General features: G+C 48.6%; 54 protein-coding genes and 1 riboswitch (2 of these 55 only partly in view). Of the genes, 21 read left to right on the top strand and 33 right to left on the bottom strand.

The annotated features are described in order from the left end of the window. The 3 genes from secB to PRUTH_RS12415 all read right to left on the bottom strand — a co-directional run. Positions 1-214 carry the 5' end (the start) of a protein-export chaperone SecB gene (secB, locus tag PRUTH_RS12405; protein WP_022943383.1) on the bottom strand. The gene continues 257 nt to the left of window position 1, outside the view, so the window shows 214 of its 471 coding nt (coding positions 1-214); its start codon is at positions 212-214; its stop codon lies off the left edge, out of view. 73 nt (positions 215-287) lie between these two features. Next, positions 288-545 carry a glutaredoxin 3 gene (grxC, locus tag PRUTH_RS12410; RefSeq protein ID WP_045979274.1) on the bottom strand — a complete coding sequence of 86 codons (258 nt, stop codon included), beginning with the start codon at positions 543-545 and terminating at the stop codon, positions 288-290. Between the two features lie 18 nt (positions 546-563). Beyond that, positions 564-995 (bottom strand): rhodanese-like domain-containing protein, encoded by a 432-nt coding sequence (locus PRUTH_RS12415; RefSeq protein WP_022943381.1) that lies wholly within the window; start codon positions 993-995, stop codon positions 564-566. A gap of 222 nt (positions 996-1217) precedes the next feature. Between PRUTH_RS12415 and gpmM the strand changes: the two genes are divergently transcribed. The 6 genes from gpmM (at position 1218) to PRUTH_RS12445 (ending at position 6717) form a co-directional block, all read left to right on the top strand. Next, positions 1218-2753: a 2,3-bisphosphoglycerate-independent phosphoglycerate mutase gene (gene gpmM / locus PRUTH_RS12420; RefSeq protein WP_151173395.1), complete on the top strand. Its 1536-nt coding sequence runs from the start codon at positions 1218-1220 to the stop codon at positions 2751-2753. A gap of 5 nt (positions 2754-2758) precedes the next feature. Next, positions 2759-3913, top strand: a complete 1155-nt coding sequence (locus PRUTH_RS12425) for a murein hydrolase activator EnvC family protein (RefSeq protein ID WP_306669445.1) — start codon at positions 2759-2761, stop codon at positions 3911-3913. Positions 3914-3946: 33 nt separating this feature from the next. After that, positions 3947-5146, top strand: coding sequence for a S41 family peptidase (locus tag PRUTH_RS12430; RefSeq protein ID WP_151173396.1), 1200 nt, complete (start codon positions 3947-3949; stop codon positions 5144-5146). Positions 5147-5210: 64 nt separating this feature from the next. Beyond that, entirely contained in the window at positions 5211-5975 is a 765-nt protein-coding gene (locus PRUTH_RS12435; protein ID WP_138508713.1) for a divergent polysaccharide deacetylase family protein, read from the top strand. Positions 5976-6236: 261 nt separating this feature from the next. Beyond that, on the top strand, positions 6237-6410 hold the full coding sequence (locus tag PRUTH_RS12440; RefSeq protein ID WP_022943376.1) for a DUF1328 domain-containing protein: 174 nt from the start codon (positions 6237-6239) through the stop codon (positions 6408-6410). Between the two features lie 109 nt (positions 6411-6519). Next, entirely contained in the window at positions 6520-6717 is a 198-nt protein-coding gene (locus PRUTH_RS12445) for a hypothetical protein (protein WP_022943375.1), read from the top strand. Between the two features lie 63 nt (positions 6718-6780). Here PRUTH_RS12445 and tkt read toward each other — a convergent pair whose 3' ends face one another. After that, on the bottom strand, positions 6781-8772 hold the full coding sequence (gene tkt / locus PRUTH_RS12450; RefSeq protein WP_138547074.1) for a transketolase: 1992 nt from the start codon (positions 8770-8772) through the stop codon (positions 6781-6783). A gap of 367 nt (positions 8773-9139) precedes the next feature. On the opposite strand from tkt, the gene metK reads away from it, so the two are divergent. Further along, entirely contained in the window at positions 9140-10291 is a 1152-nt protein-coding gene (metK, locus tag PRUTH_RS12455) for a methionine adenosyltransferase (protein ID WP_151173397.1), read from the top strand. A gap of 74 nt (positions 10292-10365) precedes the next feature. Here the strand turns inward: metK and PRUTH_RS12460 are convergent, their stop codons facing one another. Further along, the gene (locus PRUTH_RS12460) at positions 10366-11013 is read right to left on the bottom strand and encodes an START domain-containing protein (protein WP_151173398.1); all 648 of its coding nucleotides are present in this window, start codon (positions 11011-11013) and stop codon (positions 10366-10368) included. Continuing rightward, on the bottom strand, positions 10988-12511 hold the full coding sequence (locus PRUTH_RS12465) for a CYTH and CHAD domain-containing protein (RefSeq protein WP_022943371.1): 1524 nt from the start codon (positions 12509-12511) through the stop codon (positions 10988-10990). The genes PRUTH_RS12460 and PRUTH_RS12465 overlap by 26 nt, the downstream gene beginning before the upstream one ends. 203 nt (positions 12512-12714) lie before the next feature. Between PRUTH_RS12465 and PRUTH_RS12470 the strand changes: the two genes are divergently transcribed. Beyond that, positions 12715-13305 carry a TIGR04211 family SH3 domain-containing protein gene (locus PRUTH_RS12470; protein ID WP_022943370.1) on the top strand — a complete coding sequence of 197 codons (591 nt, stop codon included), beginning with the start codon at positions 12715-12717 and terminating at the stop codon, positions 13303-13305. A 120-nt stretch (positions 13306-13425) separates the two neighbouring features. Here PRUTH_RS12470 and PRUTH_RS12475 read toward each other — a convergent pair whose 3' ends face one another. Further along, positions 13426-13908 (bottom strand): Lrp/AsnC ligand binding domain-containing protein, encoded by a 483-nt coding sequence (locus PRUTH_RS12475; protein ID WP_022943369.1) that lies wholly within the window; start codon positions 13906-13908, stop codon positions 13426-13428. Positions 13909-14164: 256 nt separating this feature from the next. On the opposite strand from PRUTH_RS12475, the gene putA reads away from it, so the two are divergent. From putA to PRUTH_RS12490, 3 genes are all read left to right on the top strand, one after another. Further along, positions 14165-17968: a bifunctional proline dehydrogenase/L-glutamate gamma-semialdehyde dehydrogenase PutA gene (putA, locus tag PRUTH_RS12480; RefSeq protein ID WP_151173399.1), complete on the top strand. Its 3804-nt coding sequence runs from the start codon at positions 14165-14167 to the stop codon at positions 17966-17968. A gap of 129 nt (positions 17969-18097) precedes the next feature. Beyond that, positions 18098-19309 carry a cyclic di-GMP phosphodiesterase gene (locus PRUTH_RS12485; protein WP_151173400.1) on the top strand — a complete coding sequence of 404 codons (1212 nt, stop codon included), beginning with the start codon at positions 18098-18100 and terminating at the stop codon, positions 19307-19309. A 196-nt stretch (positions 19310-19505) separates the two neighbouring features. Continuing rightward, positions 19506-21572 (top strand): catalase, encoded by a 2067-nt coding sequence (locus PRUTH_RS12490; RefSeq protein ID WP_151173401.1) that lies wholly within the window; start codon positions 19506-19508, stop codon positions 21570-21572. A 46-nt stretch (positions 21573-21618) separates the two neighbouring features. Here PRUTH_RS12490 and PRUTH_RS12495 read toward each other — a convergent pair whose 3' ends face one another. Together PRUTH_RS12495 and PRUTH_RS12500 are read right to left on the bottom strand one after the other, a co-directional pair. Then, the gene (locus tag PRUTH_RS12495; RefSeq protein WP_151173402.1) at positions 21619-22632 is read right to left on the bottom strand and encodes a general secretion pathway protein GspB; all 1014 of its coding nucleotides are present in this window, start codon (positions 22630-22632) and stop codon (positions 21619-21621) included. A gap of 11 nt (positions 22633-22643) precedes the next feature. Beyond that, positions 22644-23561, bottom strand: coding sequence for an ExeA family protein (locus PRUTH_RS12500; RefSeq protein ID WP_022943364.1), 918 nt, complete (start codon positions 23559-23561; stop codon positions 22644-22646). Positions 23562-23719: 158 nt separating this feature from the next. Here PRUTH_RS12500 and PRUTH_RS12505 point away from each other — a divergent pair, with 158 nt between their 5' ends. Then, positions 23720-24820 carry a tRNA nucleotidyltransferase/poly(A) polymerase-related protein gene (locus PRUTH_RS12505; RefSeq protein WP_151173403.1) on the top strand — a complete coding sequence of 367 codons (1101 nt, stop codon included), beginning with the start codon at positions 23720-23722 and terminating at the stop codon, positions 24818-24820. Between the two features lie 19 nt (positions 24821-24839). Here the strand turns inward: PRUTH_RS12505 and PRUTH_RS12510 are convergent, their stop codons facing one another. Genes PRUTH_RS12510 through folB form a run of 3 tightly spaced genes read right to left on the bottom strand, consistent with a single transcriptional unit; the run spans position 24840 to position 26478 of the window. Continuing rightward, the gene (locus PRUTH_RS12510) at positions 24840-25643 is read right to left on the bottom strand and encodes an undecaprenyl-diphosphate phosphatase (protein WP_045979264.1); all 804 of its coding nucleotides are present in this window, start codon (positions 25641-25643) and stop codon (positions 24840-24842) included. Then, positions 25640-26122 carry a 2-amino-4-hydroxy-6-hydroxymethyldihydropteridine diphosphokinase gene (gene folK / locus PRUTH_RS12515; RefSeq protein WP_045979263.1) on the bottom strand — a complete coding sequence of 161 codons (483 nt, stop codon included), beginning with the start codon at positions 26120-26122 and terminating at the stop codon, positions 25640-25642. The genes PRUTH_RS12510 and folK overlap by 4 nt, the downstream gene beginning before the upstream one ends. A gap of 2 nt (positions 26123-26124) precedes the next feature. Then, on the bottom strand, positions 26125-26478 hold the full coding sequence (gene folB / locus PRUTH_RS12520; protein WP_022943360.1) for a dihydroneopterin aldolase: 354 nt from the start codon (positions 26476-26478) through the stop codon (positions 26125-26127). 135 nt (positions 26479-26613) lie between these two features. Here folB and plsY point away from each other — a divergent pair, with 135 nt between their 5' ends. Beyond that, the gene (gene plsY / locus PRUTH_RS12525; RefSeq protein ID WP_151173404.1) at positions 26614-27207 is read left to right on the top strand and encodes a glycerol-3-phosphate 1-O-acyltransferase PlsY; all 594 of its coding nucleotides are present in this window, start codon (positions 26614-26616) and stop codon (positions 27205-27207) included. Positions 27208-27221: 14 nt separating this feature from the next. On the opposite strand, the gene trmB is transcribed toward plsY, so the two are convergent. From trmB to PRUTH_RS12555, 6 genes are all read right to left on the bottom strand, one after another. After that, positions 27222-27887: a tRNA (guanine(46)-N(7))-methyltransferase TrmB gene (gene trmB, locus PRUTH_RS12530; protein ID WP_053909777.1), complete on the bottom strand. Its 666-nt coding sequence runs from the start codon at positions 27885-27887 to the stop codon at positions 27222-27224. Continuing rightward, complete coding sequence (locus tag PRUTH_RS12535) at positions 27887-28654, bottom strand: ABC transporter permease (RefSeq protein ID WP_022943357.1); 768 nt, start codon at positions 28652-28654, stop codon at positions 27887-27889. The genes trmB and PRUTH_RS12535 overlap by 1 nt, the downstream gene beginning before the upstream one ends. Continuing rightward, on the bottom strand, positions 28654-29577 hold the full coding sequence (locus tag PRUTH_RS12540; RefSeq protein ID WP_022943356.1) for an ABC transporter ATP-binding protein: 924 nt from the start codon (positions 29575-29577) through the stop codon (positions 28654-28656). The genes PRUTH_RS12535 and PRUTH_RS12540 overlap by 1 nt, the downstream gene beginning before the upstream one ends. Beyond that, entirely contained in the window at positions 29578-30201 is a 624-nt protein-coding gene (locus tag PRUTH_RS12545; RefSeq protein ID WP_045979261.1) for a flavin prenyltransferase UbiX, read from the bottom strand. Next, on the bottom strand, positions 30198-31553 hold the full coding sequence (mpl, locus tag PRUTH_RS12550; RefSeq protein WP_151173405.1) for a UDP-N-acetylmuramate:L-alanyl-gamma-D-glutamyl-meso-diaminopimelate ligase: 1356 nt from the start codon (positions 31551-31553) through the stop codon (positions 30198-30200). Before mpl ends, PRUTH_RS12545 begins: the two co-directional genes overlap by 4 nt. Positions 31554-31630: 77 nt before the next feature. Beyond that, positions 31631-34060, bottom strand: a complete 2430-nt coding sequence (locus tag PRUTH_RS12555; protein ID WP_151173406.1) for a zinc-dependent metalloprotease — start codon at positions 34058-34060, stop codon at positions 31631-31633. 172 nt (positions 34061-34232) lie between these two features. Here PRUTH_RS12555 and PRUTH_RS12560 point away from each other — a divergent pair, with 172 nt between their 5' ends. After that, positions 34233-35201 carry a class 1 fructose-bisphosphatase gene (locus PRUTH_RS12560; protein WP_151173407.1) on the top strand — a complete coding sequence of 323 codons (969 nt, stop codon included), beginning with the start codon at positions 34233-34235 and terminating at the stop codon, positions 35199-35201. Between the two features lie 26 nt (positions 35202-35227). Here PRUTH_RS12560 and PRUTH_RS12565 read toward each other — a convergent pair whose 3' ends face one another. The 4 genes from PRUTH_RS12565 to PRUTH_RS12580 all read right to left on the bottom strand — a co-directional run bounded on the left by PRUTH_RS12565 (position 35228) and on the right by PRUTH_RS12580 (position 38799). Next, positions 35228-36055, bottom strand: a complete 828-nt coding sequence (locus PRUTH_RS12565; protein ID WP_151173408.1) for a sulfurtransferase — start codon at positions 36053-36055, stop codon at positions 35228-35230. A gap of 39 nt (positions 36056-36094) precedes the next feature. Next, positions 36095-36499 carry an FAD synthase family protein gene (locus tag PRUTH_RS12570; RefSeq protein ID WP_045979256.1) on the bottom strand — a complete coding sequence of 135 codons (405 nt, stop codon included), beginning with the start codon at positions 36497-36499 and terminating at the stop codon, positions 36095-36097. Then, entirely contained in the window at positions 36489-37565 is a 1077-nt protein-coding gene (locus PRUTH_RS12575) for a CDP-glycerol glycerophosphotransferase family protein (RefSeq protein ID WP_151173409.1), read from the bottom strand. The genes PRUTH_RS12570 and PRUTH_RS12575 overlap by 11 nt, the downstream gene beginning before the upstream one ends. Before the next feature lie 133 nt (positions 37566-37698). After that, positions 37699-38799: a phosphoribosylaminoimidazolesuccinocarboxamide synthase gene (locus PRUTH_RS12580; protein ID WP_022943348.1), complete on the bottom strand. Its 1101-nt coding sequence runs from the start codon at positions 38797-38799 to the stop codon at positions 37699-37701. Between the two features lie 255 nt (positions 38800-39054). On the opposite strand from PRUTH_RS12580, the gene PRUTH_RS12585 reads away from it, so the two are divergent. From PRUTH_RS12585 to PRUTH_RS12600, 4 genes are all read left to right on the top strand, one after another. After that, positions 39055-40089, top strand: a complete 1035-nt coding sequence (locus tag PRUTH_RS12585; RefSeq protein WP_151173410.1) for a CDP-glycerol glycerophosphotransferase family protein — start codon at positions 39055-39057, stop codon at positions 40087-40089. Positions 40090-40172: 83 nt separating this feature from the next. Further along, on the top strand, positions 40173-40871 hold the full coding sequence (locus tag PRUTH_RS12590) for an ABC transporter ATP-binding protein (RefSeq protein WP_045979254.1): 699 nt from the start codon (positions 40173-40175) through the stop codon (positions 40869-40871). Further along, a complete protein-coding gene (locus PRUTH_RS12595) occupies positions 40868-42196 on the top strand; it encodes an ABC transporter permease (RefSeq protein ID WP_151173411.1) in 1329 nt (442 codons plus the stop codon). Before PRUTH_RS12590 ends, PRUTH_RS12595 begins: the two co-directional genes overlap by 4 nt. Before the next feature lie 7 nt (positions 42197-42203). Continuing rightward, positions 42204-42695, top strand: a complete 492-nt coding sequence (locus PRUTH_RS12600) for a DUF3299 domain-containing protein (RefSeq protein WP_045979252.1) — start codon at positions 42204-42206, stop codon at positions 42693-42695. A gap of 39 nt (positions 42696-42734) precedes the next feature. On the opposite strand, the gene mutM is transcribed toward PRUTH_RS12600, so the two are convergent. Both mutM and PRUTH_RS12610 read right to left on the bottom strand, forming a co-directional pair. Continuing rightward, positions 42735-43544 carry a bifunctional DNA-formamidopyrimidine glycosylase/DNA-(apurinic or apyrimidinic site) lyase gene (gene mutM / locus PRUTH_RS12605; protein WP_151173412.1) on the bottom strand — a complete coding sequence of 270 codons (810 nt, stop codon included), beginning with the start codon at positions 43542-43544 and terminating at the stop codon, positions 42735-42737. Positions 43545-43547: 3 nt separating this feature from the next. Then, positions 43548-44039, bottom strand: coding sequence for a hypothetical protein (locus PRUTH_RS12610; RefSeq protein WP_022943342.1), 492 nt, complete (start codon positions 44037-44039; stop codon positions 43548-43550). Positions 44040-44167: 128 nt separating this feature from the next. Between PRUTH_RS12610 and PRUTH_RS12615 the strand changes: the two genes are divergently transcribed. Further along, positions 44168-45091, top strand: a complete 924-nt coding sequence (locus PRUTH_RS12615) for a manganese-dependent inorganic pyrophosphatase (protein WP_045979250.1) — start codon at positions 44168-44170, stop codon at positions 45089-45091. Between the two features lie 44 nt (positions 45092-45135). Here PRUTH_RS12615 and PRUTH_RS12620 read toward each other — a convergent pair whose 3' ends face one another. The 7 genes from PRUTH_RS12620 to PRUTH_RS12650 form a co-directional block, all read right to left on the bottom strand. Further along, on the bottom strand, positions 45136-45891 hold the full coding sequence (locus tag PRUTH_RS12620) for a HesA/MoeB/ThiF family protein (RefSeq protein ID WP_151173413.1): 756 nt from the start codon (positions 45889-45891) through the stop codon (positions 45136-45138). Next, positions 45881-47425, bottom strand: coding sequence for a thiamine phosphate synthase (gene thiE, locus PRUTH_RS12625; protein WP_151173414.1), 1545 nt, complete (start codon positions 47423-47425; stop codon positions 45881-45883). The genes PRUTH_RS12620 and thiE overlap by 11 nt, the downstream gene beginning before the upstream one ends. Next, positions 47422-48219 carry a thiazole synthase gene (locus PRUTH_RS12630; protein WP_151173415.1) on the bottom strand — a complete coding sequence of 266 codons (798 nt, stop codon included), beginning with the start codon at positions 48217-48219 and terminating at the stop codon, positions 47422-47424. Before PRUTH_RS12630 ends, thiE begins: the two co-directional genes overlap by 4 nt. Continuing rightward, positions 48220-48417 (bottom strand): sulfur carrier protein ThiS, encoded by a 198-nt coding sequence (gene thiS, locus PRUTH_RS12635; protein ID WP_022943337.1) that lies wholly within the window; start codon positions 48415-48417, stop codon positions 48220-48222. 15 nt (positions 48418-48432) lie between these two features. Beyond that, on the bottom strand, positions 48433-49440 hold the full coding sequence (locus PRUTH_RS12640; RefSeq protein WP_151173416.1) for an FAD-dependent oxidoreductase: 1008 nt from the start codon (positions 49438-49440) through the stop codon (positions 48433-48435). Beyond that, positions 49440-51389 carry a phosphomethylpyrimidine synthase ThiC gene (gene thiC / locus PRUTH_RS12645; RefSeq protein WP_151173417.1) on the bottom strand — a complete coding sequence of 650 codons (1950 nt, stop codon included), beginning with the start codon at positions 51387-51389 and terminating at the stop codon, positions 49440-49442. The genes PRUTH_RS12640 and thiC overlap by 1 nt, the downstream gene beginning before the upstream one ends. A 116-nt stretch (positions 51390-51505) precedes the next feature. Beyond that, positions 51506-51609, bottom strand: a riboswitch (TPP riboswitch). 22 nt (positions 51610-51631) lie between these two features. Beyond that, positions 51632-52075, bottom strand: a complete 444-nt coding sequence (locus tag PRUTH_RS12650; RefSeq protein WP_045979243.1) for a YaiI/YqxD family protein — start codon at positions 52073-52075, stop codon at positions 51632-51634. A 247-nt stretch (positions 52076-52322) separates the two neighbouring features. On the opposite strand from PRUTH_RS12650, the gene PRUTH_RS12655 reads away from it, so the two are divergent. Both PRUTH_RS12655 and PRUTH_RS12660 read left to right on the top strand, forming a co-directional pair. Further along, a complete protein-coding gene (locus tag PRUTH_RS12655; protein WP_151173418.1) occupies positions 52323-53465 on the top strand; it encodes a DUF3103 family protein in 1143 nt (380 codons plus the stop codon). A gap of 117 nt (positions 53466-53582) precedes the next feature. After that, positions 53583-56345: a S9 family peptidase gene (locus PRUTH_RS12660; RefSeq protein ID WP_151173419.1), complete on the top strand. Its 2763-nt coding sequence runs from the start codon at positions 53583-53585 to the stop codon at positions 56343-56345. Positions 56346-56415: 70 nt separating this feature from the next. Here PRUTH_RS12660 and PRUTH_RS12665 read toward each other — a convergent pair whose 3' ends face one another. Both PRUTH_RS12665 and PRUTH_RS12670 read right to left on the bottom strand, forming a co-directional pair. Further along, on the bottom strand, positions 56416-57396 hold the full coding sequence (locus PRUTH_RS12665) for an MBL fold metallo-hydrolase (RefSeq protein ID WP_151173420.1): 981 nt from the start codon (positions 57394-57396) through the stop codon (positions 56416-56418). 28 nt (positions 57397-57424) lie between these two features. Beyond that, positions 57425-57671, bottom strand: partial view of a cell division protein ZapA gene (locus PRUTH_RS12670; RefSeq protein ID WP_022945437.1) — the 3' portion only. It continues 44 nt past the right edge of the window; the window shows 247 of its 291 coding nt (coding positions 45-291); its start codon lies off the right edge, out of view — the gene reads right to left on this strand; the stop codon is at positions 57425-57427.

Raw genomic sequence — 57671 nt, forward strand, 5'->3', positions numbered from 1 at the left:
TTGCTGTAACAGTTAACGCTAATACAACTTCAAAAATACCGTTATCAAGTTTGTTTGAGCGAGTATCCAAATCTAACTTTACTTCAGGCTTCCATTCTTTTTGGAAAATTTCAGGTGAGTTAGGTGTCTCGAAAGAAATATCTTTGGTGTAGATACGTTGAATAGAGAATTGCGCCTGTTGTTCTTGTGCTGCGCCTTGATTTTGTTCTTCCATTGTTGTTCCTATCAATTCTTTTTGCAATAAATTAGCCGCGTGAGGACGCGGCAGCATATATGTTCGCAAGCAATTACGCGTTTAGCAGAGTGTTTAATTCGCCACTGGCTTCTAACGCCATCATATCATCACAGCCACCTACATGATGCTCACCAATGAAAATCTGCGGCACCGTGTGCGCGCCATTTGCGCGGGTGAGCATTTCATCGCGTAGCTCTGGTTGTACACCGATGTCAAACTCAGTGTAAGTTACCTCTTTTTTATCCAGCAAGGCTTTCGCGCGCTGACAAAAGGGGCAATAGGCTTTAGTGTATAATACAACGTTACTCATAAATGCTTCCTAATAAAGTTATCGGCCTGATACCACAGGCAGACCTGCGCTTTGCCAAGATTGCATTCCACCTGACAAAATAAATACGCTTTCAAAGCCTGCTTTATTCAAGCCATTGGCAATACCTGAAGCCGTCATGCCTGTCGCACATACCAATATAATGGGTTTGCTTTTGTACTTTTCAAGCGCACTAAAGTCACCCTGCTTTGCTTTTTCGGCGCTCAGGTGCACGGCATTAGAGATATGCCCAGCGTTGTAGTCCTTTTGCGCGCGAATATCCGTTACGACGGCATCTTCACGATTCACTAAAAGGGTTAATTGCTGTGGGTTAATCTGCTTGATGGCAGAAAACTTACTTTTAAACCACCCCGATATCAACATCGCGACAATCGCTAGCCAAATGATGCTTAAAATAGGGTGGTTTCCGATAAATTCTATGTATTGTTCCATACGTCTTACTGTATTGTTCAAACCTTGCGGGCGGCACAAGTATACACACTTGCCTTCGACTTACCAATTGATGAAATATTTTCTACTGCTAAGGCGGATAAAAAACGGTAGGATACATTATAAGAGCGCAGTTCTGTGGCCACAGTGAACATCATAGAGCTGTATTCTTAATAATTAGTATCAAGCAATTCATTTGTCGTGCCGACACTAGCAGGAGATCCAATGACACAGCCAAAGAAACCTCTCGTACTGATGATTCTGGACGGTTGGGGTTACCGTGAAAACAGCGAAAGTAATGCGATTTTAGCCGCCAACACCCCCGTTTTAGATAAGCTTTGGGAGCAGCGCCCGCACACTCTGATTTCCGGTTCTGGTATGGATGTTGGTTTGCCTGATGGGCAAATGGGCAACTCTGAAGTAGGTCATGTTAACCTCGGTGCTGGGCGTGTGGTATATCAAGATTTTACCCGCATTACCAAAGCCATCGACGATGGAACATTTGCTGATAATAAAGCGCTTACCACTGCGATAGATAATGCCGTAACAGCGAACAAAGCAGTGCATCTGATGGGGCTATTAAGCCCAGGTGGCGTCCACAGCCACGAAGAACATATTATTGCCGCTATTGAGCTTGCTGCCGAGCGCGGCGCTGAGCATATTTATATGCACGCCTTTTTAGATGGTCGTGATACGCCTCCACGCAGCGCTGAAGCATCACTTAAACGCATCGATGAAACATTCGCTCGCCTCGGTAAAGGTCGTATCGCCAGTGTTGTTGGGCGTTACTTCGCTATGGATCGTGATAATCGCTGGGATCGCATCGAAAGTGCATATAACTTGATGGTCCTCGGCGAAGCTGACTATCAAGCTATAGATGCAGTGTCAGCGTTACATGCAGCCTATGAGCGTGATGAAAATGACGAATTTGTAAAAGCAACGACCATTGGCGATAGCCCCGCAACCATCAATGATGGTGATGCAGTGTTATTTATGAACTTCCGAGCGGATCGAGCACGGCAGATGAGTCGCGCTTTTGTTGATGCCGAATTTAATGGCTTCAGTAAAAAGAAAGCGCCGCAATTAAGCGGTTTCGTTATGCTGACTGAATATGCTGCAGACATCAAGGCGCCTGTGGCATTTCCACCAGAGCCACTCAATAATGTGCTGGGTGAGTGGCTTGCCAAACATAACAAAACGCAACTACGCATTTCAGAAACAGAAAAGTACGCTCATGTGACCTTCTTTTTCAGCGGCGGTCGGGAGCAAGAGTTTGATGGTGAAAGCCGTGAGCTTATCCCCTCGCCGGATGTTGCTACCTATGACTTACAACCAGAAATGAACTCTCAACTGCTAACCGACAAACTAGTGGCGGCTATTCAAAGCAACAAGTATGACGTCATTGTGTGTAATTATCCTAATGGCGATATGGTTGGCCACTCAGGCGTATTTGCAGCAGCCGTAAAAGCTTGTGAAGCTGTCGATAGCTGTATTGGCCGCGTGGTAGAAGCGTTAGAGCAAGTCGGTGGCGAGGCCTTAATTACCGCCGATCACGGTAATGCCGAGCAAATGGTAAACCCACAGACTGGTCAAGCGCATACCGCCCACACCAGCGAGCCTGTGCCATTCATTTACGTTGGCCGTGATGCTCAAGCTATTGATGGCAAAACGCTCAGTGACGTAGCTCCCACTATGTTGCACCTATTAGGCATGGAGCAGCCAGAAGAAATGACTGGTTCACCCATCATGCGTCTTAAGTAATCTCGATGCCGATGGTTTTATTGAGTCACAAACGTCAAAAAGTGTCGCTACTGTGCGCGACGCTTTTGGCGTTCCTAAGCTTCAATAGTTTTGCTAACGAGAACCGTACCAAGCAAGACTTAACCGAAGTCCAACAAGAATTAAAAAAGAGCCAACAAAATTATCAGCAGCAGCAACGCTCGCTGGATAAGTTACAGAGCCAACTCAAGAACTCAGAGCAAGCTATCGCTGCAAATGCGAAGGAGTTACGTGCGCTCGATAACAAACTCGCAGACAACGAACGGCAACACCAAAAGTTACAACAACAGGCTGAACAGCTGGAGTCGCGTCGTAAAAAGCTTGATAAAGTTCTTGCAGCCCAAGTAAAGAGCGCCTACATGGTGGGTGGGCACGATTATTCAAAGATGCTGTTAAACCAACAAGACACAGCCAAGTTAGAGCGCACCATTAGCTATTACGACTATTTCAACAAAGCTCGTTTGCAACAGCTTGAAGCGTTACAACAAACAATGCGTGAAATAGCGCAAAACCAAGCAGCGCTGCAACAAAACAGACAACAACTGGCGAAGCTACGCGAGCAAGAACAACAGCAGCAACAGCAATTAGTTGCCGCGAAAGCGCAACGACAATCTCAGGTCCAAGAGCTACAAGGTAAATTAAATCAACTGCAAAGCTCAATAGCGTATTTAAAAGATAACGAGCAGACCTTACTGGATACCTTAGCAGAGCTAGAGCGCAGTAAAGACCGCCAAGTAGCTATGTTAGGTCTGGGTAGCAGTAAAGGAAAATTAACTTGGCCGACACGGGGTAAGCTTACCCACCGCTTTGGCACCCGTAAACGCCAAGGGTTCAATTGGAAAGGAGTGGTGATCGCAGCCAGTGAAGGGAGCAGTATAACCAGTATAGAGGATGGCCAAGTGGTCTTTGCTGACTGGCTAAGAGGTTTTGGTTGGGTCATGGTGGTCGATCACGGCAAAGGTTATATGAGCCTATACGGCCACGCTCAAGCACTACTTAAAGAAGTGGGCGATCCGGTTTATAAAGGCGAAACAATCGCTTTAGTAGGCCAGAGCGGCGGTCAAATTGATCCTGGTCTATACTTTGAAATACGCCACAAAGGACGTGCCGTTAACCCAACGACATGGTGCAAATCCTCCTAATTGAATAGAGGCTGCACCTCAAGGGGGCAGCCGATGTTTGTATTCACAACTTACCTATACAAGCGCTTGTTACTGGGGCTCAGTTTTTTAGCCTTAGTGGTGCTAGCGCCTGCTTCATTGGCAAAGGACAGCCAACTCGATGAAGTGCTTTTCCACATCAACAACTACTACGTTGAGGAAGTGGATCGCGACAAGTTAGACCAACATGTACTCAGCAGTTTATTACAAGAGCTTGACCCATATAGCGAGTTCCTTGATGAGCAAGAGTTAAAACGATTATTCGATGTTACCAATGGCCAATACAAGGGCTTGGGTATCGAGGTAGAACAGCGTGATAAACATATAGTGGTGATCTCCGCTCTACCCAACTCACCCGCTCGGGCCGCTGGCTTACAGCGTGGTGATGTTATCGTCTCTATCAATGGCACTAAGGTGAATAACACTACCTTAGAAGAAGTCTCTGCTCTGATCAGCAGTCGTGAAGATGGGCAAGTGCATTTAGCCGTTGCTCGCGCAGGCCACTCACAACGCCTCGACTTTCAGCTTACCCGTCAGCCTATCCACATTGAAAGCGTCGCCAGTGAGCTCAAGGCCAATGGTATGGGCTACTTACGTATTAATAGCTTCAACAATCATAGCTTTCATGATGTCGCGCGTCACATCACCATGATGCAAAACGCCAACGGCGCCATACTCAACGGTTTGCTAATTGACCTGCGTGACAACCCAGGCGGTACCCTCGACAGTGCCATTGCCATTGCCGATTTATTTTTGTCTCAAGGTGTTATCGTCTCTACTCGAGGTCGCTTTGTGGAGGCTAATCAACGCTTTGAAGCGAAAGCAGGGGACATAATTCAAGGCGCCCCCATGGTCGTGCTGATCAATGAGGGCTCCGCTTCCGCTGCAGAAATTGTTGCCGGTGCGCTCAAGGATAATGACCGGGCAACCGTGGTAGGGACTCGCTCCTATGGTAAAGGGTCGGTGCAGTCATTGATCCCCTTAGGCGATGGCCGCAGTGCTTTGAAGCTGACCACAGCGAAGTACTATACCCCCTCTGGCGTGTCCATTGAGGGGACTGGCATCGTACCTGATGTGCCGATATTGCAACCTGCCCTTTCGCAATCAAATAAAGAAGTTATAATCAGCTTAGCTGAGGGGCAAAGTGCGCATAAAAACTTAACCGCACTGCTTGATAAACAATTACTAAAAGCTCAGCAACTATTAGAACAATAAAAACGCAGGCTCGGCTTTAAGCACGGGCCTGCACACTAATCATCAACAAAGATAAAAACACATTGTGCGCTTTTTAATATGGACTACGTTGTGTGTGCTGGTGCTCTTATCACCAGTACATGCGAAGCAAATCGCTATTGTCATTGATGACATCGGCTATCATCGTAACGACATGGCTGCCTTGCACTTGCCTGGCGCTGTGACCTATTCGGTGCTCCCTTTTACTCCTTACGCCGCTCACTTTGCTCAACAGGCAGGGGCCTTAGATAAGGAGGTGCTTTTGCATGCCCCTATGCAAGCTATAAACGGTAAAGCGTTAGGGCCTGGGGGGCTGACAATGGATATGTCAAAAGAAGCTTTCCAACACGAGTTACGCAAGGCATTAGCCAGCCTACCCAATGCGCGCGGCGTCAATAATCACATGGGCTCGCTGCTAACACAGCAAAATGCGCCGATGAGCTGGACTATGGAAGTGCTAAAAGAGCAAGATTTGTTTTTTCTCGACAGTAAAACAACTCCCAATTCAAAAGCGCAAACAATTGCCGGGCTATACGGTGTCAGCAATATTGCTCGCCATGTTTTTCTCGACAATATTACCACCGAGCAGCAACTACGTTATCGCTTTGAGCAGTTAAAGACTCTCGCTGATAAGTATGACTACGCAGTTGCAATTGCTCACCCCTACCCCGAAACGTTTGCGTTCTTGCAACAGGCATTGCAAGAACTCGAGGGTGAAGGTTTCCAACTTGTGCCTTTATCTCAGCTAGTGCAGCAGCGCACAATTCGACTTGCCCAGGCCGATAAAAAAAGTGTAACCGAGGAAGAGTAGAGGCCTCTAAAGCAATCATAGGTGGCATGGCTGCTGATGACTGGGTTCTGGTGCCGATAAACCACCTCCTCCGTATTCAGCACCTGCCCAAGTGCTTGTTCTATGAACATAAAATTAATCTGTATCTTTTACACAAACAGTGAAAGCTTTTCTTTTCCCCTAGTCCACAAAAAACAACAAACCCATTAAAATCAACATCTTAAAAGTTGGCATGGACTTAGCAACGTATATTCCGAAACGCAAATCTATGGAGGGTACATTATGTTAGGTTGGTCAATTGCATTTTTAGTTATCGCTTTGGTCGCAGCACTTTTAGGTTTCGGTGGCATTGCTGGCGCAGCCGCTGGCATCGCTAAAATTATTTTCTTTGTATTCTTGGTACTGCTGGTTATCTCCCTTGTTGCTGGCGCCATTCGTGGTAAAGCGCCAAGGTAGTTATTAATTTTACAGTACAAGCGGTCACAGGTGGGATGAAACCCGCGACCGCAACCAAAACACGTTATTTGAATCCAGATTTAAAGAGTTAATATTCAAGGAGAGTTCTATGTTTAATCATTCAGCAACAAAAGCATTTATCGCTACATTATTTGCCGCAGTATTCGCTATGGGCTGTGAAGACAGTGGCGGTGCCGAAGAGGCAGGTGAAAAAATTGATGAGGCGATCACTGACACTCAAAACGCGGTTGAAGACGCGTGTGAAAATGTTAAAGAAAACGCCGGTGCAGAAGAAACAAACTGCTAATACAGGCTTATCTTCAAACAAAAAACCCGCGAAGTTCGCGGGTTTTTTTACGTCTCTAATTATTTAAAACTGACTGTTGGCCGCCGCAACCACATTGTCTACGGTGAAGCCAAAGTGCTTAAACAATTCGCCCGCTGGCGCTGATTCACCAAAGCTAGTCATGCCGATAACTTTGCCATTCAAACCAACATACTTGTACCAGAAGTCGGCAATGCCTGCCTCTACAGCGACACGGCGAGTCACACTGCTGGGTAGGACACTTTCTTTGTACTGTGCGTCTTGTTGGTCGAACAAGTCCGTTGATGGCATAGATACCACGCGTACCTGACGACCTTGAGCGCGAAGCTCAGAAGCTGCATCCATAGCAAGCTGTACTTCCGAACCTGTGGCAATCAGAATAACTTCTGGCTCGCCATCACAGGTTAATACATACCCACCTTTTTTCACATCAGCAAGCTGCTGCGCATCGCGTGCTTGCTGAGCAAGGCCTTGACGCGTAAAGACCAGCGACGTTGGCCCATCTTTGCGCTCAATCGCTTGCTGCCACGCAATGGCTGACTCAACTTGGTCACATGGACGCCAATTCACTAGATTCGGTGTATAACGTAGGCTCGCCATTTGCTCAACCGGTTGGTGAGTCGGTCCATCTTCACCCAGGCCGATGGAATCGTGGGTGTAAACAAAGATGCTAGGCGTCTTCATTAGTGCAGCCATGCGCACCGCATTGCGTGCATACTCCATAAACATCAAAAAGGTTGCACCGTAAGGAATGAAACCTTTGTGCAGGGCAATGCCATTCATAATGGCGGACATGCCAAATTCACGCACACCATAGAAAATATAGTTACCTGACGCGTCGTCTTTACTAAGGCCTTTTGAACCACTCCAAATAGTTAAGTTCGATCCGGCCAAATCGGCTGAGCCGCCCATAAACTCGGGTAGCATGGGACCAAAGGTATTCAAGGCATTTTGCGATGCCTTACGTGTTGCTGGGCTATCAGGGTTTGCTTGTAACTGCTCAATATAGGCTTGCGACTTCTCAGCCCAGTCAGCAGGCAATTCGCCATTTTGGCGACGTTCAAACTCAGCAGCAAGCTCAGGGTATGCCGCCTTGTATGCCGCAAACTTATCCTGCCAACTCTGCTCTGCTTGTGTGCCCTTCTCTTTAGCATCCCACTGTTGATAGATATCATCAGGAATCGCAAAGGCGTCATGAGACCAACCCAAGAACTCGCGCGCAGCTTTAATTTCATCATCACCCAACGGCGCACCGTGGCAATCATGGCTTCCTGATTTATTAGGAGAGCCGTAACCAATCACTGTTTTACAACAGATAAGCGTTGGCTTGTCACCTTGGGCGCGGCCTTCATCAATAGCAGCGCGAATAGCCTCGCTATCGTGGCCATCAACATTACGAACCACGTGCCAGCCGTAAGACTCAAAACGCGCGGGAGTGTCGTCACTAAACCAGCCTTCTACCTCACCATCAATAGAAATACCATTGTCGTCCCAAAACGCAATCAACTTACCAAGGCCTAGAGTTCCTGCAAGCGAACACGCCTCGTGAGAAATCCCTTCCATTAAGCAGCCGTCGCCCATAAAAGCGTAAGTATAGTGATCAACAATTTCATGGTCAGCGCGATTAAATTGAGCAGCAAGGGCTTTCTCCGCGATTGCCATGCCTACCGCATTGGTGATCCCCTGTCCAAGCGGGCCCGTAGTAGTCTCAATACCCGGAGCGTAACCGTATTCAGGGTGGCCCGGAGTTTTTGAATGAAGCTGACGGAAGTTTTTAATTTCCTCAATAGGAAGATCATAGCCGCTTAAGTGTAAAAGCGAATAAATCAGCATTGAACCGTGGCCATTTGAGAGAATAAATCGGTCACGGTCAGCCCAGTTAGGGTTGCTCGGGTTATGCTTAAGATAATCGCGCCACAGTACTTCGGCGATATCGGCCATGCCCATCGGGGCACCCGGATGACCTGATTTAGCTTGTTGAACCGCGTCCATGGAAAGCACGCGAATGGCGTTTGCAAGTTCTTTGCGTGATGGCATGAATTCTCCTACCTTTAAATGTATTTGCGCTGGGGCTTCACTCGCGCTCATGCTGGCGCGGGTAAAGAATAAGACGAAAGCCCATTCTTACTTATTCATCTGCCCCCTGCAATTAAAAATTGGGCATCGAACGAGTAACTTTAGAATTACTCATAACGAATAAAAATACTGATAACTAAAAGAGTACAAAAACACCAAGCAATAAAGGTCAAAAGACCGCTATACAATCAATTTTATTTAGACGTCTAGGCGTAAAAAGCTAGGAAATCACCTGTGATTTAGCTAGAATACGCGCCTTAATTTATGCTGCGCTCAACCCAGTGGCTGGTATGATCTTGGGAAGCGCGATACTTGTGAGCAGAAACTTATGGCAAAACATTTATTTACTTCTGAGTCTGTGTCTGAAGGACACCCGGATAAAATCGCTGACCAAATTTCTGATGCGGTACTCGATGCTATTTTGGCGCAAGATCCCCATGCCCGTGTAGCCTGCGAAACCTATGTCAAAACCGGTATGGTGATGGTGGGTGGTGAAGTCACAACCAGTGCTTGGGTCGACATTGAAGAGTTAACGCGCAAAACCGTGCGCGAAATCGGCTACACCCATTCCGATATGGGCTTTGATGCCGACTCATGTGCAATTCTAAACACCATTGGTAAGCAGTCTCCTGATATTAATCAAGGTGTTGACCGCGCTCGTCCAGAAGAGCAAGGTGCAGGTGACCAAGGCTTGATGTTTGGTTATGCCTGTAATGAAACTGACGTGCTCATGCCAGCGCCCATTACCTATTCACATCGCTTGGTACAACGCCAAGCCGAAGTGCGCAAAAATGGTGAATTACCGTGGTTACGCCCAGACGCCAAGTCACAGGTGACCTTTGCTTATGAGAATGGCAAGGCCGTTGGTATCGATGCCGTCGTGCTGTCAACGCAACACTGCGACTCTATTGCGCAAGATGACTTGGTTGAAGCAGTCATGGAGACCATTATCAAACCAACGCTACCGGCCGAGCTTATTACCGATGCGACTAAATTCTTCATTAACCCCACAGGACGCTTCGTGATCGGTGGCCCGATGGGTGATTGCGGCTTAACAGGTCGTAAAATCATCGTTGATACTTATGGCGGTATGGCACGTCACGGTGGTGGCGCATTCTCAGGTAAAGATCCATCGAAAGTGGACCGTTCTGCCGCTTACGCAGCACGTTACGTTGCCAAAAATATAGTCGCGGCTGGCCTGGCCGATAAATGCGAAATCCAAGTGTCTTATGCCATTGGCGTTGCCGAGCCAACCTCCATCAGTGTTGAAACCTTTGGCACCGGCAAATTAGACGAAACGCGTTTAATCGAACTGATCCGCACGCATTTCGACTTACGTCCTTATGGTTTAATTCAAATGCTTGACTTAGAACGTCCGATTTACCAGCCTACAGCGGCTTACGGCCACTTTGGTCGCAATGAATTCCCATGGGAAGCGACCGATAAAGCACAGGCACTTAAAGCCGACGCTGGATTATAAGTGAATTACCTATAAGTTAATTGAAAAGCGCCTATATGGCGCTTTTTTTATAGCTATAACTCCACTCTCGGCAGTTAATCCTCGCTGCAATCGCCGACACTGATTGGCGCGACTTGCAGAGCCTGTACTGCTGCTAACTGACTTTTCAAGCTCATCATAGATTTAGATACACTTTTCAACGACACTTTATTACTGAGCCAGTGTGGAAGCTTACCACCTGGGTCGGCATAAACCTGATAGCGGATAAGTAAGCCGTCGTCTTGCTGCGTCATTCGCCAGTTAGCAGTCAAGGTTGTGATGCGTACCCTATCACTTTTACGAGCGATATTTGGGTTATAGGCATGCACCCGTAACTCAGTGGTATAGTCATTGACACGCTGATAGCAACTTTGTGTATAAAGCTCCCTATCAGCAACGGGCCAAGGCGAATTAATCACCGTGTATACGCGGTTGCGATTGCCTTGCGAGTGCAAAAGACGAACTTCTTGTACTGCATGCAACCACTGCGATGCTTGTTGGGTGTTATACAGTAGCGTCAGTAACTGAGCTGTGCGGGCGTCGGCAACGAAAAGCTCAGCATAAATATGGTAGATACCATCTTTACTGACGGTATAGACCACTTTCAAATCAGGGAGGTTTTTATAATTCCGCCAAGGTTGGATTTCAGCCCCAGCTGCAAAGCTGAGGCTAAGTAGGCTAATCGCGCCAATAAGGTTGAACATCACGAGTCGCTTCTCGGCTTTGCTCCATGGCACTCAACAGACTATCGGTTTTTTGCGTCAACCAAGCCTGAATTTTGATGAATTGCTCGCTCTCATTACCTTGGCACAGCTGACCGAGGTAATCGAGGGTGAATAATTCAAAAGTGCCGTGCACAATATCTAGCCATGGCGCCCGGAAGCTCATGCGCAAAGACTCATCAAACAATGCGCCCAAACAACAGCCACTTAAAAGATTGCGTTCCAAGCGCTGCTTAAGCTGTAAGTATTGCTCGCTAGCTAGCGGCTGTTGAGGCTCAACGAGCTCTTTCATTTCCTGCCAATCATAGTCGAGTAGCCGTGCCGCCAGATCATGAATTGGCTGTTCACCAGCCTGAAGTTGCGCTTGCCCCCATGATTGTCGCCACCCTCGCTCGGTCAACCAGATTGTTAAATCTAACAACAGCAGGTTATAGCGTGTGCTAGTGAATATAGCCTGGACATCGTCAATGCTTGGTTGGATGGATTTTAGATCGCCTATCACCTGAGTCAGCTCTGGTGCTGCATTGATTTTCTTATAATAAGCATGCTTTTTCGAGGTAAAGGTCTTCAGTTGAATCGCCGTCTCGACCCAACTTAATTCGCTCAGTAACCACTTAAGTTCGCCGCGCAGACGCTCGGTCGCTTGTTTTTCAACGATATCGCTGAATAGCCACAAACTATGGCGAATAAGACTGACACCATCGGTTACCCGTTTCAGTGTTTTAAGGGTCGGCTTTTGGAAATAACATTGTTCGTGTTTTTGTACAAAAGCAATGCCATAACTCAAGCACTTCTCCAGTGCCCGCTCTTGGCTGTCATCGTTGCTCAGCGGCACAAGGCCAATCTCTTTACTGGCTTTGAGCGGCTGGTCATCCGCCAGCCGATAACCTCGAGCTGCCTTTGAGTAATAACCCATGCGTAGAGGCAGGTTATCGATTAATTTTTCAGCTAGGGAAAACAGCTCACTGCGTTCCCCCTTTACTAATTCAATCTCAAGTTCGCAAATCGGCTCTACATTGGCGTTGGCCGATACCTCCCCCTTATCCAGCACCACTTCAATTTCAGTCCCCGCTTGGGTTTCAACTAACCAAGTACGACGAATAAAGTTAGTACTAAATAGCGGATAGAGATTGTCGGCTAACGCGTCCACTTGCACCCCATGAGGCCAAATACTGGCATCAAAGTCGTGCAGCTCTGGACGATTTCCGTCAATAGGCAAATTGTACTCTGGACGCTGGTGTAGACCACCCACGTTCTCACCTGCAAGTTTAATGGTTTGCTCACAAATGCCGTCACAACAGCGAGTGCGAAGACCAATATCTAATGCTCTAAGCTCTCGGCTTGGGGTGTCGAAATAAGCATTTTGCAGGTTGCGTGCGGGTTTATTTTTTACGGTTTTTGCAAACTGGGTAATGAGTGCGGGTATGGACGGTATCACCGCCTCGGAAACTAAAAACTTAAGCTCTATCTCAGTGTCCATGCGCTATAGGAAGACCAATGAAATCGTCAAAAGCACAACATAAACAAAGCCGCCTACGAATGCAAACATTTTGCCATTTGGCCGTGCTATTTTGCCCCTTTACCAGCGTCGGTGAGTTACAAAATCACCCTTGCCAATCACTGCGCCAACCCATACTATGCTGGGATTGGAGAAATTATTTACGTAAAACAAGGTTAAGTTGGATGGTCAAACACGCCTGTGTCGCGCTTGCTTTTATGCTCAGCGCATTGTTCACCACCGCAGCACACGCAGAACAAGGCACCGCCTATATCAGTGATGAACTGTATATTTTTATGCACTCTGGAGCAGGTAAAAACTACCGCATTTTAGGTTCAGTTGATGCGGGCACGCCAGTGACACTGGTGAGCGGTGAAGAAAATAACGGCTTTCTCGAGATAATCGATGATAAACAGCGCCAAGGCTGGGTTGAAACTAAGTTTATTAACCAAGATAAAAGCTTAAAGATTCAATATCAGGAACTTGGTGAGCAACTGGCACAAACTCAGCAGGCATTGCGCAATGCCCAAGCACAGCTTCCCGAGCTACAAACGCTGAATCGCGACTTGCAGGAGCAAGCCCAGCAGTTGCAAGCTCAACTAGATCAAGCGATTGCCGAGCGCGACGCGCTTAATGCTAAACAACAAGGTTTAAAGGCCAAAGAAAAGCGACAGTTACTCACCTACGGTGGGGCAATTGCATTTATTGGTCTATTCTTAGGAATAATCCTCACCGTTATCTTGTCGCGCCGCAAGCGCTATGACGGATGGGCATAATCATTATTTTCAATTTGCATTGAGCCAAAAAGAGCACCTAGGTGCTCTTTTTTTTGCCAGTCGCTAATAGCGCTATTCGTAAACTCTATATTACAGCTTGTGTTTGCATGCTCAGGACATTCACAGCTCGATACTGAGCCCGGTATCTTCTTTTACCTTTTCAATCACCATGTACGTATGATGCGTACCGACTCCAGGAATATCCACTAAATCTCCCAGTACTTGGCGGTATTCGTTCATATCACTGACACGCACCTTGAGTAAGTAGTCGTAGCCTCCAGCAACCATATCGCACTCCACTACTTGTGGTGTATTGAGGATATGCTCTTTAAAAGTTTTAAATACCGAAGTATTAGATGTCACTAACGACACCTGCACATGGGCCAATAAACTTTGGTTTAATTTTTGCTCACTGAGCTTAGCATGATAGCCTTCAATAAAGCCTTCTGATTCGAGCCGTTTTACACGGTCGAGGCAAGGGCTAGGACTGAGGTTAACTTGCTTAGCTAAATTGACGTTAGAGATCCGACCATTGCGTTGTAAAACGTCGAGAATAGCGAGATCGATTCGGTCTAAGGTGCGAGGTTTAGCTGTTAAAGACATAGCAGCATTTTATACGGACAACGAAGAAATATGCCCTGTAAATTATCGTATTTCGAAAAATTAAACCAGCATATTCTGCGGCATTTTCATTAGAATGCCCGCGAATATGTATTCATATTGAGTGCAATCTCACCTTCGCGTTTTAGCAGCGAGGTGACCTACACTGTAGTAATTGTCGTAACCGAGGCCCCACCATCTCACCTTGTGGTGTGGGTACAGTTGCTATTTTTAGACTCCATGATTTTGAGGGTTGCTTATGTTATTTGAAGGCAATTTGATTACTGAATGCCCTATCCGCCAGAAGATCCGTGACTTCTATCGCATTGATGAAAATGAAGTGATTGATCATATTTTACCACTGGCTGAAGTAGGCGTTACGGCACGCAGTCGCGCTTGGGAGCGCGCACGACAAATGGTATTGAATATTCGCAAGGACCAAGATGGTCAAAACGGTATTGATGCCCTGTTAAATGAGTTCTCCCTGTCGACTGAGGAAGGGGTGGTGTTAATGTGTTTGGCCGAAGCGCTATTGCGAGTGCCAGACAAAGAAACACAGGATAATTTAATTCGCGATAAACTCGCTAATGGCGACTGGAGTTCGCACTTAGGTAGCAGTGAGTCGCTATTTGTTAATGCCTCATCGTGGGGCTTGTTGGTCACCGGAAAAATGGTGAACTACACCGACAAAAACAAAGAAGAACAGTTTGGCCTGCTAAAACGCACCATGGGCCGCCTTGGCGAACCGGTGATCCGTAAAGCAGTGAACTATGCCATGAAGATCATGGGCAAGCAGTTCGTTATGGGGCAAACCATTGATGAAGCCATTGAGCGCGCCGAAGAGACCGAGCGCAAAGGCTATGTTTATTCATACGACATGCTAGGCGAAGGCGCCCGCACTATGGCGGATGCTGATCGCTACTACGACAGCTACGTCAATGCAATTAATGCCATTGGTAAAGCGGCCAATGGTCGCGGCCCAGTAAAAAGCCCCGGCATTTCCGTTAAATTATCAGCAATTCATCCACGCTACGAGTTCACCCACCGTGAACGCGTCATGTCAGAGATTGTGCCCAAGCTAAAAGAGCTTGCACTGTTGGCGAAAAAATACGATATCGGCCTCACCGTTGACGCCGAAGAAGCCGATCGCCTAGATATTTCTCTTGATGTCATTGAAGCGGTATACAGCGATCCTGATTTAGGTGACTGGCAAGGTTTTGGTCTGGCCGTACAAGCCTATCAAAAACGCGCTATTTTTGTTTGTGAGTGGCTTACAGAACTTGCTCGTCGCGTAGGTCGTAAACTGATGGTGCGTTTGGTTAAAGGCGCTTACTGGGACACCGAGATCAAAACCACACAGCAAGACGGTTTAGACCACTTCCCGGTTTTCACCCGTAAAGCCACCACCGATGTGTCGTACAAAGCCTGTGCTATCAAACTAATGGAAGCACGTGATGCGCTATTCCCTCAGTTTGCAACTCACAATGCTTACACTGCAGCGACCATTTTAGAAGTCGCCAAAGGTGACCATCACGGCTTTGAATTCCAGCGCCTACACGGTATGGGTGAATCTCTTTACGACCAAATTGTACTCAAAGAAAAGATTCAATGTCGTGTGTATGCGCCAGTGGGCCAGCATGAAGATTTGCTTGCTTACTTGGTACGTCGCCTGCTTGAAAACGGCGCCAACTCGTCATTTGTAAATGCCATTGTTGATACTAAGCAACCGGTAGAAGCACTGCTGCCAGATCCGGTAGAAACCCTGCAGGGTCTGCGTAATAAATACAACAAGCAGATCAAATTACCTATCGAGCTTTATGGTAGTGAACGCGCCAACTCAAAAGGCTTAGACCTGACTGATATCAATGCCATCACGCCGCTAAAAGAAAACCTTGATACCTGGTTCGAAGAACATCGTATTAGCGACGATCAGGTTGCTGAGGGTAACTTAGCAGTGCGTAACCCTGCTAATCACAAGGAAATCATTGGCCAATTGCATTTGCAAAGTGGCGAAGAGATGAAGACCTTATTGGAAAATGCCGAAAAAGAGTTTATCTCTTGGTCAGCAACGCCAGTAAAAGAGCGCGCAGACTTATTGCGTCGTGTCGGCGATATCCTTGAGCGCCACCATGATGAGCTGGTTGCCTTGTGTATAAAAGAAGCCGGGAAAGTGACCCAAGATGGCATCGATGAAGTTCGTGAAGCCGTAGACTTCTGCCGCTACTATGCAGCACGCGCCGAAGAACTCGCCGAGGACGAGCGTTTCGAGGCACGTGGCGTGATCCTCTGTATCAGCCCATGGAACTTCCCACTGGCTATTTTCCTTGGCCAAGTTGCAGCGGCTATCGTTACTGGTAATACCGTGATTGCCAAGCCTGCAGAGCAAACCAGTCTTATCGCTTTGCGCGCCATTGAACTGATGCATTCCGTCGGCTTGCCACAACATGTGGTGCAGCCAGTGATTGCTCGCGGTAGCGAAGTGGGTGAGCATATTGTTCCTGATGAGCGCATCCAGGCCGTGATGTTCACAGGTTCCACAGAAACAGGCACGCTGATTTCCCGCACTTTAGCGGCTCGTAATGACATTCAAGTGCCCTTGATTGCCGAAACGGGCGGTCAAAACTGTATGATTGTCGATTCGACGGCGCTGCCGGAACAGGTTGTTGATGATGTCATCAAGTCTGGCTTTCAAAGTGCAGGTCAACGCTGTTCAGCATTGCGCGTGTTATTTATTCAAGAAGATGTTGCCGATGGCATGATTGAGATGCTCAAAGGCGCATTGGCCGAGTTGCATGTGGGCGACCCTGCCTACCTGTCTACCGACATCGGGCCGGTGATTGATGAAAAAGCACTGAAAACCCTCAACGATCATGTTGAGTACCTCAAAGGCAATGCGACCTTGCATTATGAATGTGCGATTCCTAATAACAGCGAGAACGGCGCGTACTTCTTTGCCCCGCGACTGTATGAAATCAAAGATTTATCGGTGCTCAAGCGCGAAGTGTTTGGCCCTATCGTGCATATCGTTCGCTACAAAGCCAGTGAGTTGGACGATGTGATCGATCAAATCAATGGTACCGGCTATGGCCTGACCATGGGTGTGCACTCTCGCATTGAAGAGCGCTGCCAGTATGTCGCTCGTCAATCTCGTGCCGGTAACGTATACGTTAACCGCAATATGATTGGCGCTATCGTTGGTGTGCAACCATTCGGTGGCCGAGGCCTGTCTGGCACCGGACCAAAAGCCGGTGGCCCTAACTACTTATTGCGCTTGGTCAAAGAGAAGGCCTCGCCTGATAACGTGCAAATGACTGATTTGCCACCTGATGAGCGTGATCTTCACCATTACTCCGGCGCCAGCGAGAAAGTTGAAGAGCTGATGAGTAATTCATTACGCGATGAGAAGATTTGGCGCGCTACCGCGTTGAATGATCGTGTTTCGGCATTGCGTCAGTTACTGGCGAAGTTGGCGACGGTAGAGATCCTCGATGAGCTAGCCGATGACTTGGCAATGACCTTGAGCGATGCCAGAGCACAAATCAACCGTATCGAAAAGCGGATGAAACGCCACAAAGAGCTACCAGGACCAACAGGGGAATCAAACACCCTGCACCTCGAACCTCGTGGCTGTGTCGTGTGTTATGCCGATAAGAGTACGTCCTTTAATTTCTGGGCTATCTCTATCATCACCGCATTAGCGGCCGGTAACACAGTGATCACTGTGGCCTCAGAACTGTTCTATGAAGAAGCGCAAGCATTCAGAGATAAGTTCGTTGCCACAGGCGTTGCCGAAGGCGTGTTGCAGGTAGCAAAACCCAATCAGCTACAGGCAATTTTGGCTCACCGTCACCTAGCCGGTGCCGTAGTAGCCGCACGCTCATCGCGTTTAGGTTACTTCGCGCAGCAACTCGCGGGCCGTAAAGGCGCTATCCTGCCAGTGATCAGTGCCGAGTACTACGACACACTGATTAATCGTCTACTGACCGAAAAAACGATCAGTATTGATACCACCGCATCAGGGGGCAACACGTCACTGATGACGCTCGTGGAAGACGACGAATAGTTATAACTAAGCTATTGATTAAAAAGGCGCCGTCGGCGCCTTTTTTATTGCCTGCAGCAGTAATTGTTGCTACCTAGCAAGGGGAAACTTTGCTATGTTTTAAGGAAGAGTTCATAAAGCGGTAAATCAATGCACGATACCATCTCCATCAATCAGCTTAAGCCCGGTATGTTTGTTGTTCAGGTCAGCAAGCAATCAGGCTCTGTGAAAATAAAAAATCAGGGCTGGGTAAAGACGCAAACCGCGATTGATAAGTTAAAAAAAGTGGGTGTGCAGGAAGTCATTATCGATCCTGACAAGACGCTACAGCGCAAGAAACCAAGCAAAGAAGCACAACCAAAACCCACTTCAACGGAGTCTGCAAAGCCGCAGAGCAGCGATCCTTGGGCGAGCAGTGTAAGCGTTGAAAGCGAACTTAACAAAGCACAACGCCTATACAGCGAAGCTAAACAGTTACAAAGCAAAGCTTTTAAAGATATAAAAGCGGGCCGCAAGATTGATGTGGGACCTTTCAAAGACGTAGCCAAAGGCTTTATGGATTCGGTGTTTCGCAATCAAGATGCGCTGGCCTGTCTTACTCGTTTACGGGAAAAAGATGCCTACTTGATGGAGCACTCTATTAATGTCTCCATCTTGATGACTATTTTCGCCAAACACTTGCGCCTCGATACTGACACCATTCATGAGTTAGCCACTGGTGCTTTACTGCACGACATTGGCAAAATAAAAATCCCCGATGAGATTTTACATAAACCGGGGCGCTTAACTGAGCAAGAGTTCGCGGTCATAAAAGACCACGCCCGCTTCAGTAAAGAAATCTTAGAACAGTCAGGCCTAACCGGCATTGCCGTCGATATTGCCGGGTTTCACCATGAACGCATTGACGGCACTGGTTACCCTTTCGGCAAAAAAGCTGAGGAGATCAGCCAGTATGTGCGTATGGCATCAATAGTCGACGTTTACGATGCGCTAACCGCCGAGCGCGTTTATAAAGAAGGCATGACCCCAATTCAGGCATTTAAAATTCTCAAAGATGGCGTCCCCAATAGCTTTGATGGTGAGTTATTAAACCGCTTTATCCAATGCATTGGCGTGCACCCCGTAGGCACCTTGGTGAAGCTCACCAATCATAAGGTGGGAGTGGTGTCGCGCAGCAACCCTAATGACCCTCTCAAACCTCAGGTAAAAACCTTCTACAACGCTAAACATGCCCATTACACTCAGGTTGAGGATATAGATTTAACCCGTGCTCGCGCCAACGAAGAGCTCGAAGCAGCCGTTAAACCTGAGCTTTTCAACATCGACCTAATGCGTTTTTTCAAGCACTCGCTGATGCCTTAAAAAGAACTATACAGGGTGCTGAGCGGCATTGTTGAAAAAGTTACAGCGCCCTGTGCAACTTGTTCCCATTTTCTTTCCTTCTAAAAACGAAAACAACGCTGAAAGCCAAGCAATACCCGCTGACTTTGTGATGGTCCCTATTTTGCTACCAACTCATTATTCACTCTACTTTTGAAATGAGCAATAAGGATGGCAAATGGCTGAATCATTCAAATACCAAGGCAATAAAGGCAGTGGTGGTGAGCTTCACCAAAAAGCATCAGAAAAGCACCCAACGATGACCACAGCTCAAGGCTGCCCGGTAAGTGATAATCAAAACTCACTGACCGCCGCTAAGCGTGGCCCAGGACTGCTAGAAGATCATGTGCTACGTGAGAAACTATTTCATTTTGATCATGAGCGTATCCCTGAACGAGTGGTGCATGCTCGTGGTTACGGTGCGCACGGTTACTTCGAGACGTATGAGTCACTCTCGCAATTAACCTGTGCTGACTTATTTCAACGTAAAGGTGAGAAGACTCCAGTTTTTGCTCGCTTTTCAACTGTTGCTGGCAATAAAGGCTCACCTGATTTAGCGCGTGATGTTCGTGGCTTTGCAGTAAAATTCTATACCCAAGAAGGTAATTGGGATTTAGTGGGAAATAACATTCCGGTATTTTTCATTCAAGACGCAATGAAATTCCCAGACCTCATTCATAGCGCTAAGGCAGAGCCGGACAGAGGGTTTCCGCAGGCACAAACGGCTCATGACAACTTTTGGGATTTTATCAGTCTTACGCCGGAGTCCATGCACATGGTTATGTGGGCCATGTCGGACCGCGCTATCCCCCGTTCACTGCGCTTTATGGAAGGTTTTGGCGTGCATACCTTTAAGTTTATCAATGCCGAGGGAGAGGAAAACTACATTAAATTTCATTGGAAACCAAAACAGGGGATGCAATCAGTGGTTTGGAACGAAGCACTGAAGCTGAACGGCGCAGATCCCGACTATCATCGTCGTGATATGTGGGAATCGATTGCCAACGGCGACTACCCCGAGTGGGAGCTAGGGGTTCAGGTATTCAGCCAAGAGTTTGCTGATCAGTTCGAGTTTGATGTGCTCGATGCCACCAAGTTTATTCCCGAGGAGCAAGTGCCGGTGCAAATAGTTGGCCGCATGGTACTCAACCGCGCCGTTGATAACTTCTTTGCAGAAACAGAACAAGTTGCTTTTTGTACACAAAATATTGTCCCGGGATTAGATTTTACTCCGGACCCATTGTTACAGGGGCGCAATTTTTCGTATCTAGATACGCAAACTAAGCGCTTAGGGGGCCCTAATTTTACTCATATCCCAGTGAACGCCCCAAAATGCCCAATGGCTCACTTTCACCAAGATGGTCATATGGCCATGCACAACCCTAAAGGCCGCATAAACTATGAGCCGAACTCTTGGCAAGAGCATGAGCATAATCCTCGAGAGTGTCCAACAACAGGATATAAAAGCGCTTCAGGGCATACAGACGGCGATAAGCTTCGTTATCGTTCAGAGACCTTTGCCGATCACTATAGTCAAGCAAGGCAGTTTTACCTCAGTCAAACGCCGATAGAGCAAGCTCATATTCACTATGCTCTGGTATTCGAGCTATCTAAAGTAGAGCACCTTGCCATTCGTGAGCGCGTGGTCTCACACTTACTTAATATTGATACCACCTTAGCTAATGAGGTCGCCGATGGTCTACGTCTACAAACTATGCCGGAGCCCGCACAAGCAGCTATGCCCACTCGAGATGATTTACCTACATCAGATGCATTGAGTATTTTGAAAAATACTGCGCACACTTTTGCTGGCCGAAAACTGGGGATTCTAATCAGTGATGGTTTCGATTTAACACTTTTTAAAGCGCTGACCACTGCATTAGATAACGAGGGCGCACGCTATGAAGTGATAGCGGCGCAGGTCGGAGGCGCAAAATCAAGCTGCGGCCATCATCAACAGGCTGATCAAGTTATCAACGGCGGGCCTTCTGTACTGTATGACGCTATAGCCATGTTAACAACCAAAGAAGGTGCTGAAAAGTTGGCTAACATTGCTGAGGCCAAGGACTTTATTAGTGATGCTCACGCGCACATGAAGTTTATCGGTTACACCGAGCATGTCTCGCCTTTAATCTCTGCCGCAGGCCTTGGACAAAGCAAAGACGAGGGTTGGATAGACTTCGGCTCGACTGATATTGCACAATTTGTCGAGCGGCTACGTCAGTTACGTTTTTGGCAGCGCTAAAATCCACTAGGGGAAGTGTTACGCACTTCCCCTTAATAGCTTACCGCTACGGCCAATCTTGCATTGCTTCGAGGCTAAATTCATAGTTATCAATGCTCAAAATGCTTTGCTCTGGGGTAATTTCTACGACCCGTAGACGACCCACAGAATCGCCCTCATACAGTTCGTAACCATTGATTTTTATCCACCGTTTGCTTTGCTCTGTGGCATAAATATGAGCTTGATAAACAAGTTTAGGAATACGGTTCTGTATGGTCTCAGGCAATAGCTCTATCGGATCTGCCATTGAGCTGGCGCGACTTGCGGTGGTAACTGAGTCATCGGTTTTCATATTTTCAGTGGCTGCCACGGCATCGGCAAATGCGCGTTTTAAATCATCAGATACCCCAGCTAATTGAGCATCATTTTGTTGCTCATAGGTGCGCTCAGCACCGCTGTCATTTTGATTGCTCAAGCCATTGTTGTAGCCGTTATTCATTTGCTTAGACTGTGGATAAGCATGGGTCTGTGCCATGGGCTGCCCAACCACCCTATATTGCCCTTGGTTTGCTGCTTGCGTATTCATGTTAGCCTGATAGTGAGGCTGCATTTGCATAGCGGTATTAGCCTGTGTTGGCACCCATTGCATGTAAGCCCCAGGTGCTGAATAAGGTTGGGTCATTTGCGGCATAACATACACAGGAACCATTTGCTGATAAGGGTGCACTTGCCCTGGCATTTGCAATGCTTGCATATTGACTTGTCCCGGGGACGTTGCCACATTTGCCTCGCTATCCGTGGCTGTAGTAGACGCTTGCTCAGTCGCGTCTGAGCGTTTTGCAGGCGATTCCGTCGCCGCTTTCGCTTGCTTGCTTGGGTGCTCCTGAGGCTGCGTGTGTAACTGCCATTGCTTACCGACAAAATACCCGATGGCCAAGGTAATCAGTACGATAACAACTAACAGCAAAGACCAAGTTAAACGTCGATAAAAGCGCAGCGCCTGTTGCTGCTCAAGGCCTTCGCCGGGAAGTTGTGCACCGGGGTTTTGTGATTGTTTGAGTGCATCTAATAACAGTGACATAAATAGTTGCCTTAAATGATGTAAGATAAGCCAATGCCCAGGGCAAATAGCATCATAATGCCACCGAGGGTGAAAATAAATCGCCAATGCCGACCTTGTTGGCGAGGCAGAGATTGCTCTGTTTCAGGCAAGGCTTCACGCGCAGCTTGCACAATAATACGCTTATTAATGTGATTCACCTGCGCCGAATACGCTCCTAATAAAGCTCGTTCACACAACAAGTTAATCAGCCTAGGGATCCCCCCTGTAAGTTGATGCACGTACTTTACAGCACCTTTGTCGAACAAGGTTTGTCGGCCCCCTGCTACCTTTAAACGGTGTTTTATATAAGCATCCACCTGAGTCAAAGCTAACGGCAATAAGTGATAGCGCGCGGTAATGCGCTGCGCAAGTTGGCGCAATTCATTGCGACGCAATAGAGTTTGCAGCTCGGGTTGACCCACAAGGATAATTTGCAGCAATTTTTTGTGGTTTGTTTCCAAGTTAGTCAGTAATCGCAATTGCTCTAACACTTGTGGAGCTAGATGTTGCGCTTCATCAATGATCAACATGGTATGACGCCCTTGCTGGTGATTATCCAGTAAGCGCGCTTTAATTAAGTCTGTCAGCACCTTCAGGGTGGCTTTTTCTGAGTCATACGAAATAGCCAATTCATCACAAATACTCGCCAGTAACTCCAGCTCAGATAAGGTTGGGTTAAGAATAAACGCAACCTGTGTAGAGTCTGGCACTTGCTCTAACATACAACGAGTGACGGTGGTTTTCCCCGTGCCCACTTCACCAGTCAGCAATACAAACCCGCCTGACTCCCCAAGCCCGTGCGTTAAATGGGCAAGCGCCTCTTTGTGACGTTCACTCAAATACAAGTATTCTGGATTCGGCGCAATAGAGAACGGCTTTTCGCTTAAGCCAAAATAGTCTTGATACACAAACAAGGTCCTTTGAGTTTGTCGCCCAGGTTAACTGCGCCGAGCAATCGCTGCGCACAGTCGTTTTTTATTATCGCGCCTATAATGACAAAAAAACGCCAGCGAGAAAACTCTGATACAATCATCACCATTAATAACAGCACAATAACGGAATGGGCATGCAAACCTACCTTGTCGGCGGCGCAGTACGAGATAAATTATTAGGCCGCAAAGTCAAAGAGTACGATTACGTTGTGGTCGGTGCAACGGTAGAGCAAATGAAGACGCTGGGCTTTACTCAAGTAGGTAAGGACTTTCCCGTTTTTTTGCACCCCAAAACCAAGGATGAGCATGCTCTGGCGCGCACAGAGCGTAAGCAGGGACAAGGGTACACCGGGTTTATTTGCGACTTTACGCCAGACATCACACTAGAGCAGGACTTAGCGCGACGCGATTTAACGGTCAATGCCATTGCTGAAGATGCTCAAGGTCAACTGATTGACCCTTGTCATGGCCAGAAGGACCTTGAGCAACGCATATTACGTCATGTCAGCCCTGCCTTTAGTGAAGACCCGCTGCGGGTGCTTCGAGTCGCACGCTTTCGCGCTCGTTACCATGAATTGGGCTTCACGATTGCTGATGAAACACTAACGCTAATGCGACAGATCGCCGCCAGTGGCGAACTTGCAAGCTTAACACCCGAGCGCGTTTGGTTAGAATGGCATAAGGCTCTGGAAGACGGCTATATCGACTGCTTCGTTGATGCGTTGTATCAGGCACAAGCTTTAACTGAATTATGCCCTGCACTCGCCACTCACTGGCCTGAGCAGCACGCTTGGCTAACCCCGCGTATTGATTACGCACGCCAGCAAAACTTAGCGGCTACTGTCCATTTCGCACTACTCATGTGTAAGCTCAGTCACGATGAACGCGCAGCCTTTTTCCAACATTTTCGCGTCCCTAATCAGTTTATTCACAGCGCTCAATTGTTGGCCCAACACCATCAGACACTGGCTCATTACGATGCTGAGATACTGCTAGAGCTATTTAATGCCATTGATTTATGGCGCCGCCCAGAGCATCTCAATCAATTACTGATAAGTTACGATGCCTACACCTTAGGCCAGTTTGATGCACAGCATCAAGTACGCCAAGCCGCGCACCATGCGCAACAAGTCAGTGCCCAAACCTATATCCAACAAGGGATCAGTGGCGCTGCAATTAAAACGGCTTTGCAGCAGGGGCGATTAGCGGCTATCCGCGAAGCTCTTGAGGGCTAAATAAAAAGGGCTAGTAGCACTAGCTATAAAGCAAAAAGGCCAGTAGCCCAACCCCTAAGATTAAGCGATAAATAACAAATGGCAGCATTCCCATGCGCTCAATGTATTTTAAAAATAGGAAGATACAGGCATAGGCGGCGACAAATGAAAGCCCTGCCCCGAGGGTCAGTGCCTGCCAATCAACTGCGGTGTCGCCTGTCGCCAACTGCACCGTTTTTATCAGTCCCATACCGCCAATAACCGGCACTGAGAGTAAAAACGAAAAGCGTGCCGCGCTTTGCTTATTTAAGCCCAAAAACAGGCCGGCGGTCATGGTAATACCTGAGCGCGAGGTGCCCGGGATCAGCGCAACAGCTTGCGCCACACCAATCAACAGAGCCGATTTCCAGTTCAGCTGATAAATATTCTTAGTTTCTTTGGCCTTAAAATCTGCCCACCACAAAACCAGACCGAAGAAAATGGTGGTAATGGCAATAACAATAGCAGCACGTAAGTGCTGTTCTATCAAGTCTTCAAATACTTGCGCCGCTAACCCAGCAGGAATGGTGGCCAGCAAAATGTACCAACCAAGGCGACTGTCATCGCTTGCGCCCTGAGAACCAAACGATTTAAACCAAGCAACAACAATATCGCCAATCTCTTTACGAAAATAAATCATCACCGCCAGCAACGAGCCGACATGCACGGCAACATCAAAAGCTAAACCTTGATCCTGCCAGCCTAAAAGCTGTGATGGCAAAATAAGGTGTGCCGAGCTGGAAATAGGTAAGAATTCAGTGAGGCCCTGTATAATGGCTAAAACGATGATCGCAAGAATGGTCATTCGAAAGCTACCTTCCATAGTTTTTGTTGAGATTTATCATAACCCTGCCAAAGCTCAGCGATGGTCGCTTGCGCAATGGGGTGGTAAAAATCCGGGGCTATTTCAAATAAAGGCCAAAGCACAAAAGCATTTTTAGTAATTTCATCTCGCGGTAGTTGCGCTGGCGTATCGCAAATCACATCGTCGTAAAAGAGTAAGTCGAGGTCCAACGTGCGTGGACTAAACTTTTTATCTGCCGGAGTACGGCCATGATCCCGTTCAATTTGCTTTAATAAAGCGCATACTTGATGCAGCGTCATATCGGTATCGACGCCGGCAACCGAGTTATAAAAGTTACTGCCATTAAAGCCGACCGCTTCACTTTCAAACACACTCGAGTGCTCTAAGGCGCCGAAATAATAGCGCAGCGCAGATAAACCTTTGCTTAAGTTTTCGTGCTTGTTGATATTAGAGCCCAAGCTAATGTAAATACGCGCCATAACTAGTGCTTACTACGGGTGATCATCACCCCCACCGTTTGTGCTTGTGGTACGGCTGCAGGCTTGCTGACTTTGATACTCACCTTATTAGTGGCAAACTCTGCTAGGATGAGTGCCGCTAACTGCTCTAGAAGTGTTTCCAGCAGCTCGACCGGTTTCGCAATACAGTGCTCGGTCACACGGCGGCTCACTTCGGCATAATCTATTGTCTGAGATAGGTCATCGCTGGCTGCCGCAGCAGCAATATCACAATCCATTTCGATGTCAAAATACAGGCTCTGTTTACATTCTTTCTCAAAGTCGTACACTCCTATTATGGTGTCGACCTTTAGTTGCGATATATAGACTTTATCCATCTCTTCGGCTCCAATGCCAGCTGGTCGGATACCTACGCGGCGTTAAACTCAGTACCCTGAGCCAGACAAACTGCTCAAATAAACAATGAGCGGCGATAATAGCCCAAAACGTACAATTAAAAAATAAGGATGACAGTGTTAGCGGCGTTAATGTGCATTTTTGCCTACCTCTTAGGCTCGGTCTCATCGGCAGTACTGATTTGTCATCTGTTTGCGTTGCCAGACCCAAGAAAAGCGGGCTCAAAAAATCCCGGTGCCACGAATGTTTATCGTTTAGGCGGCAGACTGCCTGCGGTGATGGTGCTGTGCTTTGATATTTTAAAAGGCACCATACCCGTATGGGGAGCCTACTTTATGGGCATAGATCCTATCTATTTAGGCTTGGTTGCCGTGGCCGCATGTTTAGGGCACATCTACCCACTCTTTTTTGGCTTTAAGGGCGGTAAAGCCGTGGCCACCGCCTTTGGGGCCTTACTGCCGATAGGTTTATCGCTCGGGGGATTGCTTATTCTTACTTGGGCCAGTGTCGTTGCGCTGACTCGCTATTCGTCGTTGGCTGCATTGGCAACCGTGTCGTTAGCGCCACTATACACTTGGTTGATAAAACCCTTATACACTTTGCCTGTCACGTTTTTAACCGTCGTCATTATTTTTCGCCACCGCGCAAATATGGTGCGTTTATTCAAAGGTGAAGAGCCAAAGGTTGGCGAGAAGAAAAAAGCCGAGTAACACTCGGCTAGTATTTATAAGTCGACAACCAAGCGATAACTGCTTTGGCCACTGGCCCAATACTTGCGCTCAAACGGCGTGATCGCGGTGTCGCTATGATAAGGCTCAACAGCCGTTGGGTGCCCTGCCAATTGCAATGCTCTGGCAAACTCACGAACATAAATATGCCAATTGCTGCGCAGCTCTAGACGCCCGCCTAAGGCAACAATAGTCGGAAAAATAGCAGCGCCGTGCCAGCGACGTTGGATATGCTTAGCCTTCGGCCAAGGGTTCGGATAGAGCAAGTAGTGATGACTCGGTTGCCACTGAGCTTGCTTTGCCAAGCGCCAAAAGTCATTCAAGTCTGCTTGCACTAGCAGGTACTCTCCTCCCTCATCTTGGCGGTACTGCACGTCGTGTTTGTGCAAACGATGCGCTGACTTATCAACACCAATAATCAAGGCATCAGGGTGCACTTTAGCTAAATTAGCGGTACTTTCACCAACACCACAACAGGAGTCCAAAATGATAGGTCCGTTGGCTTGTTGTACTTTATCGTTTACTTCATCAAAAGCGCGCTGAGTGTGCGCGGCTATCGGCTTTTTAAACTCAGCATTAAGGTGCTTAGTGACGATATCATCGAGCTTGTCATGGAGGCTCGGTTGGTTCGAAACAATCGCACGAGAACTTGCATCAACCATCAGTGACGTAACCCCACACCTTTGCGAATTAAAGTCAGAGCCAAGGTAAATAAGGCGGTGATAAACAGTAGCAGCACCGCAAATGATACCCAAATATTGACATCCGATACCCCTAAAAAGCCAAATCTAAAGGCATTAACCATGTAAATGATCGGGTTGATTTGCGACACTCCCTGCCAAAACTCAGGTAGCAGAGTAATGGAATAAAACACCCCGCCAAGGTAGGTCAATGGTGTGAGCACAAAGGTCGGGATGATACTGATGTCATCGAAACTATTGGCATAAACCGCGTTAATCAATCCACCTAGAGCGAATACTGCTGAGGTCAGAATAACCGTGGCGATAATCACAAATATATTATGAATTTGGATATCGACAAAAAACAGCGACACTAAGGTCACCATTAACCCCACGAGCATGCCACGAGCCATACCCCCACCCATGTACCCCAATACAATAATGTAATTCGGTACAGGGGCCACCAGCAGCTCTTCAATACTTTTTTGAAACTTAGTAGAGTAAAAACTAGAGGCCACATTCGAGTAGGAGTTGGTGATCACCGACATCATAATAAGCCCAGGGACGATAAACTCCATGTAGGTAAAGCCGCCCATTTCGCCAATACGCGAGCCAATTAAACTGCCAAAGATAACGAAGTACAGGGTCATGGTAATCGCGGGAGGCACAAGGGTTTGCACCCAGATACGCAAAAAGCGAATACACTCTTTAATCCAAATACTTTTTAGCGCTACGCCATACTTCAACATTAAGACTGTCCTCGCTCTTGATTCAACAAACCCACAAACAATTCTTCCAGGCGGTTAGCCTTATTGCGCATACTCAATACCGTGTTGCCTTGTGCGGTTAAAGCATTAAAGACCTCATTCAAACCTTGTGATTTCGCCACTTCCACCTCAACGGTGTGCTCATCGCTCAGGGTGAATTCGTAGCCAGGCAAGCTCACCGGCTTAGCCGGTTGTTGCAAATCGAGAATAAAGGTTTCTTTGTCCAACTTAGCTAGCAACGCTTTAATCGTGGTGTGCTCAACAATAATGCCTTGGTCGATAATAGCGATGTTTTTACACAGCAACTCCGCCTCTTCAAGGTAATGAGTGGTTAGGATAATAGTCACCCCTTGGCGGTTAATTTCGCGCAAAAAATCCCACATTGAGCGTCGTAGTTCGATATCAACCCCGGCCGTTGGCTCATCCAAGATAAGCAACTTGGGCTCGTGCATTAACGCCCGTGCAATCATTAATCGGCGTTTCATCCCGCCGGAGAGGCTGCGTGCTTGTTTGTCTTTTTTATCCAGCAAGCCTAATTGCTTTAGGTACTTATCTGCACGTTTATGGGCTTCGCCGCGCGGCACACCATAATAGCCCGCTTGGTTCACCAGGATTTGTTGCAGGGTTTCAAACTGACTGAAGTTGAACTCTTGTGGTACTAAGCCCAACTCTGACTTCGCCGCCTCTAAGTCAGTATCAATGTTGTGGCCAAATACTTCGACTTTACCTGAGGTTTTGTTCACTAACGATGAAATCACCCCGATGGTGGTCGACTTACCGGCACCATTGGGGCCTAACAAAGCAAAAAAGTCGCCTTGCTGTACTTGCAGGTCGATCCCTTTCACTGCTTGTACGCCATTTTTATAGGTTTTGGTGAGTCCTTCAATATTCAATGCCACTGTCATTTACTTTTGCTCTCCATAACCCCAACGTGAGGTCAATTGTTGTTCGATTCCGAGGTGGTCGAGGATCCGCGCCACCATAAAGTCCACCAACTCAGCAATACTCTGCGGTTGATGATAAAAGCCCGGCGCCGCCGGCATAATAGTGACTCCTAAGCGCGATAGCTTGAGCATATTCTCAAGATGAATTTCATTAAAAGGCGTTTCTCGGGGCACTAAAATTAACTGTCCGCGTTCTTTGATGACCACATCCGCAGCGCGCTCAAGGAGATTATCCGAGGCACCAACGGCAATGGCGGATACTGCACCAGCGCTGCATGGGCACACCACCATTTTTTTCGGTGCAGCCGAGCCCGAAGCCACAGGACTAAACCAGTTGTCTTTGCCAAACACCTGCAGTTGTTCGGATTCGGCGCCAAAGCGCTCGCTCAACTGTGCCGTGGCTTTTTGCTCATTCGCAGAGAGTTTGATGTTCGATTCGGTGTCCAGCACCACCCGCGCCGCACTGGAAATTAACACAAACACCTGGTGCCCTTGCTGAAGTAACACTTCGAGCAAACGCAAACCATAGGGAGCGCCCGAGGCACCACTAAAGGCTAAGGTGATTGGTTCTTTGAATTGGCTCATACCTTTTCCTTATTCGCTAAGGCATCAAGTAAACGTTGGTGAATGCCGCCAAAGCCGCCATTACTCATGACCAATATATGGCTGTTCGGCGCGGCTTCGGCAATGATGTTCTCTACGAGCGCATCAATATCGTGTTCACAGTGCGCGCCCGCTTTGTCAGCTTGCTCTGTCAATGACCACCCCAGACCGGGGGGCTGGTATAAAAAACAGCTATCAGCTGCCTGCAATGACGCCATCAGGGTGTCTTTATGCACGCCCATTTTCATGGTGTTGGAGCGCGGCTCCAGCACTGCAATAATACGCTCATCGCCTACCTTAGCACGAAGCCCGGCCAAGGTAGTGGCGATTGCGGTAGGGTGATGGGCAAAATCGTCATAAACGGTGACCCCCGCTACTTGGCCCTTCAATTCCATCCGCCGTTTTGGCGATTGAAACTGCCCTAGTGCAGCAATACTGGTTGCCACCGCAACCCCAGCGTGACGCGCGGCAGCGATCGCCATCAAAGCGTTATTCACGTTGTGCTCGCCAATTGCCTGCCAGTTTACGCAGCCTTGCACTTCACCCTGATAAAGTACGTCGAAGGCACTGCCATCGGCGCTACGCAGACGATAATGCCACTGCTGTGGGGCCAGTACTTCATATTCGCTCCAACAGCCTCGGTCGATCACTTCTGCCAAGGCGTTATCCTGTTGCGGATAAATCACCTTGCCGCTGCCTGGTAAGGTGCGCATCAGGTGATGAAACTGGGTTTGTATTGCCGCTAAGTCTGGAAATATATCGGCGTGATCAAACTCTAAGTTGTTTAATACTAAGGTCCGTGGCAGATAGTGGACAAACTTGCTGCGCTTATCAAAAAATGCGGTATCGTACTCATCCGCCTCAATAACAAAAAAAGGCGTCTCACCGAGGCGTGCCGACACGCCAAAGTTTTGCACCACTCCACCAATGAGAAAGCCCGGCTTGAGCCCTGCGTACTCCAGTATCCAAGCTAACATACTCGCCGTGGTGGTTTTACCATGAGTGCCGGCCACAGCAAGCACCCAACTGTCGCGTAGTAGGTGCTCCTTTAACCACTCAGGGCCGGAGGTATAGCGCAAGCCTTTATCTAATACATACTCGACACAAGGATTGCCGCGACTCATAGCATTGCCAATGATAACCACATCGGGAGCAGGATTAAGTTGGCTCGGATCATAGCCCTGTACGAGTTCAATCCCCAGCTGCTCCAGTTGAGTGCTCATGGGCGGGTAAACATTTTCATCAGAGCCGGTTACCTGATGCCCTAAAGCCTTGGCAATAGCGGCGATACCGCCCATAAAGGTGCCGCAAATGCCGAGAATATGTATGTGCATAGAATTTTCCATTGGCGAAAAGAAAGCCGCTCAGCACCTTAGTCATACTGAGCGGCTCTATATGATGCCAAAATAACTTAGATAGGTGAACCCGGCGGCATAGGTAAAGGTTTAAAGCTTTGCGGCCACTGACCGCGCTCTAGGAATTGGTTAATGGCATCGGCCAAGTGTTGTTTAAAGGCACTTTCGCCGCTACTCACGCTGCCCAGCAGCTTATCTTGTTGATAGTCATCGGCAATTTGCCGTAAGTAGTACTTGAATTGAGCTTGTACTTCAGGCGCCACTTTGTCGCTACTGACTAAATTAACAAAATGCTGAGCACTCAACCACTGAATGCGATGTTGCACTTTCGCCGCCATCGCGCTGGGATGCTCATTATCAAAAATGCGGGCAACAAACTGCTCAAGTAAGTTATCGAGCCCAAACGCTTGCTCGCTACGGGCCCCTTGTTGGGCAAGGCGATTCAGACGTTCAGGGTGAAACAACAGTGCTAACGTATGATTTGCCGCCACCTCAGGAAGCGCCATGGCATCAAGGGTGATCCCGGTACGCCCTTTTACACTTTCACGGGTTGGGTATTCGCCATAAGCTTTCGGTGGGATCAACGCCACCACACTCTCGGGTAACACTAACTGCTGCGCATCGAGAGTTGCCAATAGCGCTTGAAACGCACTTTGTTGGCGCTCTCGAGCAACGACTTGGGTTCCTTGCACCGGTTGCGCACTGCGCACTTCATAACTGTAATCAACGCCCCCGACTAACTTCACCGCCGCCTCAACTTGATAGCGGTGAAATAGATACAAGGGCACTAGCACTTCCTCCAGCTGCGATAAGGAGGTGCCCGCTTTGACATTCTCGATACCAAATCGCGCCAGTGCCTGTTTGCGCACTTGCATCACACGTTGTAGCTCAGCGGCAGGGTCTTCACCATTATCCCATAGGTGACCGCTCGGGTGGGCGCCGCCTTGAGCTCGGGCATCGCGATCAGAGATAAACTCTAATCCCAATTCACGATTTTGCGCCAAAATAGCATGCAACTGCTCGCCTTCGTCTTGGCCACGAAAATCACTGTAGCCATATTTGATTACTTGCTCATCCCACAGCCCCATGCCTTTGGCATAACCCTTAGTGGTATCTAACTGACCTTGCTGATTGAGCGCCACTAATGGGTGCGGATAATCCATGACCGAGGCTCGGGCACGGCTTGATGCGGCGAAGTTATGAGCGATCCCTAAGGTGTGGCCTATCTCATGCGCACTGAGTTGACGGATGCGATCGAGCGCCATGGCTTGTAGCTTATCGGTCACCTCATCACCCTTTTTATAGGGGGCAGCCAAGGCTTCGGCTATTAAAATGTCTTGGCGTACACGCAGCGATCCCAAGGTTACATGACCTTTGATAATCTCTCCGGTACGCGGGTCAATCACTGAGCCACCATAAGACCAGCCCCTCGTGGCGCGGTGGACCCACTGAATCACGTTATAGCGTACATCCATGGGGTCGGCATGCTCAGGCAGCATTTTCACTTGGAAGGCATTTTTGTAGCCCGCCTTTTCAAAGGCAGTGTTCCACCACTTGGCACCATCGAGTAATGCTGTGCGCACCGGCTCAGGCACCCCGGGGTCAAGGTAGTAAACGATCGGCTTAACAGCTTCACTCAGTGCTTTATTCGGGTGTTTTTTCTCCAGTCGATGGCGCGGGATATAGCGCACATACATGCTCTCCCCCAGTGGCGCCGAATAGTCTTTATGCTCGATACTCCAATAACCCGACTGCGGGTGAAACTCGCGCGGTTGATAATTGTCGTCTGGCAATGCAATCAATGAATGATGCATATGCACCGTCAGCGCATAAGGGTCGGCACTGACTTGCTTTACGTATTCACCAGGCTTAGTGCCACTAAACGTTAGCACCGCTTCCAACTCGGTATTGTTCACAAAAGACTTACTGCGCGGCATATGCACGGCGCTACGTGAGGTATCTAAGTTAAAGTGACCTTGCTTGCGCGCCGCTAAAGTGCGGCTCACGCCATGTACATCACTCAGCAGGTAGGGAGTATAATCAATCACCACCCGAGTATCGGTGAGCGCTTTAATTTCAAACCCGTGGAGAATGCTTGAGGCGAACGCTTCACGCACGCTTTGCTGTTCCGCCTGATTACTGCTAGAGGCTCGATAATAGCTATTAACGGCACGTAACATTACCTTGTTACCCATGCGCTCAAACTGCGCCAAGTAGGTATTGCCCAACTGGCCGCGATCTAAACCAATATCGTTCGAACCGACACCATAAGGTAAGCTTTGTTGCAGCAAAAACGGCTGTTTAAGTTTATCTACTTCCAAGTACAGTTTGCCTTCATCATTGGCATAGTAAAACGTGAAATAACCAGGATACTTGCTCATATTTTGCGTAAACTGGCTGATAGACTTAATTGCTGCGTGCGCTTGGGTTATCATAGGCAGCAACAAGAGGAACAGTGCGATTCGTAGTATCTGCGGTTTCACCATGGTTCTCACTTTGTTATTGGTATCGTTTGTAGAGTGTAGAAATTATCGCCATTGAGTATATCCGCTCGGCGCCAATCTACAACCGCAACACGATAAATAAACAGCGTATTCTGAGCGGTACTCTCTCACATTTTCAGCCGCTTAGGCCCAACAGACTAAGGAACAAAACAGCATGCGCAGACTCCCTCCGGTATTGCTAGAAGACGGTTGCCCACGCGATCTTATCTCCCTTATTCGCACCATTTTGGCCGCGTGTAAGGAGATCTCTTTCCGAGTCAGTCAAGGTGCTCTTTCTGGCGTACTTGGCTCCACCTTAGATGAGAATATTCAAGGTGAAACACAAAAGAAACTAGACGTGTTATCGAACCAACTCCTCAAAGATATCTTGTTGGAGTCAGGTTACGTTAAAGCCATCGCCTCTGAAGAGGAAGAAGGGACCGTAGCTGGTAACCCTGAGGCCGACTACATTGTTGCCTTTGACCCGCTTGATGGTTCTTCTAATACCGATATTAATTCCCTAGTGGGCACTATTTTCTCGGTGATGCGCGTACCTAAAGAAGCCGATGCCAGCGATCCAGCCATTTTCCTACAAAAAGGTGAGCAACAGGTCGCGGCGGGTTATGTTTTATATGGTCCATCAACAATGCTGGCGCTCACCACTGGTAAAGGCACTCGCCTTTTCACCTTAGATAGAACCCACGGCAGCTTCTTGCTAACGCAAGATTTTGCTTCAGTGCCAGCACAGACCCAAGAATTCGCAATTAATGCCTCTAACCAACGGCATTGGCAAGCGCCGATGCAGCAATACATCGCCGATTTACTTGCCGGTAAGAGCGGCCCTCGTGGCAAAAACTTTAATATGCGCTGGATAGCCGCCATGGTCGGCGATGTCCATCGCGTGCTCTGTCGTGGCGGCCTGTTTACCTACCCGGCCGATACTAAAAACCCCGACAAGCCTTATAAACTGCGCCTCCTTTATGAAGCCAACCCGATGGCTATGCTAATTGAACAAGCTGGAGGTTTGGCAAGTACGGGCGAGCAGCGGATTATGGAAGTAGACCCGCAGCAAATTCACCAGCGTGTCGCGGTGATTCTCGGCTCGAAAGAGGAAGTAGAAACCTGTTTAAGCTATCACCAATAACATAAAGGCACCCTTGGGTGCCTTTTTTACTTGTCTATTGGTAAATCATGGCGGGCGCCCCATTCACTCCAGGAGCCGTCATATACTTGTAGATTCCGATAACCACATTCGTAAGCAGCTAGCGCCAAGATGCAAGCGGTGATCCCGGAACCACAGCTAAATTGTAACTGCTGCACATCTGGGGCAACCAAGTCATTAAAGCACTGCTGCAATGCCGCAACGTCTAATAAGGCGCCGTCTTTAATTAACCGCGCATACGGCAAATTAGCGGAGTGCGGAATGTGTCCGCTGCGCATGCCTTCACGGGGCTCTTCAGCAGTGCCATCAAAGCGTGGCGCCGGGCGTGCATCCAATAATAAAGTGTGGCGTTGGTCTATACTCGTGAGCACTTGCTCAGCATCAATAAAGTAGCCTGCTCGTGGCTGCGCCACAAAGTTACCTTGGGCTTGAGGCTCACTCCAACCTTGTTGCACCGGTAACTCAGCACTGCGCCAAGCAGGTAGGCCTGCGCGTAATACTTTAACATTATCAAAGCCAAAGGCTTTGAACATCCACCACGCTCGTGCGGCGCTAAACAACCCCTGATCGTCATAAACAACAACTTCGGAGTCGATATTGACGCCAGCAATGCGCATTTCATGCTCGAATTGCTCGGCGCTGCATAGCATATTTGGCCAAGGGCTGTTGTGATCCGCCAACGCCGATTTTATATCAAATCGTCGAGCACCTCGGATCACCGCCGCTGGCGAGTAACCACCCGACTTACCCGGCAACACCATACCGGCATCGAAAATTATCAACTCGGGCTTATCTAGCTTTGATGCCAATTCAGCCACTGATATCTGTTGTTCCATGTCGATAGCACCTTTTGCGCTTGCAAGTGGACTTTGACGTTAGCAGAACTCTGGCTGGCGCACCACCTCAATTATCTCTGTGGTAGAAATAGAGGGAGTACGGGGTAAGTAGACGACCTCACATACCTCTTTGAGGTCATCGAACTTACCTTGCCAATCATCGCCCATCACTAGCATGTCCGCATTGTAGGTTTCAATATAATGGCGCTTGAGTTCTAAAGACTGCTCTAAGAACACATCGGATACACACTTTAACGCGGCAATGATATTCATACGGTCTGCTTGCGCATAGACCGGAGCGCGGCCTTTTTTCCGTACATTAAGGGCATCGGAAGATACCCCCACTATCAGTTCATCGCCAAGCGCTGCGGCACGTTCTAGGATATTGACATGGCCGACATGGAATACATCAAAAGTACCGAACGTTATTATTTTAGTTGTCATATAGGTAGCTTACTATTCTCTTCGCACTGTTGCCGTCAAGCCTCCCTGCTAGGCGTTCTATCGTGGTTTGGTTTTGTTGGTTATGAAATTTTTGTGGCTGATGTAACGCCTCTTCAATGGCCCTTATCACATCAGAAGGGCTATCTGCTTTAAAGCACAGCGGCTCAAAGTAGGAGATATCATCGTCTAAACGCGCTTTAAAGCGGTACGCAAAAGGCCCTCGGTAAGACCATCTGAGCTTGTAGAAGTTGCACCACACTACCGGCTTACCCAACGCAAAGAACTCAAAAATAGCCGACGACGCATCCGACACCAAGACATCAGCGAGCGCCATAAAAGGGACTAAATTAAACTCTTCAAGTTGACTCACATACACATGCTCATACTGCTGCCATCGCTGTAATAAGCGTTGGTGCTTTTGATATTTGTCTTTTGTTTGCGAAAAATAATGCGGCTTAATAATTACATTGCAGTGTGTCAGGTTTGCCAGCCAGTTTTTAGGCAGCCGCTCCAGCGAGCTTGGATAAAAAGTCGGAGCGTAAAGTACCGTGGGCTTGCTGGCATCAAGGCCAAAGTCTTCATGGCTTGGTAACGGATACTGCGGTTGACTCAATAATGGGTCTAACTTGGCGTATCCAGTGTCAACAAACGTCGAGTCTGGATAAAGTGTGTGTAAGCGGGTCAAACGGTGTTGACCTTCAACAAAGCGCACTGAAGTTGCATTGTTCGAGGCATCATAGTAACACGCCTTGGGGCCAATGCCGTGCTGCATCAACGCCGTTTTTACTATGCTATTTAGCTCTGCAATAGCCGCGAAAGCCTTACCAAATATAACCCAATCAGCGCCGCATTGACGATAAAACGCGACCGCTTGTGATTCACTTTGCAGCCAATGCGCATTTAAATCATGGGCCTTTATTGCATATTCTGCGGCCGCATTGAGCGCCGTGTCTTCTTGCTTATAAAGCACCACCACGGTCTGTGCACCACGTTGATTAAGCTCATCGATAACAGGTAAATATTGAGGCAAGTAGTACAAGTGTAAAACGTCGAAAAAAACCTTCATACAACGGTGCAAAGCGGAAAAAACATTCGCCCATCATACTAAAAAACCGAATTGTTTGCCTAATTGTACCCTGACTACCTATAAAAATGCCGCCAATATCGTTGTGGCGGCATACTTCGTGACCCGAATAGGACTAATCGATAAGCTGATATTGCTCCTTGAGCACCGCTATAATTTCACTGCGCGGGTCGGTAGGAATTTGCAGTGGCTCGCCAATGATTTTACTAGCAATGCCAACGTAAGTGTCAGACACTTGCATCATTACTTCAACCGGCAACTTATAGTCTTGGGCGAGTTGCTCACGCTCAGCCATGCGCTCTTTATTTAGCAACACATCGCTGTCGGGTACATTATTGATAAGCAGCTGGCGAAACCCCTCTTTGGAGTTTTCAATGATTTTACCATCGCGGTATGCGGGACCATCCCAAATACGTGAAGAGTCTGGCGTACCCACCTCATCAATGTAGATTAACTGCTCATTGCCCTGCATGTCTTCGACGTAACCGAATTCGAATTTGGTATCGACAAAGATTTGATCTAACTTCGCCAGCTCAGCGCTGATAACATTAAATCCTTGCACCAATAAGTGCTCATATTTTGCCACATCAGCTGCTGAGCTAAAGTTGAATGCATCTAGGTTATCGGTGATGTTTTTGCGCGTGATGTTTACATCATCCACGGCTGGCACGTCATCTAGCCCTTCAATAATGCCCTTGGTCGATGGTGTTATCAGCACTTCATCTAACTTTTGATTCGCGGTTAGCCCCTCAGGTAGGTCGATGCCGCAGAAAGAGCGGATGCCTTTGGCGTAATCACGCCACATGCTACCAGTGATATATTGACGAGCGATGGCTTCCACTTTTACTGTTTTGGCTTTACGCACAATCCATACGTATGGGTGTGGAATATCCACAATATGGTTGCCAGCAAGTCCGGCGGCATCAAATTGTTTAAACCAGTGCGCAGCCACTGCATTCAGCGCAATGCCCTTGCCTGGAATGCCGTTTAAGCCCTGCTCACCTTGCCAAATACAATCAAACGCCGAGATCCGATCGGAGATAACCATAATTGCCAACTCGGTCCCCTGTGGCACCGCATACCCTTTTTCTGCAATTAAGCGAGCACTGTCTTGCTCGGTTAACCAGTAAACGGAACGCACTTTGCCGCTGTGCACCGGACCTTGAGTGCGAATAGGTAGATCATCGTTTACATCTAAGACTTTGTAGTTGCTCATGGTTACTCCAAACAAGGGCTAATTTCGATACACCGACCGAGGCTGTGAGCGCGCTATGATAGTTCAGCTGGCAGCGAAGATAAAGATAATCGCCGCAACAAAGCGGACTTTTGTCCTATCTTTTTTATTCTCGACACTGGATAGCCCTTGTACCTGTCATTTAAAGTTAATATTGCGGTAAACTAAACAACATCTTTTTGCTATAGGGGCACGGCGGTGGACTTATCGAGCAGCACTCAGGGCAAGCGATACCTTATGTATATTTCGCAAAATTACTCCTATGCGATTTTACGCCCTTTACAACAAGTTATTCGCGCTCACGGCGGCGAAGTAAAGTGGTTTTTACAAGGCGATGAAGTTAACCCTGATTTCCTAGCTGCGGACGAATCTCAGTTATTAACCGTTGATGCAATTCGCCAGTGGCGGCCTCACGCAGCCTTTGCACCAGCGAATATCATGCCCACCTTTTTTCCTGGTAAGAAGGTCGCTGTGTTTCATGGCTTTGACGCGGGCAAGTTAAATAGTCGCGGCAAGAACGACCATTTCACCATTCGTGGTTGCTTTGATTTGTATTGTACTCAAGGCCCAAATACCACTGAGCCCTTTACCCAGTTAGCCCAGCAACATGGTTTTTTTCGTGTGCGTGAAACGGGTTGGTCAATGCTCGACCCACTGTTTAGCCCCACACCAAATAACCTCTATAGCAGTGCTGACTCGCGCCCGACTTTATTGATTTGCTCAACCTTTTCCAAGCGCTTGTCACTGGCCCCAGTGTTGGTTGAGCACATTAAAGAGCTCCGCGATAGCGGTAAATACCGTATTTTAGTGCAGTTCCACCCGAAGATGAGTGCCGATATCGTGGCGCAATATAAAGCCATGCAAAATGATAGTCTCAGCTTTGTTGAAACCGACAATGTCATTCCCCTGTTGCAAGCAGCGGACGTAATGCTCTGTGATACCTCTTCGATTTTGCTAATGTTTTTATTGCTGCGTCGCCCGGTGGTTACTTTTAATAATCAAGCCCCTGCAGCGCACCTTCTCAATGTAACCGATGCGACGCAGGTTGAAGCGGTAATAGACCAAGCGCTGACCCGACCGCCTGAGTTAATGGCTAATATCGAGTCTTTCTGCCAGCAACTGCATCCCTATCAAGATGGTCGCTCGAGTGAGCGGGTATTGGCGGCGACCAATGATTTAATTATCAGTGACGGCGCTGAGCTAAAGGCCAAGCCCCTTAATTTGCTACGCCAGTTTAAGATGCGTAAAAAATTGGCATATTGGCGTTGGTAACGGGCCATTGATCGCATTGCGCTGGCCCTAAAACATGACTGTGATACAGTAACAACAATTGCAAGTCAGCGGTATTGAACGTGATGATTGAAATAGAAAAGCTATGGTTTTCTTGGCATGGTGAAAAGCACACACCCACTCTAGCAATAGACTCGTTGCACATAAAAAAAGGTGAGCATGTTTTTTTACACGGCCCCAGCGGCACCGGTAAATCAACGCTACTGTCGTTACTGGCGGGGATCCAAACCCCGCAACGCGGGCACATTCGCATTGCCGATACCAATCTCAGCGCCCTGAGCAGCGCCAAACGCGATCAGTTTCGTGCCGATCACCTTGGCTATATTTTTCAAAACTTTAATTTACTGCCCTACCTTAGCCCTATCGACAATGTCACCTTAGCCTTGGCTTTTTCCGCTGTTCGCCGCCAACGAGCGCAACGCGCCGGTATGGCAATGAACGAACTGGCAGCCACCTTGCTCACTCAGCTCGGTTTAGATGCTAGCCACCATCATCAAGCGGTTAATACCTTGAGTATCGGTCAGCAGCAACGCGTAGGCGCAGCGCGAGCGGTCATTGGTGAGCCCGAAGTGATCATCGCCGATGAACCCACCTCCGCCCTTGATGAGGACAACCGCAAGGCGTTTATCGAGTTGCTGTTCGAGCAAACCGACAAGACCGGCGCCACGGTGGTGTTTGTGAGCCATGAAAAGTCCCTCGCGCCGCTGTTCTCCAAGGTGGTGAGCCTAAGTGAAGTTAATCAGCTTGCAGGAGTGGCGTCATGATTTTGCTAAAACTCGCCAGCAAAAGCTTATTCAATCGTAAGGCCAGCGTATTACTCAGTGTCTTGACCATTGCCATTAGCGTTATGATGCTGTTGAGTATTGAACGAGTGCGCGTGGATGCCAAATCAAGCTTCGCCAATACCATCTCGGGCACCGACTTGATTGTTGGCGCACGTACCGGCGATATCCAACTATTGCTAGCTTCAGTATTTCGTATCGGCCATATGAACAATGGCGTTAGCTGGCAAAGCTATCAAGCCATTAGTAGTAAGCGCGGCGTTGCTTGGAGTATTCCACTGTCGCTCGGTGATGCCCACAAAGGCTTTGCGGTAATCGGCACCGACTTAAGTTATTTTGAGCACTTTCGCTATGCTAAAAAGCAGCCCTTGCGCTTTGCCCAAGGCCACGCTTTTGCCGGCGTAAGCGATGTGGTACTTGGCGCTGACGTTGCTCGCTCATTGGACTATCAACTTGGCGACAACATTGTTGTTGCTCATGGCATGGGCAACACCAGCTTCCAACAACATGATGATAACCCCCTGACCATCGTTGGTATATTGGCGCCGACTGGCACCCCAGTCGATAAGTCGGTGCATGTGCCGTTAAAAGCAATTGAGCTGATGCATGGCAGCGCTCAAGCCGACTCGCACGAGCACGAGCACGAGCACGAGCACGAGCACGATGAGCATACAACTCACCCAAGCGAACACCACGAACATGGCCAGCACCATGAGCAAAAACACACACCGCACCAAGATTTAGTCGGTACACCAAAACAGATTAGTGCCTTTTTACTTGGCTTCGACAGCCCACTATACAGCTTACAAGTACGTCACAATATCAACCAATATCAGGCTGAGCCATTAATGGCGATTATGCCCACCGTAACCCTGAGTCAACTTTGGGAAATGCTTGCCATAGTGGAAAAAATCTTGCTGTTGTTTTCCTTGGTGGTGGTCAGTGTCAGCCTGCTAGGGATGCTTACCACCTTGCTGGCAAACCTGTCGCAACGGCGCCGGGAGCTCGCTATTTTACGTTCTGTGGGCGCCAAACCGTGGCATATTTTTTCCTTAATGAGTATAGAAGCCGTGCTGATCAGCGTTATTGGTACCGCCTTGGGGTGTGGCTTATTTTACGCGGCCATGTGGGCCAGTCAGTCTTTACTGCAAGCTCATGCCGGCATTAGCTTGAGTATCACTCCTTTGTCAGGCTATGAACTGAGCTTAGTCGCAGGTATCATTATCGCTGGCTGGATTGTCGGTATACTGCCGGCAGCACGCGCTTATTTCTACTCGCTAAACGATGGTATGAGCATTAAAACCTAGGATATTTATGAAGTTTATTTACGCAAGTTTGGTGCTTTTGAGCACCGCGTTGACAGGCTCGGCAATGGCCAATGAGCCCCTGGAGATTTTTTGGGAAGACCTGGTGCCAGAAGGTCATGTTGCCGTCGATACACGCAATAGTTCATCAAGCCACGAAGGCAGTGAGCAAAACTGGGTGCAGCCAAATTTAGATGCCCCAGTGGTACAAAAATACAATGGCAAAACCGTAAGCCTTCCCGGCTTTGTGGTGCCTTTGGAGGGAGACAACGAGTCCATAACTGAGTTTCTCTTAGTGCCTTATTTCGGCGCGTGTATCCATGTGCCGCCACCACCACCGAATCAAATTGTACATGTGACCATGAAAAATGGTGTGCCGATCGATAGCCTCTATGACGCGATAGTAGTGACCGGGGTCATGCAGGCTGATAGCTGGAGCGGTGAAATCGCAAAAACCGGCTACAAAATAGCAGGCGTCGGTGTTGCCCCGTTCGAGCTATAGCAAAATCAATTGGCCAAGGACACCCCTTGGCCGCCCACCTCAGCGCTGACACTTTTTACAGTAAACCGTTGAGCGCCCGCCTAAACGTATTTCCGTCAGCGTAGTCGCACAACTTGTACAAGGCTCCCCTTTACGGCCATAGACCAACAATTGCTGCGCAAAGTAACCGGGTTTACCATCGCTTTGGGAGAAATCTTTTAATGTCGTGCCCCCCTGCTCAATCGCCGCCGCTAGGGTCGCCTTTATTAACGGTGTGAGCTTTTGATAGCGTGCAAGACTGACTTTCCCAGCTTCGCGTTTAGGGTGAATCCCCGCTTTGAACAAAGATTCATTGGCATAGATATTACCGACCCCAACCACCACCTGGTTATCCATAATAAATTGCTTAATGGGTTGCTTTTTATTACGAGAGCGCGCAAATAGCCACTGCGCATCAAAATCAGCGGTTAGTGGCTCTGGCCCTAATTTTTGGAATACCGAGTGCACACTGTCCAGTGGCTGCCACAAACACGCGCCGAAGCGGCGCGAGTCATTAAGGCGCAAACTCAGGCCGTTCGCAAACTGAAACTCAATATGATCGTGTTTTTTTAACGCCGTGTTGCTATCAACAACCCGCAAATGCCCGGACATACCTAGGTGTAAAATCACCGCTCCCTCATCGCAGTGCAGCAGCAAATATTTTGCACGACGGCTTACCTGAGTAATGACGTTACCTGCTAGGGCATAGACCTGTTCGCTCACCGGCCAACGCAGTTGCGGTTGATGAACATTTACTTGGGTAATGGTTTGCCCCTCAATATGGGGGGCAATGCCTAAACGGCTTACCTCGACTTCGGGAAGCTCAGGCATAAGTTAGTTACTCGCTAATTGTATAAATAGCTGCTGCGCTTGATGTGTCGTTAAGCTATACCAGCGCTGCTGTTGCTTGTTAAATAATCGATAGTGCTGCTGGTCTTTATAGAGCACATAAACATAGGGGGTTGGCTCTCCTGCAAGCGTTAAGGTTGCGGCTAAAAGAGGCGCTCCGCCAAGCGGCTCAGCTAACGGCGCTCTTTGTTGTTGCCAAGCGCGAACATTGGCTTCTAGCGTTTGAATATCAGCGCTTGGTTGCGCCGCATCGCTGTCCTGTTGCATACGCCAGCTGGTGCCAATACGTTCAATTTTTATGCCGGGATATTCTAAAGTAAGAATATAACTCTGCGCTGGTAACAAGGGTTGCGGCCCTTTAGGTTCATCATCGCCACCAAGCCTATGATGTAACCCATTGAACACAAAGATCATAATCAACATGGCGAAAATTATTAAGTTATTCCACCCTTTGCGCGAAAGTTTAATTGCAGCCATGGTTTATGCCCTATAGAAATTAATCCTCCCAGTGTAACCAAAAAGTCGTGCCCAAGCAGCCCATTTGCCGCTACCGCAGAGCTAAAAATTATTGCTACAATAACGGCAAAATATTTAGGAGAGTCGATATGGCAATGTATGTAGTGGGACACAAAATCCCTGATTCTGATTCGATCTGCGGTGCAATTGCACTGGCGTACTTAAAAAATCAAATTGGTGAAGAGGCGATCCCTACGCGTTTAGGCGAGGTATCACCGGAAACCCAGTTCATCCTTGACCGTTTTGGCTTCGAAGCGCCAGAACTGAAAATGAGCTACGCTGGGGAAGAGGTGTATATTGTTGACCACACCGAGAAAACTCAAGCCCCTGATGATATTGACCAGGCGACTGTAGTCGGCGTGGTCGATCACCACAAACTGGGCGATTTAACCACATCCACACCGCTTGAATGTTGGATTCGCCCGGTCGGCTGCTCAAACACCATCATTAAAATGATGTATGACTTCTACGGCGTCGATATTCCAAAAGATATCGCCGGTTTGATGATGTGCGCTATTTTAAGTGACACGGTGATTTTCAAGTCACCGACTTGCACCACCGCCGATATCAAGTGTGTTGAGGCTCTTGCAGAGATCGCTGGTGTTGACGATGCCAAAGAGCTCGGCATGGAAATGTTCAAGGTTAAATCAGCCGTTGAAGGCACGCCAGTGCGTGATTTGGTCATGCGTGACTTTAAAGACTTCAATATGAATGGCAACCTAGTGGGCATCGGTCAGTTAGAGGTTATCGACCTGGCGGTATTTGACAACATAAAAGCCGAATTACATGCTGATCTTGCTAAGCTTAAAGAAGAGGGCAGCCGCCACAGTGTGCTGTTGTTGCTCACCGACATCATGAACGAAGGCTCGCAAATGCTAATCGCTTCTGCTGACGAAGGCATCATCGAAAGAGCCTACGGCGAACAAGTGGCTGACTCTCAGGTATGGTTAGACGGCGTACTTAGTCGCAAAAAGCAGGTAGTGCCACCGCTGCAAGACGCATTTGCAGGTTAATCCCCGCTTTTTAGTATGTTAAGCCAGCAACCTCGCTGGCTTTTTTATTGCCCACAACAAGGGCACTGCGGGTCTTTCTGCAATTGTATTGCCCTATGGCGCAAAGTCTCGCCATCAACACAGTGCAACACGGCCGCTCCATTGCCCTTAAGCAAATAGTTAATGGCAAGCATGGCCTGTTGTGCACCGACAATGCCCAGCAAGGGCGAAATCACCCCGAGTGTGGCGCAATTAGCGGTGGGGTTATCGCTGTGCGGCGGAAACAGACAGGCATAACAGGGAGAGGTGCTATCGCCAAAGTCGAACAACGCAAGGTGCCCTTGGTGTCCCACCGCAGCGCCGCTAATTAGCGGCACCTGCGCCTTTTTGCAGGTTTTATTGAGCAGATAACGGGTTGCAAAGTTATCACTGCAATCAAGCACTAAATCACACCCCGACAACGCCGTGCTTAAAGTATGTGCGCTCGCCCGTTGGCACAGTGGCTCTAGGGTTATGTCGCTATTTAAGCTGGCTAACACTTTATTCGCCGCCTTCGTTTTAGCTTGCCCGAGATGATTAAGCTTGAACAAAATTTGCCGCTGGAGGTTAGATAGCTCGACCTCATCATCGTCCATAAACCGCACTCTGCCCACGCCGCTGGCGGCAAGGTAAAGCAGCGCGGGGCTGCCTAAGCCGCCGCAACCGACCACCAGCACGGTGGCTTGCTTTAGGCGCAACTGCCCCGCCTCGCCAACATCATCAAGCAATAACTGCCGAGCGTAACGGATACGTTCTTTGTTACTGAGCGCGTCACTGTTCACTGCGCCCGTCCTTGATTGCTTGCTGTAACTGCGCAATCGCCTGTGTAGGATGCGCTGCTTCGGTTATCGCCCGAACCACGGCGACACTGCCGACACCGGTATTGACCACCTCAGCGATACGCGTCAAATCTATGCCACCAATGGCCACCGTGGGGTAATAAGCTTGCATCAATGGTACAAAGTGACGCAGCTTCTGCAGGCCCTGAATTTGCCCGGTCATATCCTTGGTGGTGGTTGGGTAAATCGCGCCCAAGGCGATATAGCTGGGCCGGTAATTGTGCGCTAGCAGCATTTCATAAAAGCCATGAGTAGAGAGCCCTAAGCGCAGGCCAGCGTCTTGAATAGCGCGCAGGTTGGCATTGTGTAAATCCTGTTGCCCCAGATGCACACCGTAAGCGCCATGCTTTAACGCTAACTGCCAGTGATCATTGATAAACACCTGAGCATCGTGGGCACGCCCCAAGGCAATGGCCTGCTTGATAGCTTCTTCTAACTGCTCGCCATGGCAGTCTTTCATGCGCAGTTGCACGGTTTTGACACCGTGCTCCAAGCACAGCTGCAACCAATCAACACTGTCGACCACAGCGTAAAGCCCAAGTTGCTGTGGGCAAGGCGCGAATCCGGCGGCATAGTTAAAATCGGCAGCACATGGGAAATCAAGCTCGTCGCCAAGCCAACTACCGGGCTCGATCACTTGCGGAAAATCAGCAAGTTCACTCGGCCAACGCGTTTGCGCTACCGGGCCGATACCTTCGCCGTAGCGCTGCGCGCTTTTCAACCCGGCATTGATATAGGCTTTGCCAAGAATAAAGGCATCTTTAAGCGGATACCCCTTAGCCAAGCAACTAGCAATAACGGATGACAACGTACACCCCGTGCCATGGCTGTGGGGAGTGGTGATGGTGGCGTTGCCAAGCCAATATTCTTGTTCACCTTCGCGGCAGTAATCAACACAATACCCTTGTGGGTAGTCCCAATGTCCGCCTTTAATTACCACACTTTTTGCCCCCCACTGCTGCAATCGTTTCGCCGCTTCACGCAACGCATCGGGGCCAATAAGGTATATGCCGGTGAGCATTTGTGTTTCATGGACGTTGGGAGTGATTACATCAACCAAGGGCAATAAATGGGTTTTAATGGCATCGGCAATATCGTCTTGAGCGTCTTCCTCAATCAGACTATCACCACTTGTGGCAATGGCCACCGGGTCGTAAACCACATGAGGGGGGCACGACCAGTTGTCGCGATAATAACGTAAATGTTCGGCTACCAGTTGGATTTGCTGCACATTGGCGAGCATCCCTATCTTGATTGCTTGGGGACGAAGGTCATTGGCTAAGGCTTGCAATTGTGACTCCAGCACCGCCTGTGTCACTGGATTTAGTGCCTCCACGCCCAGGCTGTTTTGTGCTGTCAGTGCGGTAATGGCGCTACACCCATGCACACAAAAGCTGTGCATCGCTTTTAAGTCGGCTTGAATGCCTGCGCCACCGCCGCTATCAGAGCCGGCAATAGTCCATACTACTTCACTCATATATCCTCACTCATTGTGTGCCATGCGGGCATGCCCAACGTCGGCGTTGACGGCACGGCGGTCGACTTTTCCACCATGGGCCCTGCTAAATAACTTTGTCTGCCAGCCACGGTGGCATTGGCAAAGGCTTGTGCCATCAACACAGGGTCGTTGGCTCCTGCTATGGCTGAGTTTAGTAGCACGGCATCCACGCCCATTTCCATGGCTTGGCAGGCGTGAGAAGGCAACCCTAACCCGGCATCGACAATCAGCGTAACATCGGGTAAGCGCTCGCGAATAGTATGCAATGCATAGGGGTTTAATATGCCTTTGCCAGTACCGATGGGCGCAGCCCAAGGCATAATAACCTCACAGCCAGCGCTCACTAAACGCTGGCACACTACCAGATCATCGGTGCAATAAGGAAGCACCTTAAAACCCTGTGCCAATAATTGCTCAGCAGCAGTAACTAGGGCGATAGGGTCTGGCTGCAAGTTGTAGTCATCACCAATGAGTTCGAGCTTTATCCAGTCGGTGGCGAAAACCTCACGACACATTTGCGCCAAGGTCATCACCTCTTGCACACTGTGGCAACCTGCGGTGTTGGGCAGCACCGTTAACCCGGTATCTTTGATCAGCTGCCAAAAGTCATCTCCTCCAGCGTGAGAGTTCTGCCGACGCAGAGACACCGTGACGATTTCACTGCCACTGGCGGCAATCGCTTGATGCATGCATTGCGGCGATGGGTATAAGGCGGAGCCAATCAGCAGCCGGCTGCTGAAAGACTGACCATAGATAGTAAAAGCGTCGCTCATCTAACCTCCTTGAATGGGTGCAAGGATATCCACTTTATCGCCTTCTTTCAGGGCGGTGTGCCCATAGTCTTGCTGCGCGACAAAGTGGCCATTAACAGCGGCGGCGAACGGCGGTTTAGCCGCAAACGCAGTGATTGCCTCACTCAATGCAGCCTGCTCTGGCACGGTAACAGGCGTTTCGTTTATATAAATCTGCATATCTTCACCTTGGTTTTATACGGCGGTATTAAACTGCGCCAATGCCCGCTTAACGACAATAGGCGCGAGCATATAGCCATGGCGATATAAGCCATTAATGCTAATCACCTTGCCCCTTTGCTCAATATGTGGACGGTTATCGTTATAGGCAGGGCGCAGCCCAGCACGCAAGGACTCAACGGTGGCTTCAGCAAAGCCACTATGGACACTGTAAGCTGCGGATAACAGCTCTAAGGTAGAGCGCACCGTGATAGCTCGGGTATCTTGTGATTCAATTTCGGTGGCGCCGATGACATAGCGATGCTCTGGCTTAGGAGCGATATAAATCGGATAACGCGGATGCATGAGCCGCACCGGCCGGCTCAAGCGTACTTCAGGTGCATGCACTCTAGCGACCTCGCCACGCACGCCCCGCAACGGGGTGTACGCAGTTTTCGCTCCGATGCCGCGACAATCGATGACGGCTTGATAGTCTTGTGCTGCGAGCGTTTCAACGTCCACATCGGCGTTAAAGGTAAAGCGCACGCCACGACGTTTTAGGCTGAGGTAGCTGTGCTGATAAAAGCCTTGATTGTCGAGCTGTCCCTCGCATGGCAGGTATAGCCCTTTGCCAAAGCGCCCTGCCAGCTCGGGCTCCAGCGTCTGCAACTGAGCACCGTCAATGTCTTGCCCGGCAAAGCCCGCCAATGGCTTTAACTGTTTGCGGAAATGCGCCATGGCGCCCTGATCCTGGGGGTAGGCAACAATAATACTGCCAGCTTGCTGAAACTGAACCGGTTCATCGAGCAAGGCCAAGAGTTTTGGCCATAATGCCAAAGCAGCAAGGCCATCCTCAGCGAGGTCTTGTTCACACAGTACCGATTCGGCCATTGGCGCAAGCATCGCAGCCGCCACGTGCCCAGCACTACTGTGGCCGTGCTCATCACCGCGTTCAAACACTTCAATATCATAGTGCTGGGCAAGCAGCAGTGCGGCCACCCGGCCGCACACACCAAAGCCAACAATGGCTATTTTTTGGGCCATTAATATACCTTATGGTAGAGCTCGCTGCCTGAGGCTTTAAACTCTTCTGATTTCGCCTGCATTTGCGACTCAACATCAACCATGCGAATACTGATTTCCTCGCCAAGATTATTGGGGTCGATGCCTCTAGACTCCAGATCTTTGGCGTAATCACGTACTTCCTGAGTGATTTTCATAGAGCAGAATTTGGGCCCACACATCGAGCAAAAATGCGCGACTTTTCCTGACTCTTGCGGCAAGGTTTCATCGTGATACTCGCGCGCCCGGTCCGGGTCGAGACCCAAGTTGAATTGATCGAGCCAACGAAACTCGAAACGCGCTTTTGATAAAGCGTTGTCACGCTCCTGCGCCCCTGGATGCCCTTTGGCCAAATCGGCTGCGTGGGCGGCAATCTTATAGGTGATTAAGCCTTCTTTAACATCTTCTTTGTTAGGCAGCCCCAAATGCTCTTTCGGCGTGACATAGCACAGCATGGCGCAGCCATACCATGCGATTTGCGCCGCGCCAATGCCTGAAGTGAAGTGATCATAGCCTGGGGCAATATCGGTGGTTAGTGGGCCTAAAGTGTAAAACGGCGCCTCGCCGCAATGGGCTAACTGCTCGTCCATATTGTCTTTGATTAAATGCATCGGCACGTGACCCGGCCCTTCGATAAACACTTGCACATCATGCTGCCATGCTATTTTGGTAAGCTCGCCTAAGGTGCGTAGTTCACTGAATTGTGCTTCGTCATTGGCATCGGCAATCGACCCTGGACGCAGACCATCGCCCAACGAGAAACAAATATCGTACTGCTTTAAAATTTCGCAAATGTCTTCAAAGTGGGTGTACAGGAAATTCTCTTGGTGATGCGCTAAGCACCATTTCGCCATAATAGACCCCCCTCGGGAGACAATACCCGTGACCCGCTTTGCGGTCATAGGCACATAACGTAATAGCACCCCAGCATGGATGGTAAAATAATCGATGCCTTGCTCGGCTTGTTCTATCAGCGTATCACGGAAGATTTCCCAGGTAAGATCTTCGGCCACGCCATTTACTTTCTCAAGCGCCTGATAAATCGGCACTGTGCCCACTGGCACTGGCGAATTACGGATCACCCATTCTCTGGTTTCGTGAATATAGCGCCCGGTTGATAAATCCATAATGGTGTCGGCCCCCCAGCGGGTAGACCATACGGTTTTTTCTACTTCTTCTTCGATGGATGAGCTAACCGACGAGTTACCGATGTTAGCATTAACTTTCACCAAGAAGTTACGCCCGATGATCATCGGCTCAGATTCGGGGTGATTGATATTATTGGGGATCACTGCTCGCCCTCGAGCAACCTCATCACGGACAAACTCAGGGGTAATAAATTCTGGGATACTGGCACCAAAAGACTGCCCAGGGTGCTGCTGAGCTAATAACTCCTTGCGCACCTCTGCACGGCCCACATTCTCGCGAATGGCAATGTACTCCATTTCTGGGGTAACGATCCCTTGGCGAGCGTAATGCATTTGCGTGACATTTTTACCCGCCTTAGCGCGGCGCACCTGCGGTAGATGCTCAAAGCGAATATGGTCAAGCCCTTCGTCAGCCATACGCTGCTGGGCAAACTGCGAGCTTTTATGATCTAATAGCTCGGTGTCATCACGCTCTGCAATCCAAGCCTGGCGGAATTTAGGCAGGCCTTTGCGCACATTGAGCTCAAAATCTGGATCGGTGTATGGCCCTGAGGTATCATAAACACGAATAGGGTCGTTTTTTTCGTAGATGGGATCTTCTTCACTGCCGCCAACAAAGGTATCGCTTAATGCGATTTCCCGCATACCTACTCGCACTCCGGGCTGCGAGCCCTCAACATAGACTTTTTTGGAATTGGGGAAAGGCTGCCCCGTAAGGTTGTGGATGTATTCAGACGCCGCTTCACGGCTTTGACGACGGCTTGGTTTGGTTTTCTGTGACATGACGCACCTCACTATTTTACTGAGTATTGGTCTTGTCTGGAGGCGATAGAGCCTGTGGTCCGCGCGCATAAGCGCTGCTTTGGCTGGGCATGGTTTGTGCCATTACGGCACAAGCGTGCCGAGGCAAGCTTGTTCCCTACGCAGGTGTGAGCCTGATCAGGTTAACGGATCCCGCATTTGCGATCTCAGCCCTTCAGTTAGGGCACTCCGACAAGTATTCGCCAGCAGTCTAGCTTACAAACTCATTGTTGCGCAAGCCAGCGGTCAAGATGATTGGCAAATTGTTGTTTGTCTTGGGCACTCAAAGGGGCTTGGCCACCGGTTTGGATGCCGCTGCTTCTTAAGGTATCCATAAAATCACGCATATTAAGGCGCGACTTGATATTCTCTTTGGTGTACAGCTCACCCCGTGTATTCAGTGCTAGTGCGCCTTTATCAATTACTTCCGACGCTAATGGGATGTCGCTGGTGATCACCAACTCGCCAGCCTGAACTTGCTGTACGATTTCATTATCAGCCACATCAAAACCCGGCATGACTTGCTGCATACGCAAGAAATCTGATGCTGGCAAACGCAGGTATTGGTTGGCAACAAAGACCGCTGTGGTTTTCGTGCGTACCGCAGCGCGGCAGATAATTTCGCGGATAGCGACGGGACACGCATCGGCGTCAACCCAAATAGTCATGGCGTTTCTTCCTAATTAAGTAGGTGTGCAGTATATCAAGTTTGTCAGTGGAGGTATGAAGTGATGCAAGAATAAGTATAAAGGATGAAAAATGAAGCGCTTTCCCCGCACTATTTACGTCCGTTTACACGCAGAATGCATTTCACTGCTCCGATGTGTTGACCCTGCAAAAGGTAAAAGGTTAAAAAAAGGTTAACACCCTACCTCAGGTGTACTTTTTGAAACTTGATCACACATGGAGCATAAAATGAAAAAACTATCACTACTGAGCTTGGCACTCGCCTCTACGCTGAGCCTCACCAGTCACCTAAGTGTTGCCTCACAAACAACCGCTGTCACCCAACAGGCACAGGCCGCCCACAGTGTATTCCAAAGCAAAAAAGCCCTTGCCAAAAACATTGCCAAGAATCTAAAGCAGCTACAACCGACCCTACAACAACAACTAAGTGCCTACTCGTTGGCAGTGAGTGCCGATAAGTTAGTGCCAAAAGACGCTCAAAGCGAGTTTGATCTGCAACAGCATAATGCCCAAATTCGTTCGCTAAAGGGCCTACCTGAACAGGGCGACAACCTATTACAACTGCGCCTAGCGCATCGCAACATGCTTAATGACTGGCAGCAAGGCGAACCGGCGCTGGTTGCTTTTGCCCCCAAGGGCGATGACAAACACTGGGATGTGGTAGAAGCGTATGACCAACAAGGACAGCTGCATTTACTCGATGCCTACACGCTTCCTGATACACCGGTTTTCATCGTCGAGCTTGACGCCAAAAAGACCCTTACTGAGGGACTTGCGATAATGCGCTCGGTGCTGGCATCAACCCAACAACCGACGCTGCAAAGTAAATACAGCACCCAAAACGAACAACCGTTATCCACCACAGTGCTTAAACAAATCCGTCTTAATGATGATGAAGAGCCTTGGATTTCAGGTGCCGCTGAAGTGTACGCCATTGTCACGGGTGTGAGCCCGTCTCGCGATGAGCCAGTGCTAGACATTGTTGATATGCCCTACTTAGATCACGACGGCGAAAACTACTACCCAAACCAAGTGTTAATTCACTGGAATCGCTACCGTTGGCAAGCTGCGGATATCTTATTGATGGAGCAAGACGACAATACCAATTATAAAACTCTGGCGAGTAAACTATTAGAAGTCGCCACAGCGGTACTGCGCGCAATTCCGAATCCTGACGCTCAGGGCTATGCCATTATTCCTCAGCTAACAAATGAGATTTTACAAGCAATGCCTGATGCATGGTTCACTAATGATGACGACTATGTTGACGTGTATTACACCCTACGTGAAGGGCAAACATATCGTAACTATGCGGGCGCCAGCAACAACGCAAGGGTCACGCTGGAACCACTTACTATCGACCCAAGATAAAACACTATGGCGCTGCTTAGTGCAGCGCCTATCTCAAAAACTATCCACTTTATCGCGTTTGCTCGAATCTTCGCCTGTTACCGTTACAATAGCTAAAAAAGCAAACAGGACGTGGTCATGAAACCTCAACTTACTTTTCTAACTGCTGTGCTGGCAGGTGCACTGGCGACACCAGTGGCCGCTAAGCAGGCGTTGCAATTTAACGATGTCTTCGATTTCAAGTATCCGCAACACACCGTTTTGGGCGAGCAAGGCCAGTACCTAGCCTTTAGTGCCGAACCTTATCGCGGCGACGCTCAAGGTCAGGTGTATAACCTAGATAACAATGAACTTATTGCCACGGTGGCACGCGGTACAGCGGCACAGATTAATAAAAACAGCCAATGGGTGGCATTCACCCAAGTCCCCACCCTCTTGAATAAAGAAAGCACTGACAAAAAAGCGCGCAAGAAATTAAAAAACAACCTCGTCTTGGTCAATACCCAAACGGGTGCCCAGCAAAGTTTTGAGCAAGTGAAAGACTATCAACTCTCTGATGATGGTCGCTGGCTCGCCTATCGCCTCCACAGCAGCAGCGATCAAGATGCTGATAACGAAAAAGAAAAAGCCGATACTGGTGATGACCTGCATATTAGCGCTGATAAAAAAGATAAAACCTATGACTTAGTCATTGTTGATCTAACCAGCAACGAGCAGACACGCCTTGATTCAGTGTTCACTTATGCCATCAGCCATACCAGTGCAGGTATCGTCTTCAATCAACACAGCAGTGATGGCAGTAATAACCAAGTCAGCTATTTTGACTTTGCCTCACAACGCACGGACTCGCTGATAGATGAGCCAGGGGTAACCGTTAGCACCATCGAATGGCACCCAGTACAAAACCTTGTGGCCTTTAATGTCGGCAATTATGTCAATGATGATACGCGCCGCCGCGACTACCGTACGATGTTGTGGCATGGTCAGCAAAACACCTTAGAAACGCTGCCAAGTCAATGGCAAGCGGGCAAGAAAGGCACACTGAGTTGGTCGGAAGATGGCGCTCGCCTATACTTTACAACACGACCAGAGCTTGACGCCAAAGTGACCAAGAAAAAGTACCAAGACGCGCAGTCGTTGCGCGACTTCGACACCATAGTGGCTCAGGCGAATATTGAAGTATGGCACCACCAAGATCCAGAAATTAAACCGCGCGAAAAACAGCAATGGCAGAAAGAAAAAAAATATCGCCATTACCAAGCGGTATATCACCTTAATGGCAAGAAGGTGGTGCAACTGGCCGATGAGCAAGTGCCAAAGGTGCGGTTAAACAAAAAAGCAGATCACCTCATTGGTTACTCTAACCTGCCCTATTTGCACGAGATGACCTACAAAGGCTTTTATAATGATTATTATGCCATTGATGTTCTCAACGGCAGTAAACAAGTCATCGTCAAAGCCCATCCACATCGCCCGAGTTTGTCACCAATAGGGCAACATGAGGTGTACTTTAGTGACCAAGGGTGGCAGCTAAAAGATTTAGCCAATAATACAGTGACTCCCCTTAGTAAAGCAGTGAATGCAGTATTTGCCGATGATAAGCATGATTACCCCTCCGAGGTAGACGGCTATGGTGTTGCTGGCTGGTATAAAGACGGCTCGAAGGTACTGATTAATTCTAAATACGATATTTGGGCCTTTGATGTTGAAAGTGGCGAAGCCCAAGTTTTAACGCAAGGGCAAGCTAAGCAGGTTCAGTATCGGGTGGTTAACCTAGACGATGATAAGCTTGGTTTTGATGACCAAGAGCAGCTGCTGCTACGCGCATTTAATGTAAATAATAAGCAGACCCAAATAGGTGCACTGGATTTAGCAAATAACACTGTGCGTACACTTTTGGCTGGTGAAGCGCGCTTTGATGTAAAAATGAAGGCCAAACACGCTGATAAATACATTTTTACCAAGCAGAGTTATCACCAGTTTCCTGACTTTTGGCAGGCTGATGCCCAGCTAACAAACCCTCGCCAGATAACCGATCTGAACCCACAAATCAGTCAGTTTAAATGGGGGCAAAAGCCAGAACTAGTTAGTTACAAAGGCTACGATGGCGAGGACTTACAAGGCGTGCTGATAAAACCTGCGGACTACGTAGAAGGTGAGCAAGTGCCTGTGGTTATCTACTTTTACCGCTATATGAGCCAGCGACGTTACGACTTCCCAAAAATGGAGCTTAACCATCGCCCTAACTTCCCGATGTTTACATCGAACGGTTACGCGGTGTTCTTGCCTGATATTCGCTTTGAGATTGGTAAACCTGGCCCCTCGTCCACTCAAACCATGATCAATGCCGCACAAAAGCTGATTGATATGGGCGTTGCCAAAAAAGATGCCATAGGCTTGCAAGGACACTCATGGGCCGGCTACCAAAGTGCCTTTATGGTAACGCAAACCGATATGTTTAAAGCAGTTGTCTCAGGAGCGCCGGTATCGAATATGACCTCGGCATACAGCGGTATCCGCCTAAAATCTGGATTAGCGCGTCAATTCCAATATGAAACGGGGCAAAGCCGTATTGGTAAGGCACTGTATGAAGATGTCGATGCCTACATTGACAACTCACCGGTGTTTTTTGCCGATAAAATAAACACTCCAATTATGATTATGTTTGGCAATGAGGATGGCGCCGTGCCTTGGCAAGAAGGGATTCAGTACTATTTAGCATTGCGCCGCGCCGGGAAAGAGGTGATTTTCCTTGAATATGATGGCGAGCCACATCACCTGAAACAGTTCCCCAACCAAGTGGACTTTTCTATTCGCATGATGCAGTACTTTAATCATCACCTAAAAGGTGAACCAGCGCCACAGTGGATGACGCAAGGTGTCCCTTTTATTGAGGAATAATTAACGCTATAACACAGCAATACATTTGCGTTATAAGCCAACCCAAGCGGGTTGGCTTTTTTTATGTGTGCTATTGCCCTTGTGTGGCTTTGGCGCGCTGCAACCCTGCGGTTAAAAAGACGCGGTAAGCGCGCTGCTCTAACCCTGGCTCGCTAGGTGAAAAGTGTGTTGGAAAGCTTGCGACTAGCTCTTCTACATTTTGCTCAGGGTGTTTATTTACGTGCTCAACAATGGCTATTAACCACGCTTTTGGGATACTCAAGCTCGCTTTGCTATATGCATCACCATGTCCTGGTAGGACTTGAGTGATATCCAGAGCTGCCAAATCATCGAAAGCGCGCAACCACTGCGAGAAATTTGCTTCCCCTGGGTAGGGCTTTATGTCGACCATATCCGCACCGGCGAGAAGCGCCTCTTGCTCAATATATACCATCAGGTCGGCATCGGTATGCGCCGCGTAGGGCAATATGTTGAGCTCGTAATTACCTAAGTCCAATGTGGTCTTTTTGTTTATTGCCAGCTGGGGTGATTGCAGCTCTAAATGCTGCCATTTATCTAAACGCGCTTTGGCTGCTGCTATTTTTTGCTGCCAAGGAAGCTGTTCTTGCTCGGGCAAGTTATTCATGCGGTGCTCGCTTAGAGCAATACTCTTGGCAAAACCATCTAAGCGTTCGTTGAGCTGGGCATGAGCGAGATGAAACTGATCATTGAGATGTTGGTGGACGATAAGTTTAGCGTCCGGGTAATGGCTTTGTAACAGTGCCATACCCAATAAATGGTCATCATGAGGGTGAGAAACTAACAAGTAGCACAGTGGCACTTTTAGCTGCTTGTCTAACTTGCTAATGAAGCGCTCAGTTTGCGAAAACTCCCCTGGCGCATCGATTAATAAGGCGCATTCATCGCCCTGGATAAGCACCTGATTTGAATCATAGTACTTTAGCTTTTCATGTTGTTGGATAAAGTCGACATGAGCACTGATGCTGTGCCATTGCTGGGCATGGCTTACGGTGGTGGTGAGGGCTAATAATAAAAACAGAAATTGGCGCATAGGCTTCCCTTGGGCGCGACTATGCGCCTTATGATGTTGTTTCTAAGGCTGATGTCAGTTTGGAGCACAGTTGGCTCTGCATTTGTTGCTGCTCAGTGAGCTGCGACTTCGCTTCTAATAACTCATGGCACAGGTTGAGTGCTGCCATAAGTAACGCTTTGTCATCATTGCGCACCGCTGAGCGCTGACGCATATGTTCAACGCTCTCATTGAGGTGCTGTGCCGCATCAAGTAACGCCTGCTCTTGCCCAGGGGGACAAGCAAACTGATGCTCC

Origin of the sequence: Pseudoalteromonas ruthenica, from assembly GCF_008808095.1 — a bacterium.
GTDB lineage: Bacteria > Pseudomonadota > Gammaproteobacteria > Enterobacterales > Alteromonadaceae > Pseudoalteromonas > Pseudoalteromonas ruthenica.

Coding starts and splice junctions, on each gene's coding strand:
- grxC (WP_045979274.1), bottom strand. CDS start 545: ATGAGTAACGTTGTATTATACACTAAAGCCTATTGCCCCTTTTGTCAG.
- PRUTH_RS12415 (WP_022943381.1), bottom strand. CDS start 995: ATGGAACAATACATAGAATTTATCGGAAACCACCCTATTTTAAGCATC.
- gpmM (WP_151173395.1), top strand. CDS start 1,218: ATGACACAGCCAAAGAAACCTCTCGTACTGATGATTCTGGACGGTTGG.
- PRUTH_RS12425 (WP_306669445.1), top strand. CDS start 2,759: ATGCCGATGGTTTTATTGAGTCACAAACGTCAAAAAGTGTCGCTACTG.
- PRUTH_RS12430 (WP_151173396.1), top strand. CDS start 3,947: ATGTTTGTATTCACAACTTACCTATACAAGCGCTTGTTACTGGGGCTC.
- PRUTH_RS12440 (WP_022943376.1), top strand. CDS start 6,237: ATGTTAGGTTGGTCAATTGCATTTTTAGTTATCGCTTTGGTCGCAGCA.
- PRUTH_RS12445 (WP_022943375.1), top strand. CDS start 6,520: ATGTTTAATCATTCAGCAACAAAAGCATTTATCGCTACATTATTTGCC.
- tkt (WP_138547074.1), bottom strand. CDS start 8,772: ATGCCATCACGCAAAGAACTTGCAAACGCCATTCGCGTGCTTTCCATG.
- metK (WP_151173397.1), top strand. CDS start 9,140: ATGGCAAAACATTTATTTACTTCTGAGTCTGTGTCTGAAGGACACCCG.
- PRUTH_RS12460 (WP_151173398.1), bottom strand. CDS start 11,013: ATGTTCAACCTTATTGGCGCGATTAGCCTACTTAGCCTCAGCTTTGCA.
- PRUTH_RS12465 (WP_022943371.1), bottom strand. CDS start 12,511: ATGGACACTGAGATAGAGCTTAAGTTTTTAGTTTCCGAGGCGGTGATA.
- PRUTH_RS12470 (WP_022943370.1), top strand. CDS start 12,715: ATGGTCAAACACGCCTGTGTCGCGCTTGCTTTTATGCTCAGCGCATTG.
- PRUTH_RS12475 (WP_022943369.1), bottom strand. CDS start 13,908: ATGTCTTTAACAGCTAAACCTCGCACCTTAGACCGAATCGATCTCGCT.
- putA (WP_151173399.1), top strand. CDS start 14,165: ATGTTATTTGAAGGCAATTTGATTACTGAATGCCCTATCCGCCAGAAG.
- PRUTH_RS12485 (WP_151173400.1), top strand. CDS start 18,098: ATGCACGATACCATCTCCATCAATCAGCTTAAGCCCGGTATGTTTGTT.
- PRUTH_RS12490 (WP_151173401.1), top strand. CDS start 19,506: ATGGCTGAATCATTCAAATACCAAGGCAATAAAGGCAGTGGTGGTGAG.
- PRUTH_RS12495 (WP_151173402.1), bottom strand. CDS start 22,632: ATGTCACTGTTATTAGATGCACTCAAACAATCACAAAACCCCGGTGCA.
- PRUTH_RS12505 (WP_151173403.1), top strand. CDS start 23,720: ATGCAAACCTACCTTGTCGGCGGCGCAGTACGAGATAAATTATTAGGC.
- PRUTH_RS12510 (WP_045979264.1), bottom strand. CDS start 25,643: ATGACCATTCTTGCGATCATCGTTTTAGCCATTATACAGGGCCTCACT.
- folK (WP_045979263.1), bottom strand. CDS start 26,122: ATGGCGCGTATTTACATTAGCTTGGGCTCTAATATCAACAAGCACGAA.
- folB (WP_022943360.1), bottom strand. CDS start 26,478: ATGGATAAAGTCTATATATCGCAACTAAAGGTCGACACCATAATAGGA.
- trmB (WP_053909777.1), bottom strand. CDS start 27,887: ATGGTTGATGCAAGTTCTCGTGCGATTGTTTCGAACCAACCGAGCCTC.
- PRUTH_RS12535 (WP_022943357.1), bottom strand. CDS start 28,654: ATGTTGAAGTATGGCGTAGCGCTAAAAAGTATTTGGATTAAAGAGTGT.
- PRUTH_RS12540 (WP_022943356.1), bottom strand. CDS start 29,577: ATGACAGTGGCATTGAATATTGAAGGACTCACCAAAACCTATAAAAAT.
- PRUTH_RS12545 (WP_045979261.1), bottom strand. CDS start 30,201: ATGAGCCAATTCAAAGAACCAATCACCTTAGCCTTTAGTGGTGCCTCG.
- mpl (WP_151173405.1), bottom strand. CDS start 31,553: ATGCACATACATATTCTCGGCATTTGCGGCACCTTTATGGGCGGTATC.
- PRUTH_RS12555 (WP_151173406.1), bottom strand. CDS start 34,060: ATGGTGAAACCGCAGATACTACGAATCGCACTGTTCCTCTTGTTGCTG.
- PRUTH_RS12560 (WP_151173407.1), top strand. CDS start 34,233: ATGCGCAGACTCCCTCCGGTATTGCTAGAAGACGGTTGCCCACGCGAT.
- PRUTH_RS12565 (WP_151173408.1), bottom strand. CDS start 36,055: ATGGAACAACAGATATCAGTGGCTGAATTGGCATCAAAGCTAGATAAG.
- PRUTH_RS12570 (WP_045979256.1), bottom strand. CDS start 36,499: ATGACAACTAAAATAATAACGTTCGGTACTTTTGATGTATTCCATGTC.
- PRUTH_RS12575 (WP_151173409.1), bottom strand. CDS start 37,565: ATGAAGGTTTTTTTCGACGTTTTACACTTGTACTACTTGCCTCAATAT.
- PRUTH_RS12580 (WP_022943348.1), bottom strand. CDS start 38,799: ATGAGCAACTACAAAGTCTTAGATGTAAACGATGATCTACCTATTCGC.
- PRUTH_RS12585 (WP_151173410.1), top strand. CDS start 39,055: ATGTATATTTCGCAAAATTACTCCTATGCGATTTTACGCCCTTTACAA.
- PRUTH_RS12590 (WP_045979254.1), top strand. CDS start 40,173: ATGATTGAAATAGAAAAGCTATGGTTTTCTTGGCATGGTGAAAAGCAC.
- PRUTH_RS12595 (WP_151173411.1), top strand. CDS start 40,868: ATGATTTTGCTAAAACTCGCCAGCAAAAGCTTATTCAATCGTAAGGCC.
- PRUTH_RS12600 (WP_045979252.1), top strand. CDS start 42,204: ATGAAGTTTATTTACGCAAGTTTGGTGCTTTTGAGCACCGCGTTGACA.
- mutM (WP_151173412.1), bottom strand. CDS start 43,544: ATGCCTGAGCTTCCCGAAGTCGAGGTAAGCCGTTTAGGCATTGCCCCC.
- PRUTH_RS12610 (WP_022943342.1), bottom strand. CDS start 44,039: ATGGCTGCAATTAAACTTTCGCGCAAAGGGTGGAATAACTTAATAATT.
- PRUTH_RS12615 (WP_045979250.1), top strand. CDS start 44,168: ATGGCAATGTATGTAGTGGGACACAAAATCCCTGATTCTGATTCGATC.
- thiE (WP_151173414.1), bottom strand. CDS start 47,425: ATGAGTGAAGTAGTATGGACTATTGCCGGCTCTGATAGCGGCGGTGGC.
- PRUTH_RS12630 (WP_151173415.1), bottom strand. CDS start 48,219: ATGAGCGACGCTTTTACTATCTATGGTCAGTCTTTCAGCAGCCGGCTG.
- thiS (WP_022943337.1), bottom strand. CDS start 48,417: ATGCAGATTTATATAAACGAAACGCCTGTTACCGTGCCAGAGCAGGCT.
- PRUTH_RS12640 (WP_151173416.1), bottom strand. CDS start 49,440: ATGGCCCAAAAAATAGCCATTGTTGGCTTTGGTGTGTGCGGCCGGGTG.
- thiC (WP_151173417.1), bottom strand. CDS start 51,389: ATGTCACAGAAAACCAAACCAAGCCGTCGTCAAAGCCGTGAAGCGGCG.
- PRUTH_RS12650 (WP_045979243.1), bottom strand. CDS start 52,075: ATGACTATTTGGGTTGACGCCGATGCGTGTCCCGTCGCTATCCGCGAA.
- PRUTH_RS12655 (WP_151173418.1), top strand. CDS start 52,323: ATGAAAAAACTATCACTACTGAGCTTGGCACTCGCCTCTACGCTGAGC.
- PRUTH_RS12660 (WP_151173419.1), top strand. CDS start 53,583: ATGAAACCTCAACTTACTTTTCTAACTGCTGTGCTGGCAGGTGCACTG.
- PRUTH_RS12665 (WP_151173420.1), bottom strand. CDS start 57,396: ATGCGCCAATTTCTGTTTTTATTATTAGCCCTCACCACCACCGTAAGC.